Annotated in this window: 50 protein-coding genes, 1 other RNA gene and 1 pseudogene (1 of these 52 cut by a window edge); 24 read left to right on the forward strand and 28 right to left on the reverse strand. The window is 54.9% G+C overall.

The features are described from left to right. Window positions 1–340 carry the 5' portion of a trimeric intracellular cation channel family protein gene (locus ACTG2S_RS09625; protein WP_265775771.1) on the reverse strand. It extends 293 nt beyond the left edge of the window, so the window shows 340 of its 633 coding nt (coding positions 1–340); its start codon is at window positions 338–340; its stop codon lies beyond the left edge, outside the window. A gap of 374 nt (window positions 341–714) precedes the next feature. Here ACTG2S_RS09625 and flaA point away from each other — a divergent pair, with 374 nt between their 5' ends. From flaA to ACTG2S_RS09660, 7 genes are all read left to right on the forward strand, one after another. Then, window positions 715–1,638 (forward strand): flagellin A, encoded by a 924-nt coding sequence (gene flaA / locus ACTG2S_RS09630; RefSeq protein WP_113739238.1) that lies wholly within the window; start codon window positions 715–717, stop codon window positions 1,636–1,638. Window positions 1,639–2,222: 584 nt separating this feature from the next. Then, window positions 2,223–3,143 (forward strand): flagellin B, encoded by a 921-nt coding sequence (flaB, locus tag ACTG2S_RS09635; RefSeq protein WP_113739239.1) that lies wholly within the window; start codon window positions 2,223–2,225, stop codon window positions 3,141–3,143. Window positions 3,144–3,180: 37 nt separating this feature from the next. After that, window positions 3,181–3,618, forward strand: coding sequence for a flagellar protein FlaG (locus ACTG2S_RS09640; protein ID WP_265775770.1), 438 nt, complete (start codon window positions 3,181–3,183; stop codon window positions 3,616–3,618). A gap of 32 nt (window positions 3,619–3,650) precedes the next feature. Continuing rightward, complete coding sequence (gene fliD / locus ACTG2S_RS09645) at window positions 3,651–5,039, forward strand: flagellar filament capping protein FliD (RefSeq protein ID WP_335837817.1); 1,389 nt, start codon at window positions 3,651–3,653, stop codon at window positions 5,037–5,039. A 44-nt stretch (window positions 5,040–5,083) separates the two neighbouring features. Next, entirely contained in the window at window positions 5,084–5,497 is a 414-nt protein-coding gene (fliS, locus tag ACTG2S_RS09650) for a flagellar export chaperone FliS (RefSeq protein ID WP_265775768.1), read from the forward strand. Beyond that, window positions 5,494–5,790: a hypothetical protein gene (locus tag ACTG2S_RS09655; protein ID WP_265775767.1), complete on the forward strand. Its 297-nt coding sequence runs from the start codon at window positions 5,494–5,496 to the stop codon at window positions 5,788–5,790. Before fliS ends, ACTG2S_RS09655 begins: the two co-directional genes overlap by 4 nt. Before the next feature lie 7 nt (window positions 5,791–5,797). Further along, window positions 5,798–7,879: a motility associated factor glycosyltransferase family protein gene (locus ACTG2S_RS09660; RefSeq protein WP_265775766.1), complete on the forward strand. Its 2,082-nt coding sequence runs from the start codon at window positions 5,798–5,800 to the stop codon at window positions 7,877–7,879. Between the two features lie 33 nt (window positions 7,880–7,912). Here ACTG2S_RS09660 and ACTG2S_RS09665 read toward each other — a convergent pair whose 3' ends face one another. From ACTG2S_RS09665 to ACTG2S_RS09730, 14 genes are all read right to left on the reverse strand, one after another. Then, window positions 7,913–8,479: a GNAT family N-acetyltransferase gene (locus ACTG2S_RS09665; RefSeq protein ID WP_265775765.1), complete on the reverse strand. Its 567-nt coding sequence runs from the start codon at window positions 8,477–8,479 to the stop codon at window positions 7,913–7,915. 9 nt (window positions 8,480–8,488) lie between these two features. Further along, on the reverse strand, window positions 8,489–9,544 hold the full coding sequence (gene pseI / locus ACTG2S_RS09670) for a pseudaminic acid synthase (protein ID WP_265775764.1): 1,056 nt from the start codon (window positions 9,542–9,544) through the stop codon (window positions 8,489–8,491). A 23-nt stretch (window positions 9,545–9,567) separates the two neighbouring features. Continuing rightward, complete coding sequence (locus ACTG2S_RS09675) at window positions 9,568–10,248, reverse strand: methionyl-tRNA formyltransferase (protein WP_265775763.1); 681 nt, start codon at window positions 10,246–10,248, stop codon at window positions 9,568–9,570. Then, window positions 10,249–10,929: a PIG-L deacetylase family protein gene (locus ACTG2S_RS09680; protein ID WP_265775762.1), complete on the reverse strand. Its 681-nt coding sequence runs from the start codon at window positions 10,927–10,929 to the stop codon at window positions 10,249–10,251. Further along, complete coding sequence (locus ACTG2S_RS09685; protein ID WP_265775761.1) at window positions 10,919–12,379, reverse strand: GNAT family N-acetyltransferase; 1,461 nt, start codon at window positions 12,377–12,379, stop codon at window positions 10,919–10,921. The genes ACTG2S_RS09680 and ACTG2S_RS09685 overlap by 11 nt, the downstream gene beginning before the upstream one ends. Then, the gene (locus ACTG2S_RS09690; protein ID WP_439982399.1) at window positions 12,380–13,669 is read right to left on the reverse strand and encodes an aminotransferase class III-fold pyridoxal phosphate-dependent enzyme; all 1,290 of its coding nucleotides are present in this window, start codon (window positions 13,667–13,669) and stop codon (window positions 12,380–12,382) included. Then, window positions 13,666–14,421, reverse strand: coding sequence for a glycosyltransferase family protein (locus tag ACTG2S_RS09695; protein ID WP_265775759.1), 756 nt, complete (start codon window positions 14,419–14,421; stop codon window positions 13,666–13,668). Before ACTG2S_RS09695 ends, ACTG2S_RS09690 begins: the two co-directional genes overlap by 4 nt. Further along, a complete protein-coding gene (locus tag ACTG2S_RS09700) occupies window positions 14,418–15,263 on the reverse strand; it encodes an aldo/keto reductase (RefSeq protein WP_265775758.1) in 846 nt (281 codons plus the stop codon). Before ACTG2S_RS09700 ends, ACTG2S_RS09695 begins: the two co-directional genes overlap by 4 nt. Further along, entirely contained in the window at window positions 15,254–16,396 is a 1,143-nt protein-coding gene (pseC, locus tag ACTG2S_RS09705) for a UDP-4-amino-4,6-dideoxy-N-acetyl-beta-L-altrosamine transaminase (protein ID WP_265775757.1), read from the reverse strand. Before pseC ends, ACTG2S_RS09700 begins: the two co-directional genes overlap by 10 nt. Then, window positions 16,393–17,397: a UDP-N-acetylglucosamine 4,6-dehydratase (inverting) gene (gene pseB / locus ACTG2S_RS09710; protein WP_265775756.1), complete on the reverse strand. Its 1,005-nt coding sequence runs from the start codon at window positions 17,395–17,397 to the stop codon at window positions 16,393–16,395. The genes pseC and pseB overlap by 4 nt, the downstream gene beginning before the upstream one ends. A 105-nt stretch (window positions 17,398–17,502) precedes the next feature. After that, window positions 17,503–18,336, reverse strand: coding sequence for a cobalamin-binding protein (locus ACTG2S_RS09715; protein WP_265775755.1), 834 nt, complete (start codon window positions 18,334–18,336; stop codon window positions 17,503–17,505). Next, a complete protein-coding gene (locus tag ACTG2S_RS09720) occupies window positions 18,329–19,291 on the reverse strand; it encodes a cobalamin biosynthesis protein CobD/CbiB (protein ID WP_265775754.1) in 963 nt (320 codons plus the stop codon). The genes ACTG2S_RS09715 and ACTG2S_RS09720 overlap by 8 nt, the downstream gene beginning before the upstream one ends. Beyond that, window positions 19,288–19,980 carry a 5'-methylthioadenosine/S-adenosylhomocysteine nucleosidase gene (mtnN, locus tag ACTG2S_RS09725; protein WP_265775753.1) on the reverse strand — a complete coding sequence of 231 codons (693 nt, stop codon included), beginning with the start codon at window positions 19,978–19,980 and terminating at the stop codon, window positions 19,288–19,290. Before mtnN ends, ACTG2S_RS09720 begins: the two co-directional genes overlap by 4 nt. 168 nt (window positions 19,981–20,148) lie before the next feature. Further along, window positions 20,149–21,081 (reverse strand): ZIP family metal transporter, encoded by a 933-nt coding sequence (locus ACTG2S_RS09730; protein WP_265775752.1) that lies wholly within the window; start codon window positions 21,079–21,081, stop codon window positions 20,149–20,151. Window positions 21,082–21,468: 387 nt separating this feature from the next. Between ACTG2S_RS09730 and ACTG2S_RS09735 the strand changes: the two genes are divergently transcribed. Continuing rightward, entirely contained in the window at window positions 21,469–23,100 is a 1,632-nt protein-coding gene (locus ACTG2S_RS09735; RefSeq protein ID WP_265775751.1) for a methyl-accepting chemotaxis protein, read from the forward strand. 406 nt (window positions 23,101–23,506) lie between these two features. Here ACTG2S_RS09735 and suhB read toward each other — a convergent pair whose 3' ends face one another. After that, entirely contained in the window at window positions 23,507–24,310 is an 804-nt protein-coding gene (gene suhB, locus ACTG2S_RS09740) for an inositol-1-monophosphatase (RefSeq protein ID WP_005352992.1), read from the reverse strand. A 199-nt stretch (window positions 24,311–24,509) separates the two neighbouring features. Here suhB and ACTG2S_RS09745 point away from each other — a divergent pair, with 199 nt between their 5' ends. The 3 genes from ACTG2S_RS09745 to emrD all read left to right on the forward strand — a co-directional run bounded on the left by ACTG2S_RS09745 (window position 24,510) and on the right by emrD (window position 27,255). Continuing rightward, complete coding sequence (locus tag ACTG2S_RS09745; RefSeq protein WP_265775750.1) at window positions 24,510–24,965, forward strand: hypothetical protein; 456 nt, start codon at window positions 24,510–24,512, stop codon at window positions 24,963–24,965. Between the two features lie 168 nt (window positions 24,966–25,133). Then, window positions 25,134–25,796, forward strand: coding sequence for a glutathione S-transferase family protein (locus tag ACTG2S_RS09750; protein WP_265775749.1), 663 nt, complete (start codon window positions 25,134–25,136; stop codon window positions 25,794–25,796). Between the two features lie 262 nt (window positions 25,797–26,058). Further along, a complete protein-coding gene (gene emrD / locus ACTG2S_RS09755; protein ID WP_265775748.1) occupies window positions 26,059–27,255 on the forward strand; it encodes a multidrug efflux MFS transporter EmrD in 1,197 nt (398 codons plus the stop codon). An 84-nt stretch (window positions 27,256–27,339) separates the two neighbouring features. Here emrD and ACTG2S_RS09760 read toward each other — a convergent pair whose 3' ends face one another. Continuing rightward, window positions 27,340–28,248 (reverse strand): LysR family transcriptional regulator, encoded by a 909-nt coding sequence (locus tag ACTG2S_RS09760; protein WP_265775747.1) that lies wholly within the window; start codon window positions 28,246–28,248, stop codon window positions 27,340–27,342. A gap of 161 nt (window positions 28,249–28,409) precedes the next feature. Between ACTG2S_RS09760 and fdhD the strand changes: the two genes are divergently transcribed. Next, on the forward strand, window positions 28,410–29,216 hold the full coding sequence (gene fdhD / locus ACTG2S_RS09765) for a formate dehydrogenase accessory sulfurtransferase FdhD (protein ID WP_164979941.1): 807 nt from the start codon (window positions 28,410–28,412) through the stop codon (window positions 29,214–29,216). Next, window positions 29,203–31,494 carry an FdhF/YdeP family oxidoreductase gene (locus ACTG2S_RS09770; RefSeq protein ID WP_265775746.1) on the forward strand — a complete coding sequence of 764 codons (2,292 nt, stop codon included), beginning with the start codon at window positions 29,203–29,205 and terminating at the stop codon, window positions 31,492–31,494. Before fdhD ends, ACTG2S_RS09770 begins: the two co-directional genes overlap by 14 nt. A gap of 166 nt (window positions 31,495–31,660) precedes the next feature. Here the strand turns inward: ACTG2S_RS09770 and ssrS are convergent. Beyond that, window positions 31,661–31,842, reverse strand: a non-coding RNA gene (gene ssrS, locus ACTG2S_RS09775) — 6S RNA. A gap of 16 nt (window positions 31,843–31,858) precedes the next feature. Next, window positions 31,859–32,191, reverse strand: a complete 333-nt coding sequence (zapA, locus tag ACTG2S_RS09780; protein WP_005333910.1) for a cell division protein ZapA — start codon at window positions 32,189–32,191, stop codon at window positions 31,859–31,861. Window positions 32,192–32,364: 173 nt separating this feature from the next. Here zapA and ACTG2S_RS09785 point away from each other — a divergent pair, with 173 nt between their 5' ends. From ACTG2S_RS09785 to ACTG2S_RS09795, 3 genes are all read left to right on the forward strand, one after another. Beyond that, window positions 32,365–32,934 carry a UPF0149 family protein gene (locus ACTG2S_RS09785; RefSeq protein ID WP_005346580.1) on the forward strand — a complete coding sequence of 190 codons (570 nt, stop codon included), beginning with the start codon at window positions 32,365–32,367 and terminating at the stop codon, window positions 32,932–32,934. 192 nt (window positions 32,935–33,126) lie between these two features. Further along, window positions 33,127–34,350, forward strand: coding sequence for a 2-octaprenyl-6-methoxyphenyl hydroxylase (ubiH, locus tag ACTG2S_RS09790; RefSeq protein ID WP_439982404.1), 1,224 nt, complete (start codon window positions 33,127–33,129; stop codon window positions 34,348–34,350). A gap of 136 nt (window positions 34,351–34,486) precedes the next feature. After that, window positions 34,487–35,755, forward strand: coding sequence for an FAD-dependent 2-octaprenylphenol hydroxylase (locus ACTG2S_RS09795; protein WP_439983246.1), 1,269 nt, complete (start codon window positions 34,487–34,489; stop codon window positions 35,753–35,755). 212 nt (window positions 35,756–35,967) lie between these two features. Here ACTG2S_RS09795 and ACTG2S_RS09800 read toward each other — a convergent pair whose 3' ends face one another. After that, a complete protein-coding gene (locus ACTG2S_RS09800; RefSeq protein ID WP_439982406.1) occupies window positions 35,968–36,195 on the reverse strand; it encodes a hypothetical protein in 228 nt (75 codons plus the stop codon). Between ACTG2S_RS09800 and gcvT the strand changes: the two genes are divergently transcribed. The 3 genes from gcvT to gcvP all read left to right on the forward strand — a co-directional run bounded on the left by gcvT (window position 36,172) and on the right by gcvP (window position 40,920). Continuing rightward, window positions 36,172–37,269 (forward strand): glycine cleavage system aminomethyltransferase GcvT, encoded by a 1,098-nt coding sequence (gene gcvT, locus ACTG2S_RS09805; protein WP_005346577.1) that lies wholly within the window; start codon window positions 36,172–36,174, stop codon window positions 37,267–37,269. The genes ACTG2S_RS09800 and gcvT overlap by 24 nt on opposite strands. A gap of 84 nt (window positions 37,270–37,353) precedes the next feature. Next, entirely contained in the window at window positions 37,354–37,743 is a 390-nt protein-coding gene (gcvH, locus tag ACTG2S_RS09810) for a glycine cleavage system protein GcvH (RefSeq protein ID WP_005333898.1), read from the forward strand. Window positions 37,744–38,043: 300 nt separating this feature from the next. Then, window positions 38,044–40,920: an aminomethyl-transferring glycine dehydrogenase gene (gcvP, locus tag ACTG2S_RS09815; RefSeq protein ID WP_265775743.1), complete on the forward strand. Its 2,877-nt coding sequence runs from the start codon at window positions 38,044–38,046 to the stop codon at window positions 40,918–40,920. 91 nt (window positions 40,921–41,011) lie between these two features. On the opposite strand, the gene ACTG2S_RS09820 is transcribed toward gcvP, so the two are convergent. Further along, a complete protein-coding gene (locus ACTG2S_RS09820; RefSeq protein WP_005361477.1) occupies window positions 41,012–42,565 on the reverse strand; it encodes a methyl-accepting chemotaxis protein in 1,554 nt (517 codons plus the stop codon). A gap of 326 nt (window positions 42,566–42,891) precedes the next feature. Further along, the gene (locus tag ACTG2S_RS09825; RefSeq protein WP_265776362.1) at window positions 42,892–43,962 is read right to left on the reverse strand and encodes a permease; all 1,071 of its coding nucleotides are present in this window, start codon (window positions 43,960–43,962) and stop codon (window positions 42,892–42,894) included. A gap of 106 nt (window positions 43,963–44,068) precedes the next feature. Here ACTG2S_RS09825 and ACTG2S_RS09830 point away from each other — a divergent pair, with 106 nt between their 5' ends. After that, complete coding sequence (locus ACTG2S_RS09830; protein ID WP_108614172.1) at window positions 44,069–44,395, forward strand: ArsR/SmtB family transcription factor; 327 nt, start codon at window positions 44,069–44,071, stop codon at window positions 44,393–44,395. A gap of 87 nt (window positions 44,396–44,482) precedes the next feature. On the opposite strand, the gene ACTG2S_RS09835 is transcribed toward ACTG2S_RS09830, so the two are convergent. Then, on the reverse strand, window positions 44,483–45,865 hold the full coding sequence (locus tag ACTG2S_RS09835) for an amino acid permease (RefSeq protein ID WP_404974335.1): 1,383 nt from the start codon (window positions 45,863–45,865) through the stop codon (window positions 44,483–44,485). Between the two features lie 386 nt (window positions 45,866–46,251). On the opposite strand from ACTG2S_RS09835, the gene ACTG2S_RS09840 reads away from it, so the two are divergent. Beyond that, window positions 46,252–46,548: a hypothetical protein gene (locus ACTG2S_RS09840; RefSeq protein WP_235664760.1), complete on the forward strand. Its 297-nt coding sequence runs from the start codon at window positions 46,252–46,254 to the stop codon at window positions 46,546–46,548. Between the two features lie 239 nt (window positions 46,549–46,787). Here ACTG2S_RS09840 and ppsR read toward each other — a convergent pair whose 3' ends face one another. After that, window positions 46,788–47,600, reverse strand: coding sequence for a posphoenolpyruvate synthetase regulatory kinase/phosphorylase PpsR (gene ppsR, locus ACTG2S_RS09845; protein WP_005344832.1), 813 nt, complete (start codon window positions 47,598–47,600; stop codon window positions 46,788–46,790). A gap of 347 nt (window positions 47,601–47,947) precedes the next feature. Here ppsR and ppsA point away from each other — a divergent pair, with 347 nt between their 5' ends. Beyond that, complete coding sequence (ppsA, locus tag ACTG2S_RS09850) at window positions 47,948–50,320, forward strand: phosphoenolpyruvate synthase (RefSeq protein WP_265776363.1); 2,373 nt, start codon at window positions 47,948–47,950, stop codon at window positions 50,318–50,320. 69 nt (window positions 50,321–50,389) lie between these two features. Here ppsA and ACTG2S_RS09855 read toward each other — a convergent pair whose 3' ends face one another. Together ACTG2S_RS09855 and asp are read right to left on the reverse strand one after the other, a co-directional pair. Next, the gene (locus tag ACTG2S_RS09855; RefSeq protein ID WP_058056145.1) at window positions 50,390–50,848 is read right to left on the reverse strand and encodes a serine protease chaperone; all 459 of its coding nucleotides are present in this window, start codon (window positions 50,846–50,848) and stop codon (window positions 50,390–50,392) included. Between the two features lie 18 nt (window positions 50,849–50,866). Then, window positions 50,867–52,748: pseudogene (gene asp, locus ACTG2S_RS09860) on the reverse strand (serine protease Asp). A 522-nt stretch (window positions 52,749–53,270) separates the two neighbouring features. Here asp and ACTG2S_RS09865 point away from each other — a divergent pair. Continuing rightward, the gene (locus ACTG2S_RS09865) at window positions 53,271–54,137 is read left to right on the forward strand and encodes a MetQ/NlpA family ABC transporter substrate-binding protein (RefSeq protein WP_265776365.1); all 867 of its coding nucleotides are present in this window, start codon (window positions 53,271–53,273) and stop codon (window positions 54,135–54,137) included. A gap of 85 nt (window positions 54,138–54,222) precedes the next feature. On the opposite strand, the gene ACTG2S_RS09870 is transcribed toward ACTG2S_RS09865, so the two are convergent. After that, window positions 54,223–56,073 carry a DUF3413 domain-containing protein gene (locus tag ACTG2S_RS09870; protein ID WP_157160541.1) on the reverse strand — a complete coding sequence of 617 codons (1,851 nt, stop codon included), beginning with the start codon at window positions 56,071–56,073 and terminating at the stop codon, window positions 54,223–54,225. Window positions 56,074–56,120: 47 nt separating this feature from the next. Beyond that, on the reverse strand, window positions 56,121–56,348 hold the full coding sequence (locus tag ACTG2S_RS09875) for a YejL family protein (RefSeq protein WP_005333874.1): 228 nt from the start codon (window positions 56,346–56,348) through the stop codon (window positions 56,121–56,123). Between the two features lie 73 nt (window positions 56,349–56,421). Between ACTG2S_RS09875 and yejK the strand changes: the two genes are divergently transcribed. Continuing rightward, window positions 56,422–57,471: a nucleoid-associated protein YejK gene (yejK, locus tag ACTG2S_RS09880; protein ID WP_265776366.1), complete on the forward strand. Its 1,050-nt coding sequence runs from the start codon at window positions 56,422–56,424 to the stop codon at window positions 57,469–57,471. Window positions 57,472–57,494 lie beyond the last annotated feature (23 nt).

Consider the following 57,494-nt stretch of genomic DNA (forward strand, 5'->3'; position numbering starts at 1 on the left):
TCTGGGCGCCGATCACCGTAAAGAGGGCGAGCCCAAAGGCATCGGCTACCGGCAAGACATACCAGGGCATGCGGCGCGGTAGTTTGACCATCCACATACCGATGAGTGCCGTTGCAATGACCACCCAGATGTAGAGAGGGTCACGAACCCAAAACACAGGGGTAGCCCCCAGGATCATATCGCGAATGGTACCGCCACCGATGGCAGTGACCGCCGCCAAAACCATGACGCCAAACCCGTCCATTCTGAGTCGGCCAGCCACCAATACCCCTGAAAACGCGAATACCGCAGTACCAAACATGTCGCTGATGTAAACAATCTGCTCAACCAGTGTCTGCATGGAGAACAACTCACGCCAAATTGTTGATGGGGCCGCGATTTTAGGGGCTGGTGAGCCTAATCGCCAACAGTGCTCGACAAAATTGAGAGTCGGGACGGATTTTTTCTCGCAGCACGAACCGTTAGTGTCTCGTTTGCCCCCTGCCGTTGGCGAGCTTCAGAAGGTTGAGTCTGTCACTGGTTTTGGCCCGATTTTTTCCTTAAGTATCCCCCCGACCCGCCGATATATAAGGTAAGCGGCGTTAATGCGATGAAGCGTTGAAAAAAATGCTAAAGACATCCAAAAACGAGCCGTTAAATAAGACGCATCGGGCACGGAAAATAATAAAGCCAGAGCAAATAGAAGAGTAAATTTAATAGCTTAGGAGAATAGTCATGGGCCTTTATATCAACACTAACGTTTCATCGCTCAACGCTCAGCGTAACCTGATGAATACGACCAAATCACTGGATACTTCCTACACTCGACTGGCATCAGGTTTGCGCATCAACAGCGCAAAAGACGATGCCGCGGGTCTGCAAATCGCCAACCGTTTGACCTCTCAAATAAACGGGTTGGATCAGGGTAACCGCAACGCCAACGACGGTATCTCTGTAGCTCAGACTGCTGAAGGTGCGATGGATGAGATTACCGCAATGCTACAGCGGATGCGCACCTTGGCCCAGCAATCAGCCAATGATTCAAACAGTAAGGATGATAGAACTGCCTTGCAACAAGAATATAAACAGCTCTCTACAGAAATTAATCGCATTGCCGGTGATACCACTTTTGGTGGTCAAAAAATATTAGCAGGTGGTTATAAAGGAACTTTCCAAGTCGGAGCTGAGGCTGGGCAGACCATTTCATTCAAAATGACCAATTCGTTCAAGCTGACAGGGATTGCAGAGATGACCAAGGGGAAAGCCGTAATTAAAGCAGCCTCTACAGCTACTGTGGCTGATGCTTGGGCTGTAACTGCTTCTACCGGTAAGGTCACGTGGGGTGATATTGACGATATATCGGGGTCGACAGGATCTAGCGCCCAGTTGGCGTTAGCAAACTTGGATTTTATGATTGGGGCGGTAGATAGCAAACGAGCTGAGTTGGGTGCGGTACAGAACCGCTTCGATTCAACCATTCGCAACCAGGCGAATATCTCTGAAAATGTCAGTGCAGCCCGTTCACGTATTCGTGATGCTGATTTTGCGACTGAAACCGCCAACCTGACCAAGCAAAATATTCTGCAGCAAGCTGCCTCGACCATTCTGTCGCAGGCAAACCAGCGCCCACAGTCTGCTCTGTCTCTGCTGCAAGGCTAACAAAAGAAAACAGGGCGGTTGTTCAGGCCGCCCTGGTCAAGAGATGGAACAAAGGGGTGTTCGGGTCGCACTCTGTTCTATCGGGAGAGATATAATTCTCTACTAGTAATGCCAAGTGTTGTCCAGCTGTGTAGTTCTGTCACGCTTGGTCATATTCTCCTGAGCATATGCTCATCTTTAGGCCGGTTTACCGGCCTCTTTTTATTGTGTCGCCAAGTTGACGTCACTCTATTAGTTCTTAGCATTAACCGTGCCAACACATCTTATCTCTTAACGCGGGCCCTCATCCGCTGCGAGCTGCATGGTGATGTTGCTCAATTCATGAACTTTTGCCGCCTGCCGGAGAAAATTTGCCGCTTTAGGCAACAATTTTCCTAAAGCTTGTATCTGCGCTGCCGTTAACCAAAGTGAAGCAATCGAGGGGTGTTCGGAATCCAACGTTTGCACTACTGCGGGTGCCCTGTTCGTTCAAACAGACACCCGCCTGAAGAGCCAGGACTGTTCAACCTGCTCTTCAAACGGTGGGACGTCGTGTTGTTTAGACGACGCAACCCGCAGTCGCATGTTCTTCGGGAGAATTTATTATGGCCATGTACATCAACACCAATACGTCATCACTGAACGCTCAGCGTAACCTGATGAATACCAACAAATCGTTGGATACTTCCTATACCCGTTTGGCATCTGGTTTGCGCATCAATAGCGCCAAAGATGATGCTGCCGGTCTTCAGATCTCAAACCGTTTGACCTCACAGGTCAATGGCTTGGATCAAGGGAATCGAAATGCAAACGATGGTATCTCTGTAGCTCAGACTGCTGAGGGCGCGATGGATGAGGTGACCAGTATGCTGCAGCGGATGCGCACGCTGGCTCAACAATCAGCAAACAGCTCCAACAACAAAGATGACCGTACTGCCTTGCAGCAGGAGTATAAGCAACTGACAACCGAGATTAACCGTATCGCCGGGGATACAACCTTTGGTGGTCAAAAAATACTCAATGGTAGCTATAAAGGAAGTTTCCAAGTCGGTGCTGATGCGGGTCAAACCATTTCATTCAAGATGACCAACTCCTTCAAATTGACCGGGATCGCAGAGATGACCAAGGGGAAAGCCGTAATTAAAGCGGCTTCTACTGCAACTGTCGCTGATGCTTGGACTGTAACTAATTCTACTGGCAAGGTTACTTGGGGTGATATTGACGATATCTCGGGTTCTACGGGCTCTAACGCGCAGATTGCGTTGGCGAATTTGGACTTTATGATTCAGGCCGTCGATAGCAAACGCGCCGAGTTGGGGGCGGTGCAGAACCGCTTCGATTCTACCATCCGTAACCAGGCTAACGTATCTGAAAATGTCAGCGCTGCTCGTTCTCGCATCCGTGATGCTGATTTTGCAACAGAAACTGCCAACTTGACCAAGCAGAATATTTTGCAGCAAGCAGCATCCAGTATTTTGGCGCAAGCCAATCAGCGTCCACAGTCTGCACTCTCTTTACTGGGTTAAGAGTCGGCACTGGAGTGATAGATAGAGGAGAGATAAGATGACGAATGAACTTGGAAGCCTGTCATCTGCTAGTGGCTCTTCTGTACTGTCGAAAGATAAGAGCGGCCATTCGGCCGCTCTACCACTTTCTGGCAGGCCGGCAGAATCGTTTAAAGGGCACTCAGAAGAGCAGCTTGATGTTCAGAAAGGGATCAAACCGACTTCTCAATCTATGACATTGAGTGATGAAGAAGCTGAAGTTCAGGTACAAAAATTGCAGGAGTTTGGGCGATCACAAGGATGGACTGTGAATTTTAGTTTGGAGCGAGAGTTGAACGAAGTGGTCATCAAGGTAGTTGACTCTGACTCCAAGTCAGTCATACGCCAGATACCGAGTGAGGAACTGATCGCGCTAAGCAAGCGAATTAGAGAGTTGAGTGAGGAACACTCTAGCTCATCCCCCAGGGTTGGACTGTTGCTTGATCGTGAAGTCTAAAACCATAAGTACAGTGGCTAGGAGAGGACAAAATGGCAACAATCACATCTGCAGGTGCCGGATCAAATCTTGATCTGGAGAGTGTTATCGCTGCTAGCCTCAATGCACGTAAGGCTCAGATTCAGCAACCCATCATTACCAAAAGAACCAATGCACAGGTTGAATTGTCAGGTCTTGGTCAATTCAAGTCTGCAATTAGCTCTTATGTTACTAGCCTCAAAGAGATGTCAAAATCGGATGCTTTTAACAAAAGAGCTATCAATATAACTCAGGATAAAGATAACCCAGTCCTAAAAGTAGAGAGTAAAACCGGTGCAGCTAATGGGCAGTACAATGTAACCGTCAATAAATTGGCTACAACGAGCAAATTTGAAGGGACATTCAATAACTCTACAGATCCATTGGTGACTCAAGATGGCACGCTTACATTCACCGCCGGTGCAAAAACGTTTAATGTAGATGTGAAGGCTGGCGATTCTCTTCAAGCGATCCGTAAACGGGTCAATGAAAATGGCAATAACTTTGGTCTGAATGCCAATATTATTAACACCTCTGATGGTAAAGCAAAGCTGGTTATTGACTCTGGTATTAGTGGTGCCGGTAAAGATTTGCAAATTACGGGTAGTACCGCAGGGTTGACAACCTTTGCCTCATCTTTAACCAAAACGCAGTCCGCAGAAAGTGCCGAAATTTCTGTTGATGGTAATACGTTAACGAGTGATAGTAACACGTTTGATGGCACTATCATGGGATTAAAAATGACAGTTCTGAGGGTGTCTGATAAAGACACTTCGGGTGTAGCAAAGTCTAATAAAGTTGATGTCACAACGGATAAAGATGGCATCAAGGAGATGGTAAAAAATTTCATTAAAGGCTATAACGAACTGGTTGTTAAAGCAGACTCGCTAGGTAAACGTAATTCTGTCGTCGCAGGTGTAACACAGAATGATGGCGGTGCATTAGCAGGGGACTCAATGACCCGTAGTGTCGTCAACCTTATGAGTAATACGCTTATCACTCCATCAGAGTCATCCAAAGAGTTTTCAACAATATTCCAACTTGGCATCAAGATGGATAATAAAGGGGTTCTTTCTCTTGATGATAAAAAATTTGGTGAGGCATTAGATAAAAATTTTGAACAAGTAGTAGCAGTATTTGGCGGCGAGAAGGGCGTTGCTGGTAAGTTGGCTACATCTCTGGAAAGTTATTCCAAAAGCGGCGGTTTGGTTGCACAACGAGAAGACTCACTAAATATAGAACTACGTTCTCTGGCAAAAAAAGAGAGTGACGCTGCTGCTGAACTTGTAAAATATGAGACCAGCTTACGCGCAAGATATGGTGGGTTGGATAGCTTGCTAGCAAAAATGAATCAATCCGCAAGTTACCTTAAAAATATTCAGACATCTAACAAAACTAGCTAATACGTGATTTTATCTGTGACTCTTGTAATATAAATGAGGTTGTTATGTATCATAAGAGCATAAAAGCATACACCAGTCAAAATCTGCAGGCAGAGATGGCTGTTGCCGACCCTTATCGAGTTATCCAGCTGATGTTGCAAGGTGGTATAGAGCGGTTATCACAGGCCAAAGGTGCGATAGAACGCAAGGACTATGAGGGAAAATCCATCGCTATTTCCAAGAGCTTAGCAATTATCAATGGATTACAAGATGCCTTGGACCTTTCATATGGAGATATACCAGAAAATCTTTTTGCTTTATATGAATATATGAAATCTAGATTATTTGATGCTAGCCGAGATATGGATTCAGCACCTGTTGATGAAGTTGCTATTTTGCTTGGGACCATAAAAAGTGCATGGGATATAATACCTGTGGATGAGCGAGCTAAAGCATTAGCTCAGCAGGCATCATTATGAGTGATGTGCAACATCTCCTTAATCTAAGCAAGCTGTTAGAATCAGCAATAAAATCCAGAGATTTACAATCTGCGCATGAGTTAGTGGAGCAACGTCTTTTATTATTGGATGATATATATCATGCTAAAAAATACTCACAGGAGCTGGTTAATACAGTAAGTATTATTTTGAAGAATGAGCAAATCCTCATGGAAATGATTTTAGATGAAAAAGATGAGATAAAGAAAAAACTACTATCAGTTATTGCTTCAGATAAAGCGAGTCAGTTATACAAGTCTCATTCTAAAAAGTAGGGTGAAAATGGATTTCCAAAAAAGCATTAGTGAAGTTGAAAAAGAAGTTGCGCGTCTAAAAATTCAGAGTGAGCAAGAAAAGGCAATGATTGATGTGCTACCTATTCGTTTTGATAAAAACATGGAAGCATTTAAAAGATATATGCCAAGGATATATGAGCAGTTTAAAAATTACAAGTCGGATAGAGCATTTAGATTTTATTGCAATGAGAATGGGGTGCCAAACTTATTGTGGCTGGATGATAATATATCGTTGTATGGGCATGATCCGTTTTTGGAATGTAAAGCGCAGGTAGATAGTGTTTTACATTCCAATGATGCAATTCAGACAATAGAATTTTCTAGTGAAGATAATCCACTTGATTTTATTCATGTTAATTATATGAATGAAATGCTGGAGCAGCAATATTTGTTGGCAGATAGACTTATTCCTATCTCAAAGGCTGGTGATGTCATCCCGCTCGTTATTATGTTTGGTGTCGGGTTGGGATATCAGATTTCATATCTATTTGAACAGTGCCAGCCAAAGGTTTTCTTTATCGTTGAGCCAGATCTAGATTTGTTCTATGCTTCAATTTTTACTTTTGATTGGTTTTCTTTATTTGAATATATTGACAATGCAAATCTTAATATCCACATCTTTCTTGGTCAGACAAATGACGAAATAATAAACGATATAGCACCTGCTATGGCGAAATTTGGTTCATATTTGGCGGCAGCTAGTATCGGATTTTGGCATTATAGAAGTGAAAAAATAATTGATTTAATAAAGAGAGTAAAGCAAGAGTTTTTTATATTAGCTAGCGGTTGGGGTTTTTTTGATGACAATATAATCGCAATGTCACATTGCATCGAGAACGTTAAAAATAATATCCCGTTTTTGGTGAAAGATAAGTATGTTGATGAAAAATGGAAAAATATACCAGTTTTTATTGTTGGTAATGGCCCATCTCTCGATAATTCAATTGATACTCTAAAATATCTACATAATAATGTAATTATTATCAGTTGTGGCAGTGCACTTTCAGCATTGCATAGAGCTGGAATAAAACCAGATATTCATGTTCAGGTTGAGCGAACCAAACTTGTCCCCGACACACACGCTTTATTAAATGATGATAATTATTTACGAGATATATTATTTCTTAGTTTGGATGTTATTCACCCTGATTGCATGATGCAGTTTGATAAGGTTGGATTAGCATTTAAGTTATTTGAGCCAGGTTCATTTATATTAAAACGTGATTTTGAGATTGCCAGATTGCGCGACACGCTCAGAGCTGCGAACCCTCTTGTTGGAAATACGGGGTTAGCAACAGCATGTCGACTCGGATTTGAAAACATTTATCTTTTTGGTATAGATAATGGTTATATCAGTGATCAGCACCATCACTCCAAACTAAGCTTTTATTTTGATGATGATGGAAAGTCAAAAGAGAAGCTCTCTCTATTGATTACGCAAAAAAGCAAGCATCTTGTACCTGGTAATTTTGGTGGAGATGTTGAAACAACGAACATGATGATTAACTCTAAGCTGGTAATGGAAAATTTGATAAAGGTATATAAGCAGGTTGATATATTCAATTGTTCAAATGGTGCAGAAATTAAAGGGACAAAACCGACAAGAATCAGTGATATCATTATAGATAGGCTTATTATTGATAAAGATGAATTAAAATCACATATCATAAATGATATCTATCAGCCAATGAATATTTCAACAGAGGATTTTGTTGGTAGGATAAATAGTGAATTTTTCGATGAGTTGATCGATAAAATGGTGTCAGAATGGGAAAGCGACTTTTCCTCTCGAGAGAGCATATTGCAGTGTATGATGAGACAGTATGAGTATATGTCGGCTATTCGAAATAGTGAATATAACCATATATATCGGTGTGTTATTGGTTCGTTATATTATTCATATAGCGTTATTTTGTCTACTTTGTACCGGTATGAAGAGTCTGCAGATCTATATAAGACAATCAATCTTATGATTTTTATTATGAGACAGTACTTTATTACCATGAAAGAAAAATATAAGAATGCAGTAACAAGCATAGATAATAAACAGCACGGATTACTAGATTGAGAATGAGGTGCAGCCCTATCTTGGGCTGCATTTTTATTCTTTGATATGGGTATTGAACTTGCTAAGCAAGACAGCTGATGTCCAACCGGTCGATGTTTTAAAATGACCTAGTGTTTCGCTTTCAATAGTGAATCCATTTTTAATAAAGGCATTGATGGATGCATGATTGTCGCCATATGCACCCGCTGTAATTTTGTGTATATTAAGCTGCGAAAAACAATAATCGGTTGCTATCTTGATGACCTCTGTTGCAATACCTCTTCCCCAATAATTTTTATCTCCTATCATTATTCCTAGCACGATGCTGCTATTTTTTTTGTCAATGATTGATAATTTCACATTTCCAATGTGTTTATTTTCTGTAAGGTCAATAATAGCCCAAAAAAGACCTTCTCTATGGTTTTCCATATAATAGTTGGTTAGTTTTTCGATATCCCACTTAATAAATCTAGACTCAAGATAACGATTTACTTCTGGATCATTCAGCCATGAGCAGTAAGTGTTATTAATATCTGATAGTTCAAGTCTTCTAATGCCAATTACAATTTTTTTTTGATGTGAACTAATTTCACTTGAAAGTATGATATTAGAATTCATCATATCAACCCTCTATTTTGAAATTTTCAAGTCAGAAAAACAGACTGCTTTACCTCGATGAATATCATGGAGAGTTGTTTTTCCCAATACTTGTGGCAATGATTCAGGTGGCAACCCATAACCTGGCCGGATCCGTCGAATGTGTTCTGGCTTTATGGTGGTGCCCGCAGGAATGTCGGTAACAAAATACAAAGAACGACGAAATCTCAGGTTTGCCTGTTCAGCCTGGTTGCCACCACTTTCTCCTGACCCCAACGCTTGCCAGCAGAGTTTTGCCTGGCTGCAGAGCTCTTTAAGTTCACGTGGTTCAAGTGAGAACTCGGCATCCGGGCCGCCATCAGCGCGAGCCAAGGTCAGGTGTTTCTCGATGGCCACAGCGCCCAATGCTATTGCCAGCTGAGCGGCGGTATTTCCCAGCGTGTGATCAGAGAGACCAACGGGTACTGAAAATGTCTCTGCCAAGCGGGTAATCCGCTTGAGATTGATATCAGCAAGAGGGGTTGGGTAGCCACTGACACAATGAAGCAGCAGGATCTGTGAGCAACCATTTTCACGTAAAACGGCTAGGGCTTGGGCAATCTCATCTTGAGTAGACATACCAGAAGAGATAATGACCGGCTTTCCTTTTTGAGCTATGTAGCGGATCAGGGGAAGGTCAGTGATCTCGAATGAGGCAATTTTGTACGCAGGAGTACCTAACTCTTCAAGAAAATCGACAGCACTCTCGTCAAACGGGGTGGAAAAGATAGTCAATCCGCGTGACTTTGCCCGCTCAAAGATAGGTTGGTGCCATTCCCAGGGGGTATGGGCCAAGTTATAGAGATCGTAAAGGGTATGGCCATCCCACAAACCGCCCTGAATATGAAAATCTGGCAGATCACAGTCGATTGTCATGGTGTCGGCGGTATAGGTTTGCAGCTTGATAGCATCAGCACCCGCATTGGCTGCTGCATCTACGAGTGCTAAGGCTCTTGCCAGTTGACCATTATGGTTTCCTGAGAGTTCTGCGATGATATATGGAGGCATATTTAAGCCAATCACACGGTCATTGATAGTAAAATTATTCATAATGGATACCTCTAAAAACACCATTAAGTGGATGTTTTTCTTTGTATGCGTACATGTGCATCTATATATCCAGATAATCTCATCGATGGGTGCGAGAAAGTCAACCTATAATCACCAATGTCAATATATGCTGGAGGATAGCCATCAACATCTAAGATCCTGATCTGGTCAAAAATATACTCAATATTATAATTCATATCTAGTCTACTTTGCTCCTTGCTCCTTCTTTTAAATATTACAACATCCCCATCTTGTGGTTGTGGAATGGGTAGTTCAACCAGTAAGCTATTCATCATAGAGATTATAGTTTTATATATTCTGCGGAAAACCTCTTCACCTCCACCGAGAAGAGATACTTCTTTTCGCAGATATACCGGGCCAGCATCTAACTGTTTGGTCATTTTAAGAGCCACAACTTGAGTAGATTTATGCTGATTCAATACCATATTCTGTATGGGACTGCCGCCTCTGCCATAGGGTAAAGGGGTGCTATGAAAACATATACATATGAATTCATCTATGTACTCATCAGGAACAACCCAAGACCAATGTGGAAAGAAAATTAAATCGATATCTTTTTTCGATAGCAAAAATAAATCATCTGGAGATTTTAAAATATAACTTGCATTATTAATCAGTTCAGGTGATATCTCATTGAGTTGATGCCAAAAATGGACACTTTTACAAGCAATTGCATACTTCATTTAAAATGCCCTCGATTTAATTATTTCAAAAGCTTCTGAATAATTAAACCCAGCTTGAGAACCTCTGGTTTTATTAAGGTTTTTGATGGAGGAAATAGACCTTGGATGTGGTGTGTCTCTCATTTCCATTAAATAGCATTCTAATGCTTTAACCTTTTTAGAAATAAAGTCGTTAATATTCACATATAAGTTTGGACTAAATGGTTTAATTCCCCACTCTGTTGAGGATGCAACCTCATAAGCCCTAATCTCTTGCCATATTTCATTAGGTTGAGGCCGAAAAGCAATTAGTGTTGCCTCATGGACTCGCCTATGATCTATATTAAGGTCAGCAGATGAATGAGTATATATAACATCTGGTGAAATAGTTATTTTGGTTTCTTCTATATATTTTGCTAAATCTAACAGTGGTATGGTATCAAGCATATTATCTGGATATTGTCCCTTTCGCACCCATGTAAAACCAAGGATGTTAGCTGCCATGTCAGATGCTATTTCTCTATCACGAGATAAAATGTCATGGTCTTGAATGTTATCTCTTGAACTAATACCATTGGTAAATGATAATCCGTAAACTTTATCACCTTGGCTAATATGCTTTGCAATGGTTCCACCACACCCAATGGTTTCATCATCTGGGTGTGCGGATATCACCAAAATAGTTTTTTTATTATGTATCATTCTCTATTTCCTTCCTTAGGATTGACATTTCAATAATGCCATCCTTTATGCTATCTTCAGTAAAATTATTTTTATAATATAAGCTTAAAGCCCTGTGGTTTGTAATTTTAACGTTTAATTTTAGTTTTTCAAACTTAGCAATATTAAACGCTATATGTTTTGCTGCAGATAAAATATGTTGACCAAATCCAGACCATTTATCACTTGGATGTCTATAAATATCTAACCAAGCTTCTTTTTTTATCCAATTTATTTCACGTAAAGCAGTAGAACCGAAAATTATGCCTTCATAAAATATTGCATAGTTAATGTCAAATGGTTTGTTTATTTGTGATTTGATGAATTTAAAATGGGATGACTTTGATATTCTCTTTGCATTAATCATCTCCTTACGTACGCTAATCTTATTCCTAATAGATAACACTTTAATTTTGTCGGCTGTTGATAGTTGAGTAAATGGTACTAGTGTGAGCTCATTATAAGTTAAAATAGTTGACATTCTATAATAATCAAAAATAAGCTTAGAGAGTTGAGTTGCACCATCACAAAGATTGTATTTCTTCATTCTTTCAATGTAACCGCATCTTACATCATGATCATTTATATTTGACAGTCTTGAGTATATTTTATTGGTTATATTTTTATGATTCCAGTCATCCACCACTTCAAATAAGTTATAATGAGATATGTTATCCAATTGTAAGGATTGATTGTTGGCGGTTTTTATAATGATGGATGGTAGTAAGCATGCAATAAGCTCAAAAATAGTTTGTCCTGCTGCGCAAATAGATATATCGCATTGACGCATCAATTCGGCCATTTTATTGGCGCTAATGTGTGAGTAGTAGGTACAGTTATAGTAATGTTCACTGTGTGAATTTGCTATGATATGTAATTGTGCGCTAGGGTATGCTTCTCTAAGTATATCTACTATACGGGGGGTGATATTTATAATATCTGTTCCACCGATCATAATTAGAATGTTGTTGATAATAGAGTTTGATATTTTATTTTTAGTAGTAAGAAACTCTGGTCGAATTGGTTGCCAATATGAACCCATTAGCCAATAGGATGAACTTTTAATAAAAGGAGTTGAGTTTGATTGTGGATGTATTACAACCCCATTTGGATACGGTAGACGAAAAGTGTCATCGAGATATATTGTTATTCTGAATGATGACGATATTTTTCTTAGCTGTGGTAATGATGTGCAGTAACTATCTATCAGCGCAATATCTAGACTAAATGACTCTGTAGTATTTTCGTATTGCCATCGTTTCCATATGACAGGTTTATTATCGATAAACTGCCTTGCAATTGAATCTCCATCAATCACCCACTGAACCTTGCCACCTAGTTTTTCCCATGCAGTAGCATATGAAGAACATCTACTTAGGTGTCCTAAGCCTCTCTGCTGATCACCTTCTGTAAAAATCCACATCGTAATCATTCAGCGCACCTTGAATACAGGCTGGATCTGTTTGCCATCAAGTTCTGCGGTAAGGGTTTTGTCGTGATCGTAAGCAATGAGTTTTGGCAGTATGTCGCGATAGGCTGCCAGCAGAACGGCCACATCCTGTTCGCTATGGGCCAGATTCATATTGTGACTGCCAAGGGTGAGGATCCCCCGCTTGCACAACTCCTGGATCAGATAGCTCTTGAGCAGCCAGGTAGAGTGGTTTACTGAATCCGCAACCAGCAGAAAGCTCCAGCTCGGGTGTCCGGCGGTGTGAAGCCAGTCCGGGGAATCGATCTCTTTTAGCAAGCTATCGAGCCCATCCAGTACCTGTTGTCCCCGCTCTGCGAGCCTCTTTGGTACATCCAGTCGCCGCATCTTTTTGATGACGGCGTTGGCCGCAGCGAGGGCAATTACATCCCCGCCGAAGGTGCCGGAGAAGAAGATATCTTCCATCCGTTTCATATATTGGCGGCGGCCAACAACGGCGGAAATCGGGAAACCATTGGCCATGCCTTTGCCGAACGCAGCAAGATCCGGCGTCACACCAAAGAGGCTCTGTGCCCCGCCCAAGTGGTAGCGAAAACCGGTAATGGTCTCATCAAAGATGAGTAGTGCGCCATGGGCATCGCAGAGTTGGCGCAGACTAGGCAAAAAATCTGGGGTTGGCCAGGTTACATTCATCGGTTCCAGAATGACGGCTGCAAACTCGCCCGGGTGAGCTTCCAGCAGGCACTGCAGCGAGGCAAGATCGTTGTAGTCAAATCTGTGGGTCAGCTCTCTCACGCACTCGGGGACCCCCAAATGGCGGGTGGTTGAGCCGATGTACCAGTCTTGCCAGCCATGATAGCCACAGACGGCTACCCGCTCGCGGCCTGTGACTGCTCTGGAGAGCCTGATACAGGCTGAGGTAGCATCAGTCCCATTTTTGCCAAAGCGAACCATTTCGGCGCAGGGGATGAGCTCAATGAGCTGTTCAGCGACTTCAGTCTCCAGCCGGTGGGGAAGGGAGAAGATCGAGCCAAGACTGAGTTGCTCCATTACCGCTTCATTCACATCCGGATCGCAATATCCAAGACTGATGGCCAGTAGGCCGCTGGCAAAATCAAGATACTCGTTGCCATCTACATCCCAAACATGCGCCCCATTGCCGCGCTCGATAAAGAGTGGGGCGGCGCCATAGGGGAAACAGAGGCGACTTTTGGAGAAGGTTTGGGAGCCGAGTGGAATGCTCTGTTCCGCACGTGCCGAGAGAGCAAGTGAATGTTGATAACGTGAGGTCATATATGATTCTCCTTGGCCAGCGAATTAGCCAATCCTTCGTTGCGCTTGTGCTGGGTATTAAGTGTTGTCAGCTCCGGCTGCTGCGATAGCAGGGCGAGGATATCGTCGGTCGTAAAGGTTGGGTTGGCAGGGTAGAGAGCCTGATAAATTCGCTCTACCAGTTCAAAGTCGGCAGGCTCATCGACAGTCCAGCGCAGGTGGGCCAGCGAAGGCGAGCGCTGCAGTTCGCCGATAGAAAACTGTTCGGAATGACAGCGAACGTAATAGGTGACATGTTCCCGTTCGGTCTGCGTGGCGGCCTTTTCCTGCAGGGTTGCCAGAGTCGCTCCACTCATGATCTCGGCATCTAGCCCATCCGGATAACTGGGATTACCGCAGTTGCTGCTGTAGTCGAATTTGCCCGAGAGATGGAGGGCTATCAGCTCGTCTATTACCATAGGGTCTGCCAGTGGGCAGTCACCGGTGAGACGCACAACATGGGTCGGACTGTAGGGTTGGGCCGCCAGATAGAAACGCAGCAACACATCGTCAAGAGGACCGCAAAAACAGGGGATATTCAACCTCTCGCACAGCTCGGCAATGGCGCGATCTTCCGACTGATCGCTGGTGGCAACCAGCAGCTTGTCCAGTAGCTTGCTCTGTTGCAACCGTTCAATCTGCCTTGCCAGCATGGGTTTGCCCAGCAGTTCCTTTAGTACCTTGTTGGGCAGGCGGGAAGAACTGGTTCTGGCCTGCAGAATACCCAAGATCATCGTGTTCTCCAGAGTCCGGGGTTGATAAGTTCCTGTTCCATAGACGCCAGGTGTGCGATATCGGCCTCGTAGCACTCGTGCTGTACTTGACTGGCCGCAACGATGGCGGCCAGCTCTTGGGCACGACAAACACCGACAACAAAGCGGCTTACCTGTGGTAGGGCTGTCATGATGGAGAGGGCTTTGCCAAGCGGGGCCACCGAGGGATGCCAGTGGTCAAACCGTTCAAGTGCGGTAGCGAAACGCTGAAAATAGTCAGGTCGCTGCGCTGGTTGCATCAATAACAGGCCCTGTAAAAAGAGCGAACGAACATGGATTTCACACCCCATATCTACCAGTTTGTCGAGCCATCCAGTGCGTAAAAAGCGTTGATCGAGCAAATTGGCAGGTAATTGCACCAGTTCCAGAGGATAGCCAGCTGTGCTCCAGGTATCGAGCTCCTCCGGGGAGTAGACGGAGATCCCGAGTTTTCCGATCGCGCCCTGTTGCTGCAAATCGGTGAGTAACTCGAACAAGGCAGGTGAGGCATCTTGGCTACGGTGCAGCAGCAAACCATCGAGCCGTTTTCGCCCCAGCCAATGCAAGCTGTTGTTGAGCGCTGCCTTAACATCGGACTGCGGTAGCCCTGGTGCCAGCTTGTCGATGAGAGTGAAGCCGGTGATATCTCTTTGCCCCAGCCTCTGCTCGGCATTGCCATAGGCTTGCGCCGTATCCAGGGTATCGATACCTGCTTGACGAGCTAACGCAATGATCGCGTCGAGTTCCTCATCGCTGACTTGTCCGTCGTGATTGCTGATCCCGTAATCCAGACCGAATTGCACTGTGCCCAGAGCTAGCCGCATAGTGCCTGCTCCAGCGCATCTACGATCTGTTGCTGCTCTGAGAGAGTCAGAGCCGGGAACAGTGGAAGAGAGATTGCTCCCTGATAGTAGGCTTGTGCGCCCGGATAGGCTGCTGGGTCATGTCCCAGCCCACGGTAGTAGGGCTGGGCTGGGATAGGAATATAGTGAACGTTGACGCCAATGCCGGCAGCACGCATGCGGGCAAACACCTGATCGCGTTCAGCCACCTGAATGACATAGAGGTGATAACCGCTCTGGCGATTATTACTCTGCTGCAACGGCTGGACTGGCAAGAGGGATAACAGCGCGTCATATCGCCTGGCAAGTTCACGACGCTGGGTAATGAACTGATCAAGACGGCTCAACTGACTCAGCCCTAGTGCCGCCTGAATGTCGGTCAAGCGATAGTTGAAGCCCAGAAGTTGTTGCTCGTAATACCATTCTCCGGGAGAGGGCATGAACAGCGCTTGCGGATCGCGAGTGATTCCATGGCTGCGATAGAGTCGCAATTTGTCGGCCAGCACCTGATCCCGGGTGGTGACAGCGCCTCCTTCTGCGGTTGTAATCGGTTTGACCGGATGAAAGCTGAAGACCGTCATATCGCTGTGACGGCAACTACCGATAGGTGACCCCTGATAGTGTGCACCCAGTGCATGGCAGGCATCCTCTATCAGAAAGATTCCGTATTGGCTACAGAGCGCACCGATCTCTTCGAGATCGCAGGGCTGTCCGGCCAGATGTACAGCAATCAGCGCTTTCGGAAGGGCGTGGGTGCGCATAGCTTGCTGCAGTTTCTTATCCAGTGTCAATACATCGAGGTTACCGGTAGCAGGGTCAACGTCGACAAAATCAACGTTGGCATTGCAGTAGCGAACGCAGTTCGCCGAGGCAACAAAACTGACCGCAGAAACCCAAACTGTATCTTTGGCGCCAATATCCAGTACTGCGCAGGCCAGATGAAGCGCAGTGGTGCCGTTACTGCAAGCAACCACATGTGGCACTTGGCAGTAATCGGCCAGTCCTTGTTCAAAAGCGGGAACGGCTTGGCCTTGGGTCAGATAATCAGATTTCAGTACGGCAACGACGGCTTCTATATCGGCATCGCTGATCGATTGGCGGCCATAAGGGATCATTCGGACAATACCTGCTGGTTCATGCTCTGTAGTTCGGCTATCGACAGAAAGTGCTGATTATTTAGGGAATTGTATTCAAAGCCCGGTGCAACCAGTGTGGCTGTTTCACCCAGAGAATTAACGCTGAAATCATTGTTGCGGCTGGTGAAACTGATGCTGGGTGCAATCACGTAGTAATCGTTGAACTCATAAGTGTGGAAAGAGTCGTCAGCCGGACACATCACCTCGTGCAGCTTCTCCCCCGCACGGATGCCGATGATCTCCTGCTTAAGGGTCGGAGCCATGGCTGCCGCCAGATCGGTGATCTTGACCGACGGGATTTTCGGCACGAACAGTTCGCCACCGCGCATACGCTGGAAGTTGCTAAGAACAAAATCTACGCCTTGCTGCAAGGTCAGCCAGAAGCGGGTCATCTCGGGGTGGGTGATAGGCAGCGTACTGGCGCCGCTCTTGATCAGATTGTCGAAGAAGGGAACTACTGAGCCCCTTGAGCCGACCACGTTGCCATAACGTACCACCGAGAAGATGGTCGGGTTCTTGCCCGCCATATTGTTGGCGGCGACAAAGAGCTTGTCAGAACAGAGCTTGGTTGCCCCGTAAAGGTTGATCGGGTTGGCAGCCTTGTCGGTTGAGAGTGCAATGACCTTCTGCACGCCATTGTTGAGAGCGGCCTTGATGACGTTTTCGGCTCCTCCAACGTTGGTCTTGATGCATTCCATCGGGTTGTATTCGGCAGCTGGCACTTGCTTGAGCGCAGCGGCATGCACCACAAAGTCGACGTCGCGCATCGCCATGTCGAGGCGCTCGGCATCGCGAACATCGCCGATAAAATAGCGCATGCAGGTATGGTTGAAACGCTGCTGCATTTCAAACTGCTTGAGCTCATCACGAGAGTAGACGATCAGTCGTGCCGGTTGGTAGCGGGATAGCACGGTTGCGATGAATTTTTTGCCAAATGACCCTGTGCCACCGGTAACCAGGATTGTTTTTCCATTAAACATGACGGTGTCCCATGATGAAGATTGGTATCTATGGAATTCTAAAGCACTTTTTATGCCATTTGCAGACGTAAATTGGAAGGCGTAATCTGAATGGCTGTTTTTTGGCTATTTGTTGCTGCGTTGGGCAATGGCTCGGCAAGCCTGCTCCACTGCATTGAGGGCTCTTGGCGTGAAACGGTGCAGCTCATCCGAGTTGATCAAATCGAGTCGCTGATGCTGCACCGCGTCGAGATTAGGCCACTTCAGCCAGTGACGCAGAGCGTCAGGATCTTGACTCCCTGCCAGGATCAGCGATGGGTTGGCTCTGATCACCTGTTCCATGTCCACTTGAGGGTAAGGGGTCTTGGCATTCGCCATGATGTTGATCCCGCCGCAGAGTTCGATGGCCTGAGCGGGCCAGGCATTGCCACTGACGCTGGTGAGCGGTGGGTACCAGAGCTGGTAGAACACCTTGACACCGGTTGGTTGGCCATAGCGCTGTTGCAGGGAATGCAGGCGCGCCAGATAGCGATCGGCGGCTTCGTTGGCGCTCTTTTCCACCCCCAGTAATTTGCCCAGCGCCCGCATCTCGGTCGCCAGCGAGGCAAAATCGGTAGGCTCAGAGTAGAAAACCGGGATACCCAGCTGCTCCAGCGGGGTCAGCATGCGAGACTGGGCCGAGCGCCAGCCGAGGATCAAGTCCGGCTTTTGCGCCAGCAGGGCCTCCACATTGATGCTGCGATAATTGGCCACCTTGGGCTTGTTTTTCACTTCTGCGGGATAGTCGGAGGCATCGTCGATGGCGACCAGCTTGTCACCGGCACCGATGTCATAAAGCAGCTCGGTAAGATGGGGCACCACGCTCACCACCCGGCTCGGAGTGGCTGCCTGCAGCGCAGCGGGCAACCAGGCAAGCAACACGCAGGGCAGCCAGACAGGCAATCGCAACCATCTAAGCATGAAATAACCCCGCCACAGTGACAAGCAGCGCCAGTATCAACCAGCCCCAGCCGCACCCTTGCAGAATGTTGAGCACCTTGCGCGGTGTCTCGCTATCTGGCTCAGCACCAGTGCCGATGACGGGCCAGCGCTGGAGAGTCCCCTGATAGTAGCGAGGGCCACCAAGGCGGATCCGGCACTTATCTACCAGCAGAGTGAGCAGCATCCCCATGACGGGATAGGGCCAGAGCGCACCATTGCGCAGCAGCTGTGCGGCCTGTTTGAGACGGCTTGCCAGCAGTGGCAGCCCCAGCAGCAAAATGACGGAGGCATTGAGCCCCTGATAGAGGGCGCTGGCGGCGCGACCAAAGTGGTCGAAGGCGGGATCTTTGCGACTCCAGCTCTGATTCATCAGCTGCACCAGCCGCCAGAGCAGGGCGCCCTGTACGCCAGCCAGGGCAAATCCCAGCAGCGGGCCAGCCCATTGGCCGACCAGACGCAGAGCGCAGCTCTCCGTCACTGCTTTGGCGAGCCCCATGGTCGAGAGTTTACCGGTCTCCCGCTTAAGCCAGGGCGCCGCCTGCAATCTCGCCAGCGGCAGGGTCTCCTGCGTGGCGAGCGAGTGAGTGGCATGGGCGAGTTCGCGCAGTGGGCGGAATTCGAGCATCAGCAGCAGGAACAGCAGGTCGAAGATCGGCTCGCTCAGGGCTAGATTGCGCAGCGACCAGAGCCCGGCAGCGCAGGGGAGCCAGACTACCAGCATTGCCAGCAGTCCGGCCTGCATTTGTTGGCCGGGTGAACCATCAGGTCTGTGTACCTTGTGCCCAAGCCGGGTCAGCAGGGGCGTGACGGCCGAAAGACGCAGATGGGAAGGCCACGGGATCACCGCCTCCAGCAGGGCAGCACCTACCAGAATGGCCGCCGTCGTCGAGAGGAGGGCGTCGGCCATCAAATCAAGCGAGCCGGTTTCGATCACAGTTTGCCGAGCATCTTGATAATCACTTCGGCGGAGTGCTTGCCGGCCACTTCGATGAAGGCATCGAAGGATTCAACCTGTTCCTTGCCGGCGATATCGGACATGGCGCGTACCACCAGATAGGGCACTTTGAACATGTGGCACACCTGACCGATGGCGGCACCTTCCATCTCGACCGCCAGCATCTGCGGGAAGTCGTCGCGAGCCTTGGCGATGGCGTCCGGTTTGCACATGAACTGATCGCCGGTGCAGATAAGGCCAACCTTGGTCTGGTGCTTGCCCTGCTCGGTGATGCAATCCTGAGCGACCGCGATGAGCTTCTCGTCGCAGGGGAAGGCGGCGGGTTGCTGCGCCATCTGGCCCATCTCGTAACCAAAAGCGGTCACGTCGACATCGTGGAAACGCATCTCGCTGGCGATCACCACATCACCGATATGCAGATCCTGGGCAAAGCCGCCCGCAGAGCCGGTATTGATGACGCAGTCGGGGGCAAATTTTTCCAGCAGCAGGCTGGTGGCCACGCTGGCGGCGACCTTACCGATACCGGAGCGGGTCAGGATCACCTCTTTGCCTGCCAGCTCCCCTTGATAGAACTCGCAGCCGCCCAGTTGCAGGGTGGTGGGGTTGCTCATCTGGCTGCGCAGCAGGGCTACTTCTTTCTCCATGGCGCCGATAATACCTACTTTCATTGCTGACCTCGTCTTGATAGCCGTGTGGCTGAATTTAAGTTGCTGTAGATCATAACAAAAGATGGCGTCGGCGCCGAGAGGCACAAGCGAAAGGAGAGATGAAACGCGGCGATCCATATGGAAGCGCCGCAGGTGACAAAAAGCATTGATGAGGAGGGGAGAAGGCCTTTAGCCGAGCGCGGTATCGAGGGTCATCATCAGGGCAAAGCCTGCCATCAGGCCAAGGGTGGCATAGGTCTGGTGACCGTTGCGGTGGGTCTCCGGGATCACCTCGTGCGAGACCACAAACAGCATGGCGCCGGCGGCGAGTCCTAGTCCGATAGGGTAGGCGATGGCAAGGCCGCTGGAGAGCCCCACTCCGAGCAGGGCGCCAACCGGTTCGAGCAGGCCGCTGGCGATGGCAACCAGCACGGCGACAGAGGGGCGAAAACCGGCGGCGCACATGGCCAGCGCCACCGCCAGCCCTTCGGGAATATCCTGCAGTGCGATGGCGGTGGTGAGCGGCAGCCCCACCGACATATCCCCCTGCGAGAAGCTCACCCCGATGGCCATCCCCTCCGGCAGATTGTGCAGGGCGATGGCAAAGACGAACAGCCAGACCCGGGAGCAGCTCTCGTGGCCGGGACCGCAGGGGCCGGTCTTGTCATGCTCGTGGGGGGTGAACTGATCCAGTCCCAGCATCAACAGCACCCCGAGAGTCATGCCGACCACCACCACGGCAGCGGCGCTAAAGCCGTTGCCGGTGATCCCCTCGGCGGCCTCCAGCCCCGGCAACAGCAGGGAGAAGGCACTGGCCGCCAGCATCATGCCGGCGGCAAAGCCCAGCATGGTGTCCTCTACCTTTTGCGGTACCGAGCGCAGAAACAGAGCGGGCAGGGCGCCGAGGGCGGTGGCGGCAAACCCGGCGGCACCACCGATCAGGCCGTAGCGCACGCCGCTGGTCACCTCGCCGGTAGCGAGCATGATGAGACTCTGCAACAGCAGCAACAAGACGGCAGCCAGCGCGATAAAGAGACCGAGGGCGGTAAGTGGCCGCGCCTGCAGTTGTTCACGCAGCTGGGCAGACCAGGTTGAAGCGGGCAGATACGAGCTGTTATCCATAAACAGGGCCTCTTGTTACAGCAAATGGTTACAACGAAGGGGGATGGGGCTCCGCCATCGGATTATGTTGGTCATTACAACGAGTTGATGGCTCCTTGTCCATGCCACTGCCTCGATTGCATTTATCGGTTAACTATTTGAAATGATTTGGTCGCTATAAATATTTTGTGATGAATGTCGGGTTGTGAAGGAAATCAGCTTGCATTCATTTGGTGAAATCTGGTGAAAGATTAGGCGATATTGTGATAGAGTTCGCGCCTCGCGAAATCGTCCTTCCCCCGCTTTCGCAACCTTCCATCTCCCGTCAGGAATGGCCGGGATCAGCTCATACGGATGTGATCGCTACTGTTTACCTGCTTGTCAGCAGTTGAGGATCAACAGCCAATCATGTTTTACAAGAATCTCTCCATCGGCAAAAAGATTGCTGTGGTTTTTGCGGTTATTGCCGCAGTCAACGTCGTCTTCGGTGTTTTTCTCTCCAGTGAATTGCGCGGCGTGCGCGATCGGGTGCTGAATTTTACCGACTCCACTTTGCCGAGCGTGCTCTCGGTCGAAACCCTGCTCTACGACGTCTCTTATGTACGTCGGGCCCAGTTTGCCCTGCTGATGGTGGATGATGCCGCCGACTTGCAGGCCCGTCGTGGCCGCATTCAGGAGAATATTCGCAAGGTTGACGAGGCATTTCGTGCCTACGAGGCGACTGTGGGTGCCGACAACGAGCGACAGGTGTTTAACCAAGCCAAACAACAGTGGCTCACTTATCAACGTTCGGTAAACGAGTTTGATATGCTGCTGGTGCAGGGCCAGCACGAGCAGGCCAAAACCCAGCTGTTTGCTTCCAACCCGCTTTTCGGGGCACTGGAGCAGGCGGTCAACTCGCTGATCCAGGTGAACCTCGGTTTCGTCAAAGAGAACCGTGGCAGCCTGCTTGGCAGCGTCAGCATGGTAACCACCTTCGCCATGGTGAGCATCGGTGCCCTGCTGGTGTTCATGGTGGTGATGACCTGGTTCCTGACTCGCCAGATCTGCCTGCCGCTGCAAGCCGTAGTGGCTCAGGCCAACGCCATTGCCGCCGGCGATCTGACCCATCAGCTGGAGCGTCAACATATCGGCCGCGACGAGCTGGGCATGCTGGCCAAAGCTTCTCTCAAGATGCAGGACAACCTGCGCGGTCTGATTGAAGAGGTAGTGGCTGCTGTCACCCAGCTTGGCACTGCCATCGAGGAGGTGAGCGCCGTCTCCGAGCAGTCCGCCAAGGGCATTCAGAGCCAGCAGCAGGAGATCTCGCTGGTGGCGACCGCCATGACCCAGATGAAAGCGACCGTTGCTGATGTGGCGAGCAATACAGAGCACACTTCTGAGTCTGCCAGTGCGGCTAATACCTTAACCCGCAAAGGTAATCAGGATGTGCAGCGTTCGCTGGTGGCGATCACCCGTGTGGCGGAAGAGATTGAGCAGGCTGGCACGCTGGTGGCCGAACTGGAGCGTGAATCCGCCCAGATCAACGTAGTGGTCGATGTCATTCGCAGCATTGCCGATCAGACCAATCTGCTGGCTCTCAATGCCGCCATTGAGGCAGCCCGTGCCGGTGAACAGGGCCGTGGCTTTGCGGTGGTTGCCGATGAGGTGCGCACCCTGGCGGGCCGCACCCAGGCCTCTACCGGCGAGATCGTCGCCATCATCGAAACCCTGCAGTCTCGCGCCAATCAGGCCAAAGAGGTGACCGGGCTGAGCTGTGACATGATCCGCCAGTGCGTAACCCAAAGCGAGCAGACCGGTACCGGTATCCAGCAGATTGAAGAAGCGGTGGCGCAGATCGCCGATATGGCGATCCAGATTGCCAGCGCCTGTGGTGAGCAGGATGCGGTGTCTGATGAGCTGAGTCGCAATGTTGAGCGGATCAACGAGTCCGCCAATGAGGTTGCTCTGGGCGCCGATCATACTGCCCGCGCGTGTTTGGAGCTGAGCCAGCTGGCGGTGGGTCTGAAACAGACCATCGGGCGCTTCCGTCTCGCCTGATAAGGGGGCTGGTGGCGTACACCGGCCTCTTCATTCAGAAAACTCGGGGGCTTTGCCTGCCCCCACGACACCCGGCCATGTGCCGGGTGTTTTTTTATCTGGCGATGGGTTCGGGCCTGATGGTTGGGGCTCTTCATAACAGGATGAAGGTCAGGGCGAACAGGGCGGTCAGATGATTATCCCGGCCTGTGCGCGGTGATATTCAAGAAGGTTGGTTAAAGCGTATTTGCTAACGAGAGAAGGGCGACGAACGGTTTTGGGGATGGGGAACGGGGCGAGCGGTTGGGGTGTGCGCTACGGGGAAGAAGAGCATAAGCAGTTGGTTGGAATGCCCGAACAGGGCATATCGCAGCAATAAAAAAACCGGCTTGCGCCGGTTTTTTTATCTGTCTGCTCGAAGGCTGGCTTATTTAGCTAGAGACTCCGGCAGCTCTTCGCGGATCTTGCCCAGCATCTCTTTCAGGACACGCGGGTTGGCAACCACGATGTTGCCGGAGTTTTCGTAGTTGTGACCACCTACGAAGTCGGTGACGATGGCGCCAGCTTCTTTGGCCAGCAGTTCACCGGCAGCGGTGTCCCAGGGCTTGAGGCCGATTTCCCAGAAACCATCGACGCGACCGGCAGCCACGTAGGCCAGATCCAGTGCGGCAGAGCCGGAGCGACGGATGTCGGCACATTCGATGAACATGCTCTGGAACATTTTCAGGTAGGACTCGATGTGGTGCTTTTGTTTGTAGGGGAAACCGGTAGCCAGTACGGTGCCAGCCAGCTCTTTGGCTTTGCCGACACGGATACGGTAGCCGTTCAGCTGGGCGCCGCTACCACGGGTAGCAGTAAACAGCTCGTCACGGATGGGATCGTAAACAACGGCTTGTTCAGTCTTGCCCTTGACGCGTAGGGCGATGGAGACCGCAAAGTGCGGAATGCCTTTGACAAGGTTGGTCGTGCCATCCAGTGGGTCAATGATCCATTGGTAGTCCGGATTGGTACCGGCAATCTCACCAGACTCTTCAGCAACAATGCTGTGCTCCGGGTAAGATTTTTTGATGGTGTGAATGATGGCCGCTTCGGCTTCACGGTCAACGTTGGTCACGAAGTCATTGCTGCCTTTTTGGATAGCCTCAATGTTCTCGGGCTGGGAGAAGGCTTTTACTACAACTTGACCGGCGTTGCGCGCAGCGCGCACGGCGATATTCAGCATCGGATGCATAGGTTCACCACTGGATGTTAAAGAACGGGGGATAAAAGGACGCGGTATGATACCAGTATTTTGTGCGATGGCAACTGTTATCACCCTACGACCAATTGATTACCACTGCCAGATTTGACGGCTCCAATATAGACCAGATCTGCGCTAGTCTTATCCCAGCAGCCGGATACAGGCTGTCATGAGCATAGGGATGTGAACCATGAATTTGTCATTAGTGAGTCAGAACGTGTCAGCGGCCAGCGAGGGACTGCTGGCCATCTTGCGGTCATCACCCGAGTATGGTGATCACTTTGCCCACATCACCGTGCCCCCCCTGGCCCAGTGGCAACCGGCCAAGACGGAGGCGGCGATCCTGCTGATCGACGGCGATGCGCCCTGGCAGGATGCCGGATTTGCCCGGGGAGAGGATGAGACGATCGGTTTGCCGGTCTTGCCGCTGTTGATCCGCAAGGGAGACAAGGCGCTGACGGTCTGCGGGCCGGATGTGCGTGACCCCCGTTTCTATTTTGTCTCAAACGGCATCGTGCTGGATGAGTCGGAGCTGGTCGAGCCTGCCTGCAGCCGGGTGCTGTTGCGCAAGCTGGAGTCCTACTTCCCGCTGCTTTCCCGCCTGATCATGCTGCGCCAGCGCAAGCCGGTCGCCGTGATCAACTAATATCAACCATTGCCAGAGCGCACCAGCGGCGCACCGTGGCCTTGTTTGGCCTACGGTGCGCCGCTTTTTAATGGTCTGGAGCCGGTCACTTGTTGCAAGATGAGGCGGCTATGGTGTTGCACCCTGTTCCAACCGTGCAATCTGGCTATGACCAACAAGGAGTGAATCATGATCGACTTTTACACCGCCGCGACCCCCAATGGTTTCAAAGTGGCGATCGCCCTCGAAGAGCTGGGTTTGCCCTATCGGGTCATTCCTCTCGATCTTTCGGCGCTGGATCAGAAGAAGCCCGAGTTTCTCGCCATCAACCCAAATGGCCGTATTCCGGCTATCGTCGATCGGGATAACGACGATTTCGCCGTATTCGAATCGGGGGCCATCCTCATCTATCTGGCGGAGAAAGCAGGCAAGTTGCTGCCCGCTGATCCCAAACGCTGCTCTCAGGCCATCCAGTGGCTGATGTTCCAGATGGGCGGGGTAGGACCCATGATGGGGCAGGCCAACGTCTTCTACCGCTATTTCCCCGAAAAGATCCCCGCCGCCATCGAACGTTACCAGAAGGAGGGACGCCGTCTGTTCGAGGTGCTCGATAGCCATCTGGCCCACCACGAATATCTGGCGGACGAGTACAGCATCGCCGACATTGCCACCTGGCCCTGGGTGCGTATTTATGACTGGAGCGGCATCTCCATCGAGGGGTTACCCCATCTACAAGCCTGGATGGATCGCATGGCAGAGAAACCTGCCTGCCAGAAGGGGATCACCATACCGCCACGCAAGGAGCAGCCCGATGAGCTGATCAAGCAGGCGCAGCAGATGGTAACACGTTGATTTTTAACTGCTGACGGGGCGTGCTGCCCCGTAATATTAGAAAAACTAAGGCAAGCCGATTATAAAGATTCGTTCGTTTTTTGTGAGCTGAATCACTATGATGCCCCCATACCACCAAGCGTCCTGTGCGGTGGTTTGGCGGGCTCCCCGCCTACTGTTTCCAACACTGTTTTTGATTGCATCACAGCCTCTGTGATCAGATTCCTCTGGGCCATTTTGTGCCAGAGGGGCGGCAGCATTTTTTCGATTTTTTGGGACTGATATGGATCGGCACAGTTTTTATCCGTTGTTTTTACTGACCATTCTGATGGTCGCTGTGGGCCAGATGACCCAGACCCTTTATGTTCCCTCCATTCCCATGATGGCGGGGGACTTCAATGTGGCCTCGGGCCAGTTGCAGGCGGTGATGGCCTGTTACCTGATCCCCTATGGCCTCTCCCAGTTTGTCTATGGGCCGTTGTCGGATCGTATCGGTCGTCGCCCGGTGCTGATCGTCGGCATGATGGTGTTTCTGGTGGGCACCCTGATCATTCAGGTCATCCCCCATTTTGCCGCCCTGCTGGTGGGTAGCTTTATTCAGGGGCTGGGTACCGGTGCCGGTGGCGCCATGAGCCGTACCGTGATGCGCGATCGTTACAACGGCGCCGAGCTCAACCGCGCTAACAGTCTGGTGAGCATGGGGGTGATCTTCTCCCCGCTGCTGGCGCCGGTGCTGGGGGGATGGCTGACCGAGCTGTTCAACTGGCGCGCCGGGTACTGGTTCCTGTTCGGTTTTGGTGCCGTAGCAACCCTGGCTATCATGGCCTGGTTTGGCGAGACTCTGCCTGCTGCTGCCCGTCAGCCACTGCGCGTCGGTGCTGCCTATCGTCATGTGCTGGGCAACCCCAAGTTTCAGGGCAACCTGCTTTGCCTGATGGCGACCTTTGCCGGTTTGGCAGTGTTCGAGGCTGCGGCCGGTGTGCTGCTCGGCGATGTGCTGAAACTGAGCGCCCATACCGTGAGCGTGCTGTTCGTGCTGCCGCTGCCCGGCTATTTGTTCGGGGCCTGGCTCTCTGCCAAGCTGAGCTTCCGTTTGACTCAGGGCAAGCTGATGCGTCTGGGCATCGCCTTTCTGGCTCTGGGGTCGCTTATCATTCTGGTGCCGGGGCTATTCGGGGTGGTGAGTGCCGCCTCGCTGGTTGGTGGTGCGGCTGTCTACTTCATCGGTAGCGGTATTCTCTACCCGACCGCCACCTCCTGCGCCATCGAGCCTTTCCCGGGTCAAGCCGGCACCGCGGGTGCCATTCTCGGCGGGATGCAGAATCTGGGGGCGGGTGTGGTGACCCTGCTGGCCGCCGGTTTCCCGATGACTGGACAGGTGACCCTGGGGGCCATCATGACCCTGATGGTGCTGATCGTGGCGCTGAGTTTTGTCTGGCTGCGCCACCACGGCTCGCCTCACGAGCAGATGGCGATTTGATGCCTGCGCTTGCTCTCTGAAAGCCCGCCTTCTGGCGGGCTTTTTCTTTGCCAGAACCGGATGAGGTTTACCGCTCGGCCTGCGTCAAGGCGCGTTTGCCGGTTCACCTTCTGCCACCAGTTCAAGAAAGGCACGCATGGCGGGGGTGATGCTCTGCTGGCGGGTCAGAAAGGCGGTATGGCCGATATTCTCCAGCGGAGCGAGTGGCAGGCAAACGAGGTCCGAGAGTTTGCTGGCAGAGCGGGCGAGGCCGGCGCTGACGATGGCCCAGCCCAGCCGGTGGCGTACGGCGCTGACCAGATGGAACAGCGAGTCGGTCTCCAGTACCACGTTAAGCGAGGTCCCCGCCAGCTCGGCGGCGCGATCCAGATACTGACGAAATTGCATGGTGCGGCTGGGCAGCACCAACGGTTGTTGCTGCAGTTCAGCAAGCGCAATATCGCCGCTGTGCGGGTATTGATCCGCTTCGTCACGGTTCATCAGCACCGCCATCTGGTTGGCGCCTTGCGGGTAGACATGAAAGGCGCGCCGGCCAGATCCGCCAACCGGTTCATCAAATCCCAGTCCGATATCGCACTGATGCAGCTCCAGCTGTGATAGCAGGGCTTCGTTGCTGAGCACCGACAGGCGAATGACGATGTCGGGATAGCGCTGCTTGCAGCGGGCGATAAACGGCATGATGTCGAGATTGGACTGGGGCACGATGCCGATACGCAGGGTGCCGGAGAGTTCGCCCTGGAACAGCGCCAGCTCTTGCTTGAGTGCCTCCTGTTCCAGCAACATCCGTTCGGCATACTGGCGCACCAGCTCGCCTGCCTCGGTCAGGGCGACAAACTGGCTGGTGCGTACCACCAGATCGGTGCCGACACTCTTTTCCAGCGCAGTAATGCTGGCCGAGAGGGTGGGCTGGGTGATGTGGCAGGCTTTGGCCGCTTTGGCAAAATGCCGGTGTTTGGCCAGCTCGTGAAAGTAGTGAAGTTGCTTGATGTTCATCTGGTTGTAGTGGAGGCAGTGGAACCGGCTATTGAAGAATTAATCAATTGAAAAAACATCTTCGATAGAGCAACTCTATCAGGATATAGATTTATTTCATTGGTTTTGCGTCAGTCGCCTCTCTAAACTTGAATGAAGTTTGCATTTTTAGGCCAACCTGCATGCCTGCCTACACGCCTGTCGACATCCCCGTCAATTTGCCTGCTTCGCCTTCACTGGATCATCTGGTGGAGGAGGTGGCCGTCGCCATCAACATCAATGGCATCAACCATGCGGTGATGATGGCGACCCCGGACGATCTCGACGACTTTGCTGTCGGCTTTCTGTTTGGCGAGGGGATCATCCGGCATAACCACGAAGTCCACGACATCCAGGTCGCGCCAGCCGAACAGGGTATTGTGCTGGATGTGACCATTGCCAACCGCTCCCTGGCTGCTTTGGCTGAGAACAAGCGTCGGCTGACCGGGGCAACTGGCTGCGGCATCTGCGGCGTAGCGGCGGTGGAGCAGGCGCTGCCCGCATTGCCGGTGTTGCCGCTGACACCGCCGCTGAATGGGGCCTTGCTGGCGGGGCTGCGTGCTCAGATCGCCCAGTGGCAGCTCAAGGGACAGCAACACGGTGCCCTGCATGCGGCGCTGGCGCTGGATGCCGAGGGCCGGATCCTCCACTGCCGGGAAGATATCGGGCGCCACAATGCCCTCGACAAGCTGATCGGCCTGCTGCTGCGTCAGCAAAGTGCGTGCGACACCCTGGTGGTGACCAGCCGCTGTGGCAGTGAGCTGGTGCAAAAAGCCGCCCGCTTCGGTGCCCGTCATCTCATCTGTCTGGCATCGCCCAGCCAGTTGGCAATCAGGCTGGCCCTCAAATACAACCTCAACGTCGTTCATATTCCCAAGTTTGATGCCCCGGTCAGCTATTCGAGCCATCGCCCGGCGGATCCCATCGGAGAGTGCCATGAGTCATATTGAAAAGCCCGCCAAAGCCGGCGGTTTTTCGTCCCTGCAATCCACCATGAAACAGGTGCTGCGCAGCCAGAAGACCCGTCAGAACATCAAGAACCTGCTGCGGGTCAACCAGACCGACGGCTTCGACTGCCCGGGGTGTGCCTGGGGCGACAACGACCACGGCACCTTCCAGTTCTGTGAGAACGGCGCCAAGGCGGTGGCATGGGAGTCTACCGGCAAGACGGTGGGGGCCGAGTTTTTCGCCGCTCACTCGGTGCGCCAGCTGGCCACCCAGAGCGACTACTGGCTCGAGTATCAGGGGCGGCTGACCGAGCCGATGCGCTACAACCCGGCGACCGATCACTACGAGCCGGTAAGCTGGGACGACGCCTTTGCCCTGATTGCCGACACCCTCAAGGGGCTGAATAGCCCGGACGAGGTGGAGTTTTACACCTCGGGGCGTGCCAGCAACGAAGCTTCCTACCTCTATCAGCTGTTTGGTCGCCTGTTTGGCACCAACAACTTCCCCGACTGCTCCAACATGTGCCACGAGGCGAGCGGGGTGGCGCTGATCCAGTCGGTCGGCATCGGCAAGGGCACTGTGGTGCTGGATGACTTCGACCAGGCCGATGCGGTGTTCGTCTATGGCCAGAATCCGGGTACCAACCACCCGCGCATGATGAATGCCCTGCGCCAGGCAGCGCGCGGCGGCTGCAAGATCGTCAGCTTCAACAACTTGAAAGAGGTGGCGCTGGAGCGCTTCGCCAGCCCGCAGAGCCCGCTTGAGCTGCTGACCCCGGCGGCCACCACCATCAGCCACCAATACCTGACGCCGAAACTGGGTGGCGACATGGCCGCCATGCGTGGCATGGCCAAGTACATCCTGGAAGAGGTGCCGGAGGCGGTGGATCGCGATTTCATCGCCCGCCACACCCGCCATTTTGCCGAGTACGAGGCGCAGGTGCGTGCCACCGATTGGGCGGCGATCGAGCAGCAATCCGGCCTGACTCGCGCCGACATCGTGCAGGCCGCCAGGGTCTTTGCCGCCAGCCAGCGCATCATCAGCTGCTGGGCCATGGGGGTGACCCAGCATCTGCACTCGGTCGATACCATTCGCGAAATCGTCAACCTGCACCTGATGCGCGGCCAGATTGGCAAGTCGGGGGCGGGGCTCTGCCCGGTACGGGGCCACAGCAACGTGCAGGGCAACCGCACCATGGGTATCAACGAAAAGCCGACCGCCGCCTTTATCGACCGGCTCGAGCGTCATCTGCAGGTGAGCCTGCCGCGGGCACGCGGTCACAACGTGTACGAAGCGCTCAAGGCGCTGGACGAGGGCAGGAGCAAGGTGCTCATCTGTTTGGGTGGCAACCTGGCTGCAGCGGCGCCCGACACCTACTTCACCTACGGGGCGATGAAAAAGGCCGAGCTCAACGTGCAGATCAGTACCAAGCTCAACCGCAGCCACTTGCAGGTGAGCAAGGCGGCACTGATCCTGCCCTGCCTTGGCCGCACCGAGCTCGATATCCAGCGCAGCGGCAACCAGAAGATCACGGTGGAGGACACCTTCAGCATGGTGCACGCCTCGACCGGCGCAGCCGAGCCGGTATCGCCCCTCTGCCTCTCCGAGACCGACATAGTCGCGCGGATGGCTCATGCCACTGTGGGCAGCGAGCGGGTCGACTGGCTGGCTTTGCGCGATGACTATGCTCGTATTCGCGATCTTATCGAGCAGACCATCGCCGGCTTTGCCGATTTCAATGCCCGCATCCAGCAGCCGTGCGGTTTTCATCTCGATAACTCCGCGGCGCTGCTGACCTGGAATACCGCCAGTGGCTGCGCTGAGTTTCGTGCCAGCACCCTACCGCAATCAGTGCTGCCGGAGTGTACCCGCCATGCCGAACAGATGAACGACCAGCCGGTGTTGCTGCTGCAGAGCTTGCGCTCCCACGATCAGTACAACACCACCATCTACGGCATGGATGACCGCTATCGCGGCATCAAGGGCCAGCGCAACGTGGTGTTCATGAACGAGGCGGATGCTCGCCAGCTTGGCTTTGCCGAAGGGGATCGGGTCGACATGGCGGCCATCTGCAACGATGGGCGCGAGCGAAGCGTGACGGGTTTTGTGGTGGTGATCTACGAGATCCCGCGTGGCAATATCGCGGCTTATTACCCAGAGACCAATCCGCTGGTGCCCATCGACAGTATCGGCGCCGGCTCGTTTACGCCGACCTCCAAGTCCATTCCGGTGCTGGTGACTGCCTCCCGCCAGCCGGAGAACCTGTTGCTGGTCAAATAAACGGACTAACGCGGCTGGCTGCACTAATACCCGCCTGCACAGTGAATGCGGAGATGCCCCGGGTGAGCTTTTCATCCGGGGCATTTTTTCAGCTCTGAAAGGGGTAGGGTTCGTTGATCATCAGGCAAAGAAAAAGCCCGTCATGCTGGTGACGGGCTTTTGCTGTTGGTACCCCGAGATGCCGTTGCCGGTTTGGGCCCTTGAACCGTCGGTTCAAGGCGGGGATCGGATCTGACCGCAGGCTTCTCGGTCGTGCCGAGCATGCGCAATAGCCAGAAGGCAGATCCCCTGTTTGGTATGAATATCGGCTCGGGGACTTGAACCGGCTGACAAACATCCCAGGGAATTTTAAAACGGTTTGCGATTAGGGCTGCTGCCCCTCTTCGCTGGAATCACCATATTGTCCGTGCTCGATCAGGGCCGCTTCGATGGTGCGCTGCAGCATCTTGATCCGCTTGTCCATGGTCTCAGAGTATTGGTGGTTCTTCTCTTTTTCAAGGCAGAGCTCATGACAGAAATTGAGCGCCGCCATGATAGCCAATTGCTCGTTGCTGGAGACTTTGGAGCGTTGACGCAGGTCGATCAACTTGTCGGTCAGCTGCTCGGCGGCCTGGCGCAGGGCATCCTGCTGTCCCAAGGGGCAGGATACCTTGTAGGGACGTCCCAAAATGACGATTTCTACGGCCTCTGTGCTCATGCCTTCCTCAATACGGCGGAGCTGAGTTCCGCCTTTATCCACGTGGACAACTGGGCGGGACTATATAGCGCAGATGCATAAGTTTCAAGGCCTTGCTGGCTCTGCAAGAGGGAGAATGCTAGGATCCTGACCATTAATTCTGCAAATTTGACTGAACTTTGAGCGGATCCTCGATGAGCAAAACGAACCCCCTTAAATATGCGGCAGTGGCCGACATCATGGAACAACATGAGCTGATGGCCAGCGCAGTAGAGGCCCATGGTGTGATCTGCGGTCTGGTGTGCGGCGGTGTTGCACTGGACGACAAGAGTTGGGTGCCCCATTTCAACGATCTGGTGAACGACGGTTTTGGCCTGCCGGCCCCGGTGCGCCAGGTGATGACCGATCTTTATCACAATGTGGTCGAGAGCTTGATGGCCCAGAAAGGCGTCGAGCTGCTGCTGCCAAGTGATGATGCCCCCCTTGATGAGCGCATCGATTCGCTGGTGGACTGGTCACAGGCGTTTCTGGCCGGTTTCGGCGTGGTGCAGCAGGAGCTCTCCCGCGCGTCGGAAGAGCTGCAGGAGATGATCCAGGATATCGCCAGCATCACTCAGGTCTCTGCCGAGTTCGATCAGGAAGATGACGAGAACGAAGCCTCCTTCCTGGTGCTCTACGAACACGTCAAACTGGGGGTCATGATGGCCTTCGAAGAGTTTGGCAAGCGCCCCGATACCCCGAGCGCGCCGCCGACCCTTCATTGAGGTGCGGGTCAACGCGACCCTTACTGAATCTGCAAGAGCGCCTGATGGCGCTCTTTTTTATGGCGCTCTTTTTTATGGCGCTGTTGTGGCTAACCCTGTGAGGCACAACCGGTTTTTTGCCGGTGACCTCGCATTCGGCCTGCGGCTTTGTGATAGCATGAGGCCACCTTTTTCACTTCTTCCTCTCTGCTTATGTCTCAATCTGATGTGCGACAGGTCGATGTCACCCTGGTCGGCGGTGGAATGAGCGGCGCCGTGCTGGCCCTCTCGCTGGCAGCCCTGCTTCGATCCGATGGCTCCCCCCTCGAGATCCTTCTGCTGGAGGCAAGCGTCCCCGAACAGCACACCCATTCAGGGTTCGACGCCCGCGCCATTGCGCTCTCGGCCGGTACCTGCGATGCGCTGTTGCGACGCGGACTCTGGCCGCTGTTTGCCCCCCATTGCGCCCCCATTACCCAGATTCATGTCTCGGATCGGGGCCACTTCGGTCAGGCTCGCCTGTCGGCTGCCGAATACGGCCTGCCCGCGCTGGGCCAGGTGATCGAGCTGGCATCCGCCGGCAAGGAGCTGCAACGGGCGATGGCGGCCTCTCCCAATATCCGGGTCTGTTGTCCGGCCCGGGTGAGCGAGATTGCGCCCGATGAGGAGAAGGTGACCCTCACCCTCGAGAGCGGTGAACAGATTGAGACCCGCCTGCTGGTGGCGGCAGACGGCGGCAACTCCTTTGTGCGTCAGCACTTCAAGTTGCCGGTGACCCGCCACGACTTTGAGCAGCACGCCATCATCGCCACGGTCAAAACGGCGCAAGACCCTGAGGGACGCGCCTTCGAGCGTTTTACCGAAGGGGGGCCGCTGGCCCTGCTGCCGATGCAGGAGGGGCTCTCCTCGCTGGTGTGGAGCGTCGGGCAGCATGAGGTGGATGAGCTGATGGCCCTCGATGAGGCGGCATTTCTCGCCCGTCTGCAGCAGGCCTTTGGCTGGCGGCTCGGCCGCTTCGAGCGATGCGGCGTGCGTCACGTCTATCCGCTCATTCTGACCGCCTGCGACTACCCGCTGGCCCAGCGCACCGTGCTGGTCGGTAATGCCGCCCACGCCCTGCACCCGATTGCCGGACAGGGCTTCAACCTCGGGATGCGGGATCTCGACCTGCTTACCGGCGCCGTAGCCAAGGCGTTGGCAGAGGGGGAGGATATCGGCAGCTTCAAGGTACTGAGTGGCTACTGGCAGCAGCGTCAGCGCGATCAGGAGCAGACCGTCTGGCTCACCTCTTCGCTGGCCCAGCTCTTCTCCAATGGTCACGATCCGCTGGTGGCGGGGCGTAATCTGGCGCTCACCCTGATGGGGCGATTCCCGTGCCTCAAGGCGCCGCTTGCCTCGCGCACCCTGGGCTTTGTCGCCGATGTGTGCGGCAACTAGCCAGCACTTGTTGAGTGGAACCTGTTGACCGGAAGATGGTGACCGCCATTCGTTGAGCAAAACCTATTGAATAAAGAGGTGATGCCTGCGGGCGTCCCCTCGCTGGCCAGCCGGTCAGCCCTGAAAGGATGAGATGATGCAGATGCAAAATGTGGATGTGGTGATTGTCGGTGGCGGCATGGTGGGGCTGGGGCTCGCTGCGGCCTTGAAACATAGCGCCCTCAAGGTGCTGGTGGTGGAGGGACAACTGCCCGACCCGCAGCTGGGGGAGGTGGCCGATAACCGGGTCAGCGCCCTGAGTCTGGCCAGCCAGCAGATCCTGCGCCATGTTGGCGCCTGGGACGGCATTGAAGCGCGCCGCCTGCAGGCCTATGACAAGATGGCGGTGTGGGAGCAGGACAGTTTCGGCCATATCGACTTCGATGCCGCCAGCCTGCGTCAGGCCAACCTCGGCCATATCGTCGAGAATCGGGTGATCCAGCTGGCGCTGCTTGAGGCGATTGAAGGTGCCAGCAATATCCAGTTGCTGACCCCCGCCAGAGCCAAGAGCCTGCAGAGCGGCCCGGCGGGCGCCTTGTTGCTCCTTGAAGATGGTCAGGCCATCTCGGCCAAACTGGTGGTGGCTGCCGATGGCGCCCACTCCTGGGTGCGCCGTCAGGCCGATATCCCGCTCACCAGCTGGGATTATGGCCACCACGCCCTGGTGGCAACGGTGCGCTGTGCCGAGCCCCACGAGGCGGTGGCACGCCAGATCTTCACCCCGGATGGCCCGCTCGCCTTTTTGCCGCTGTGGCAAGATAACCTCTGCTCCATCGTCTGGTCGCTGCCTGCGGCCCGCGCCGAGGCGCTCTGCGCCTGCGATGACGAGCAGTTCAATCGCCAGCTTACCGCCGCCTTCGATGCCCGGCTCGGTCTGTGCAAGGTGGAGGGGCCGCGCAGCGCCATTCCCCTCACTGCCCGCTATGCCCGCGACTTTGCTCGCGAGCGGTTGGTGCTGGTGGGAGATGCTGCCCACACCATCCACCCCCTGGCGGGGCAGGGGGTCAACCTTGGCCTGCTGGATGCTGCCGCGCTGGCGGAGCAGATCTTGCAAAATCATGCCGCGGGTGAGGATATCGGCCTGCTCGACAACCTGCGCAGCTACGAGCGCTGGCGCAAGAGCGAAGCGGCTCGCATGCTGGCTGCGATGGAGGGGCTCAAGCGGCTGTTCAGCGGGGCCAACCCGCTCAAGAAGCTGGTGCGGGGCGTGGGATTGCGCGCGGCCAATCTGCTGACGCCCTTCAAGGAGGGGGTGATCCGCGCCGCCATGGGGCTGGAGGGCGAGTTGCCCGCATTGGCCCGTCCTGACTGGGCAGTTGCGGCGACCAAGGGCAGTGCCATGCAGGCCAAGGGTGAAAAAAACTAATATTACTCGCGTTTTTTGACAACAAAAGTAATCCGACAAGGCTGATGACCCGTTTTGGGTGTCAGCCTTTAATTTTGCTCTGGAGCGAAACGTTTTTCTGCAAATTGTGACGAAACGGTAAAAATCAAAATTTAATCTCGCCTGAGTCGGCTTATGGCTGTTTTTATCACTGCATTTATCTTAGTGTCTGGAGTCAGTTTTACGGGAGGGGATTAGTTTTTTTTGAGCGGCACGCTCGCCTGCTTGTCATATAATCCGCTCCGTTCAAGGAATCCCTCTTGCCTGGCAAGGGCAGGAGCGAGCACACACTTTTGGATCCGGTCGCTTTTTGCTGCACGCTGTGCAGTCAGAGCGGTGACGCGGGTCGCAAGGGTGGTCGCCAAAGCGAAAAGGCTTTTTGCTAAGGAAAGAATGCGATGATCCAGACTACTGTACTGCATCCCAAACACCTGGAAGCCGGCGCCAAGATGGTGGACTTCCACGGTTGGGAAATGCCCATCAACTACGGCTCCCAGCTGGAAGAGCACCACGCGGTGCGCAGCGATGCCGGTATGTTCGATGTCTCCCACATGACCATCGTCGATTTGACCGGCGAACGGGTTAAAGCCTTTCTGCAACACCTGCTGGCCAACGACGTGGCCAAACTCACTGCCCCCGGCAAGGCCCTTTACAGCGGCATGCTCAATCCGGAAGGCGGCGTCATCGATGACCTCATCACCTATTACCTGACCGATACCTTCTACCGGCTGGTGGTCAACTCCGCTACCCGCGAGAAGGATCTGGCCTGGATCCGCCATCACGCCATCGATTTCGATATCACAGTGACCGAGCGTCCGGAGCTGGCGATGATTGCGGTGCAGGGCCCCAACGCCAAGGTCAAGGCAGCTGCTGTGCTGAGCGCCGCTCAGCGTACCGCCGTAGTGGGGATGAAACCCTTCTTCGGCGTGCAGGCTGGCGATCTCTTTATCGCCACTACCGGCTACACCGGCGAAGATGGTTATGAAATCGTGGTGCCCCAAGAGAAAGCCTGCGAGCTGTGGCAGGCACTGCTGGATAACGGCGTCGCCCCGTGCGGCCTCGGTGCCCGCGATACCCTGCGCCTCGAGGCGGGGATGAACCTCTACGGTCAGGATATGGACGAGTCAGTCTCTCCACTCGCCGCCAACATGGCCTGGACAATCGCCTGGGAGCCGAGCGATCGAAATTTCATCGGCCGTGACGTGCTGGAAGCGCAGAAAGCGGCGGGCAACCAGCCCAAGCTGGTGGGTCTGGTGATGGAAGAGAAAGGGGTGCTGCGTGCCGGTATGCCCGTTACCTTCACCGCGGCAAACGGTGAGAAGCGGGAAGGTGTGATCACCTCCGGCTCTTTCTCCCCCACCCTGGGCTACAGTATTGCCCTGGCGCGGGTGCCCCGCGATATCGGTGAGCTGGCCGAGGTGGAGATCCGCAAAAAGCTGGTCACCGTGAAGGTCACCAAGCCCGCTTTCGTCCGTAACGGCCAGAAGCTGGTTTAACATCGTCTTGGGGGAGGGCAGTGCCTCCCTCATCCCTTTTCATATTCGTTTTTAAACGCGACTCAAAGATCAAAGGAAGCACAAATGAGCCATATCCCGAGCGAACTGAAATATGCCACTTCCCACGAGTGGATCCGTGTTGAAGCCAACGGCGAGGCCGTGGTCGGTATCACCGAACACGCCCAGGAGCTGCTGGGTGACATGGTGTTTGTCGAGCTGCCGGAAGTGGGCAAGCAGGTCAGTGCCGGTGACGACTGCGCCGTGGCCGAGTCGGTCAAGGCGGCCTCCGATATCTACAGCCCGGTGAGTGGCGAGATCATCGCCGTCAACGAAGAGCTGGAAGGGAGCCCCGAGCTGGTCAACTCCGACCCCTACAGCGCTGGCTGGCTGTTCCGCATCAAGCTCGATGACGAGAGCGAGCTGGCCAACCTGCTGGATGCCGAAGGCTACCAGAACGTGGTGGACGAAGAGTAATGCCCCCGGGCCCTGCCAACACAGCAGGGCCCCTTTGTATGACCGCCAGCCGGGCAAGCACCGGCCGGTGGAAGGGTGAAGTCGCCCGCGCTTGCCGTTTGCCAGCCTGGGAGCCTAGGGGGCAAACAGGCCGGTTCGCAACAAGGCGATCCCCTCTTGATGCTGCCGCAGCATCCGGTGCCGCACCCCTGTCTGCGGGACCCAGAACATGAGTGGAGTCGGTATCAACCGACGATCAGGAACATCAGGTCTTGGTTATCAGGATGTCATGCCAGGACTTATTTATCAGGAAATAGGGAAATGACCCAGTCACTGTTTGAACTCGAGCAAAAAACCGATTTTGTCCGCCGCCATATTGGCCCGGGCGAGGAAGAGCTGCGCCAGCTGCTGGCGACCGTCGGGGCCGAAAGCCTGGACGATTTGATTGAACAGACCGTGCCCGCCGCCATTCGCCTGCCGGGCCCGCTGGGGATCGGTGCCGGCATGACCGAAGTGGAGGCGCTGGCCAAGCTCAGGGGCTATGCCGCTCAGAACAAGATTGCCAAGAGCTACATCGGCATGGGTTATCACGATACCCATGTGCCCCACGTCATTTTGCGCAACGTGCTGGAAAACCCGGGCTGGTATACCGCTTACACCCCGTACCAGCCCGAGCTGGCGCAGGGCCGTCTCGAAGCCCTGCTCAACTTCCAGCAGCTGACGCTGGATCTCACAGGCATGGATCTGGCAAGCGCCTCCCTGCTGGATGAAGCGACCGCCGCCGCCGAGGCGATGGCGCTGGCCAAACGGATGGCCAAGTCCAAATCCAACCTCTTCTTTGTGGCCGATGACGTGCACCCGCAGGTGATCGACGTGGTCAAGGAGCGTGCGGTTCACTTCGGTTTCGACGTGGCGGTTGGCGCTGCGAGCGATGCCGTGAGCGAAGAGGTGTTCGGTGCCCTGTTCCAGTACCCCACCACCACAGGTGAGGTGAAAGATCTGCGTGCCCTGATTGCCGCGGTACAGGCCCAGAAAGGGCTGGCCTGCGTCAGCGCCGACTTGCTCTCCCTGCTGCTGCTCAAATCCCCGGGCGAGCTGGGCGCCGATGTGGTGTTGGGCTCCGCCCAGCGCTTTGGTGTGCCCATGGGTTACGGTGGCCCCCACGCCGCCTTCTTCGCTACCCGCGATGCCTACAAGCGATCCATGCCGGGCCGCATCATCGGTGTCTCCAAGGATGCCCGTGGCAAGGCCGCGCTGCGTATGGCGATGCAGACCCGCGAGCAGCACATCCGCCGCGAGAAGGCCAACTCCAACATCTGTACCGCTCAGGTGCTGCTGGCCAACATGGCGAGCTTCTACGCCGTTTACCACGGTCCGGTGGGACTGAAAACCATCGCCTCCCGCGTGCACCGTCTCACTACCATTCTGGCGCTTGGCCTCAAGGCCAAGGGTGTGGCCCTCAAGCATGCCAGCTGGTTCGATACCCTGACCGTGCTGACGGCAGATAAAGTAGCACTTATTGCCAAGGCTGAAGCCAATGGCATCAACCTGCGTGCAGACCTCGACGGTGCGGTAGGGATCTCCCTCTCTGAAACCACCACTCGCGGCGATGTGGCCGAGTTGTTCGAACTGTTCCTAGGGGCAGGCCACGGCTTGGACATCGAGGCCCTCGACAAGGCGGCGCAGGCCCATCACGCCATCCCGCAGGATCTGCTGCGCACCGACGCAGTGCTGACCCACGAGGTGTTCAACAAGTACCACTCCGAAACCGAGATGCTGCGTTATATCCACCGTCTCGAAGCGAAAGATCTGGCGCTCAACTACGCCATGATTTCACTCGGCTCCTGCACCATGAAGCTCAACGCCACCGCCGAGATGATCCCGGTGACCTGGCCCGAGTTTGGCAAGTTGCACCCGTTTGCCCCGCTGGCGCAGGCCAAGGGCTATCAGCTGCTGCTGGCCGACCTCGAAAACTGGCTGGTGAAGGTGACCGGTTACGATGCGGTCTGCATGCAACCGAACTCCGGTGCGCAGGGCGAATACGCAGGTCTCTTGGCCATCAAGAAATATCACGAGTCTCGTGGTGAAGGGCATCGCGACATCTGTCTCATTCCGGCTTCTGCCCACGGGACCAACCCGGCCTCTGCCCAGATGGCGGGGCTCAAGGTGATCGTCACCGCCTGTGACAAATCCGGCAACGTGGATCTCGACGACCTGCGGGCCAAGGCGGCCGAGGCGGGGGATCAACTCTCCTGCCTGATGGTGACCTACCCCTCCACCCACGGGGTGTATGAGGAGACCATCAAGGAGGTGTGCGACATCGTTCACCAGCACGGTGGTCAGGTCTATCTGGACGGCGCCAATATGAACGCGCAAGTAGGATTGACGGCACCGGGCTTTATCGGGGCGGACGTCTCTCACCTCAACCTGCACAAGACCTTCGCCATTCCTCATGGCGGTGGCGGCCCGGGCATGGGGCCTATCGGCGTGAAGAAACATCTGGCACCGTTCGTGGCTGGTCACGCCGTGGTCAAGACCGATAAGGAGAGCCGTGACAACGGTGCCGTGTCGGCGGCACCGTTCGGCTCGGCCAGCATCCTGCCCATCAGCTGGATGTATATCGCCATGCTGGGTGACGAGGGGCTGAAGAAATCCACTCAGGTGGCTATCCTCAACGCCAACTATCTGGCCAAGAAGCTGGGTGAATCCTTCCCGGTGCTCTATTCCGGCCGCAACGGTCGGGTGGCCCACGAGTGCATCCTGGATATCCGTCCGCTTAAAGAAGCCTCAGGCATCAGCGAGATGGACGTGGCCAAGCGGTTGATGGATTACGGCTTCCACGCTCCGACCATGAGCTTCCCGGTGGCGGGCACCCTGATGGTCGAGCCGACCGAGTCGGAATCCAAGCGCGAGCTGGATCGCTTCGTCGAGGCTATGACGTCCATCCGCGCCGAGATTGCCAAGGTGCAGGAGGGGCAGTGGAGCCTGACCGACAACCCGCTGGTCCATGCGCCGCACACGCAGGATGACGTGATGGATGCAGAGTGGTCCCGTGGCTACAGCCGCGCCGAGGCGGTCTTCCCGTCCGACGCCGTGCGTGCCGCCAAACTGTGGCCCTCTGTGAACCGCATCGACGACGTCTACGGCGATCGCAATCTGTTCTGCTCCTGTATTCCGACTGAGGATTACGCCAAGTAAGTGGCGTTTAGGAGCTACAGTTAAGCCTTATAAACAACAGGGCCACCCAGACGGGTGGCCCTTCGTTTACATGAACTTTATCTGCATGCTGCTATCCGAATGTCCGGCTTAAGTCCTTGAGCTGGCTCGCTTTGCTCTGCAAGTTGGCACTGGTTTCACTCACCTGATCGATTTTGAGGCTGTTATCGTGAGAGAGCGAGGATATCTGGTTGATATTGCGACTGATCTCCTCGATGACCGCTTGTTGCTCGGTGGCTGCGGCGGTGATCTGGTTGGAAAAATCAGAGACCTTGTCTATCTCGACCACAACCTGATTCAGGTTGCCGGTGCTTGCCCGGGTGGTGGCGAGGCAGGCGTTGGTTCTGGTCACATTGAGATGCATCATCTCTTTCCATCCCCCCAGGGTTTGCTGGATATGGCCAATGCTGTTCTGGATCTGCTCTGTTGCCTTGTGGGTTCTGGTCGACAGGCTGCGAACCTCGTCCGCCACCACTGCAAAGCCACGCCCCTGATCGCCTGCCCGTGCGGCTTCGATGGAGGCATTGAGCGCCAGCAGGTTGGTTTGATCTGCAATGCCGCGAATTTCGCTCATGATGGTGCCGATCCGCTCGGATTCGCTCGCCAGTTCGACAGCAGACTGGAAGGCTTGCTCCGCCTGGGTGGCCAGCGCAGACATCTCTTCTCCCGCTTCCGAAAGCTGGGTGCTGGTGGTGATGCAGTGGCTACGGGCCTCTTCAATCTGGCTGTTGCTGTCTTGAATATTGCGGTTGATCTCCTCGGCGGCCGAAGCCATCTGGGTGACGGCGGTGGCAATCTGCTGGATCTGCGTGTCTTGCGAAGAGATATCCTGGCTGGCCAGCGAGGCGGAGCCGCGCAGGTCATTGGCCATGGCATTGAGCGAAGCTGTGGTGTCATCCACCCGACCGAGTACGGTACGGATCTTCGCTTGCCCGAGCTTGATATGGAAATCGGCAATGCTGTGGGGGGCATCCCCCGAGAAGATAAGGCGGCTGATGCTGTCGTAATCCTGTTCGAGCTGCTGCAAGAATCGCGGTGTGAGGAAGAGAGGGTGTCGATTGAACCAGATGGCTGCCAAGAGAGGAATAATGACCCAGAGCGCCTGCAGCGGTGAGAGCAGCCAGAGCGCGCTGATCACGCTGACGAGCAGCAGAGGGATGGTCATCATGGCCGGTGTGAGTTGACGCAGGCCCATGTGAATGGCAGAGCCGGTTTCACGGGCTTTAAGGGTTTTGTACATCTTGCTGGCACGCGCTTTGTGCTCTGCGGCGGGACGGCAGCGGACGGATTGGTAACCCACCATCTTGCCATCTTCATAAATCGGGGTGACATAGGCATCAACCCAATAATAGCGACCATCTTTGCAGCGGTTTTTTACCATGCCTCGCCATGGTTTGCCTGCCTGCAGGTGGGCCCAGAGATCGGCAAACGCTGCCTTGGGCATGTCGGGGTGGCGCACCAGATTGTGATGCTGCCCCAACATCTCTTCCAGGCGATAGCCTGCCACCTGACAAAACGCCGGATTGGCGTAGGTGATGTCCCCTTTGAGGTCGGTCGTCGATACCAACTGGATATCGTCGGCAAATTCAACCTCGGTATCTGTGGTGTGAAGCGAGCTGGTTACCATGATCAGGCTCCGGTTTCGGCGTAACGGAATACTTCGTTTGAGTATGGCAGAGGATGTTCATTTATTGTGTTGTTGCATATTAACTCTTGTGCTACTGCGTGGGGACGGGATGGGTCTCACATTTTTACACCATGGTTTGGCGAGGGGAGGCTGGCCACGTCACATGGCCCGGAGAGCAGCAAACCCCTCATCCTTTGGCTGTCTCAAACTGATTGCCGTACGGAATAGACAAAACGCCGATCAGTTGATCGGCGTTTTGTCTATGAGGTGCCGGATGGTTTCACACTCGGCTGCTTTGGCATTTTGCCTGTTTAAAGATGGGCGACTTAAAACAGCAGTTGCGTCAGGTAGCCCATCAGGATCGCCATGCCGAGGATCACGGTAAGGAAGGCCGCAATCATCGGGGTTCTGAACATGGATTTGAGCAGGATCACCTCGGTCAGGCTGGCACCGGCACTGCCGATGATCAGCGCCATGACGGCGCCCATTCCCATCCCTTTACCCAGTAGTACCGACGCCAGCGGGATCACGGCTTCGGCGCGGATGTAGAGCGGGATCCCGACGATGGCGCTGAAGGGGATGGCCAGCGGGTTGTCGGCGCCAGCATGGGCGGCGATCCACTCGGCCGGAATAAAACCGTAAATAAACGAGCCGATGAGCACCCCCAGCAGCAGGAAGGGCAATAGCGCTTTGAACTGCTGCCAGGCATCGATGCGAGCTTTGACCCAGGCGGTGGGGAGCTGTGGCGCACTGGCTAGGGTTGCAGTGCCATCGCTGCAGCAGGAGAGGGCGGCCTGCTCTGCCATCTCTGGTTGCGGAGCCGGGCAGCACGCTGCCCCGTTGAGGGGTTTGATTGCGCGAATGGCACTGCGTTGGTTGTCACTGCAATGTGCTTGAGTGGTGGCGCGGGTTGCCGGGCCACAGCCGCTACCGCAAGAGGGGGTGGCCTCTTTGGGGTCGATGACATGGCGCTCGAACCCCAATCTGTCGAGCAGCATGCTCGCCATGACGGAGACGCTGGCGGCGATCACGGCGTAGAGCAGGGTCACTTTCCAGCCAAAGGTGGCCCACATCAAGCCGACGATGATGGGGTTCAGCAGTGGCGAAATAAACAGGAAGGTGAGGGTGGGGCCAAAGCCAGCCTTGGCCGAGAGCAGCCCTCTCAGCATGGGGATGGTGGAGCAGCTGCAAAAGGGGGTGACGGCACCGAGCAGGGCCGAGAGCAGATAGCCTCTGCCATGGCGGGCCCCCAGCATCCGCTGGATCTTCTCGTCGGGGATCTTCTGACGGATCAGGCTGACCCCGGCGCTAATGACCAGAAACAGAACCGACAGCTCGACAGCCAGAAACAGGAACATCTGGGCTGCATCGGTCAGCATGGTTAACCACTCATTCATTGTCGTACCCTCACTTGGCTTCTATATTTCCAGAATAATCGAAATAAATGGCCGGTCAAGATATTTCTGGTATTATCGAAATATCAAATTTGTGGAGGGCGCAGAGATGCAACTGGAAGAGGTCGCCAAGGCATTGAAAGAGCTGGGTCATCCGACCCGGCTGTTTATCTTCAAGCATCTGGTCAAGGCGGGAGAGCAGGGGTTGCCGGTGGGTGAGCTGCAAAAGCAGCTGGCGATCCCCGCTTCCACCCTCAGCCACCATATTGCGGCGCTGGTCTCGGTGGGGCTGGTGAAGCAAAACCGGGAGAGTCGCACCCTGCTTTGCGTCTCTCAATACGTGGTGTTGGAGGAGATCATCGCCTTTTTCCGCGATGAGTGTTGCGTCAACAGCCCGGAGCATCGGCAAGATCAAAGGCAAGAGCTGCCTTCCTGAGAGCTATGGCTGCTAGTAGTGCGGTCAGTTGCGCTGAGCGCAATAAAAAAACGCCGATCATGTGATCGGCGTTTTGCATTGATGTCGCTAGATTCGGGCATTAACCCAGATTGGCTGCGACCTTGCTTTGCGCTTGATGACAAAGCCAATGCCCAACACCACCAGCCAGGCGGGGATCAGTTCGACCGAGATGCGGAAATCGGGGGTCATGTACATGATCACCAGGATGCCAGCCATGAACGCGAGGCAGAGGTAGTTGCCGAAGGGGTACCAGAACGCCTTGAACTTGGGCTGGACACCCTCTGCGACCTTGGCCTTGCGGAACTTGAGGTGCGCGAGGCTGATCATCGCCCAGTTGATCACCAGTGCGGAGACCACCAGCGCCATCAGTAGACCGAAGGCTTTGCCCGGCATCAGGTAGTTGATCAGCACGCAGAGCAGGGTGGCGATGGCCGAGACCGAGAGGGCAACCAGCGGCACGCCGCTCTTGTTGGTCTTGAGCAGGGCTTTCGGGCCGTTGCCCTGTTTGGCCAGACCGAACAGCATCCGGCTGTTGCAGTAGACGCAGCTGTTGTAGACCGACAGTGCCGCCGTCAGTACCACGATGTTGAGTACGGTGGCGACCAAATTGCTGTCCAGAGCGTGGAAAATCATCACGAACGGGCTGCCGCCTTCCACCACTTTACCCCAGGGATAGAGGGACATCAGGATAGCCAGGGCGCCGATGTAGAAGATGAGGATGCGGTAGATCACCTGATTGGTGGCCTTGGGAATGCTCTTCTCGGGGTTGTCCGCTTCGGCGGCGGTAATGCCCACCAGCTCCAGACCGCCGAAGGAGAACATGATCACCGCCATCGCCATCACCAGACCGCTGATGCCGTTGGGGAAGAAGCCCCCTTGTGCCCACAGGTTGGTTACGCTCGCCTCGGGTCCGCCGGCACCGGAGAGGAGCAGATAGCCGCCAAAGCCAATCATGCCGATGATGGCGACCACCTTGATGATGGCGAACCAGAACTCCATTTCGCCAAACGCTTTGACGTTGGAGAGGTTGATGGCGTTGATCAGCACGAAGAAGAAGGCTGCCGACATCCAGGTCGGGATCTCGGGCCACCAGTACTGGACATAGATGCCCACTGCGGTCAGCTCGGCCATGCTCACCAGCACGTAGAGCACCCAGTAGTTCCAGCCGGACGCAAAACCGGCAAACTCGCCCCAGTATTTGTAGGCAAAGTGGCTGAAGGAGCCAGCTACCGGCTCTTCCACCACCATTTCACCGAGCTGGCGCATGATCAGGAAGGCGATAAAGCCGCCGATGGCATAACCCAGCAGGACCGAGGGGCCTGCCATCTTGATGGTTTGGGCAATGCCCAGAAAGAGGCCGGTGCCGATGGCGCCGCCCAAAGCAATCAACTGAATGTGGCGGTTTTTAAGGCCGCGCTTCAGCTCCTCACCGTCTTGTTTCAAATCCATGGGTCTGTCCTTACGTCTCTGTTGTCTCTGGTCGGTGTTGGGCTCATCCTGAGCAGGCCGCAGTGCGTAGCCAAAACCTGACGAAAGCTGTATTTATTTCGTTACGACATGCCATTTTCAATTTTTACTGTTGGCTGGCAACCGAAGCAGAATAGTGATAATCCGCCATGAATGCACCTGTTTTCCATCTCTAATGGCCGTCTTTTGTACCAAAGGCAGCTTTTTCATGATCTGCAGAGGCTTCTTGGTAGTTTTTGGTTGATGTTTGTGCAATCGAATTCTGTTTTATTGACATTTTGTCTTGTTGGTGTGCTTTTGTGGTGCCAAGCCACAAATGGATGCAAATGATGCCAAACAAGCAAGAGTACAGGGAAGAGTGCAGGGAGTTGGAGTACAGAGAGCGCGAAAGCGTGCTGCAACAAGGGGTTGCCCGGGGTGTGCTGGTGGCGCTCTGGTTAGGGATTGCTGCCAGTCCGCTGTTGTTGCTGGTGGCCGCGATTATGTTGCTGGGTTGGCTGTTACTCGGTGACCAGGAGTTGCTGCACTACTGGCAGTCGCTGTTGCTGGTTGGTGGGGTAACAGGGGCGCTCGTTGGCGGCTGGCTGGCGGAGCGGGTTCGCCTGCGCCACGGTTTACTGGCCTTCTATGCCCGGTTGATGAACAACCCTGAGCTCAATCGTTAGTTAACGCTGGCTGTTTGCCGAGCGCAGCAGAACGGAATCGAATAGCGGCTAACTGGCAGCAGGTGACAAGGCACAACGCCAAGGTCGACAAGAAGAGGGATAAGCATTTGTGGTGCTTATCCCTTTTTTATCCACGCTTTTCACTGTCATCTATGTGAATTGCAGTTCGCCACAGCTGACTTTCGCCGCGACACTGTAATTTTTATATTTTTGTTGATGCCGATAGCTGTCAAGCTGGCTTAACAGAGCTGGCGGCGCAGACCGGTCGCCTCGAGGACCTTGGCGCTGATCTCCTCCACCGAGTGGGAGCTGGTATCCAGGAAGCGGATCGCCTCCTGGCGAAACAGTCGTTCCACGCAGGCCAGCTCCTGCTCGCACTGTTCGATGGAGGAGTAGCGGCTGTTGGCACGGCGCTGGTTACGGATCTCGTGCAGCCGCTGCGGCGCTATGGTGAGGCCAAACAGCTTGTGACGGTTGGCCTTGAGGGGGGCGGGCAGCTCCAGCATCCCCATGTCCTGCTCGATAAAGGGGTAGTTGGCGGCGCGAATGCCAAACTGCAGCGCCAGATAGAGGCTGGTGGGGGTCTTGCCGCAGCGGGAGACCCCGATCAGGATGATGTCCGCCTCATCGTACTCTTTGGTGGTGATGCCATCGTCGTTGGCCAGCGCAAAGTTGACCGCCTCGATGCGATCGTCATAGAGCTTGCGGTTCTCCATACCGTGGGTGCGGTGGAGGCGGGGCTCGGCTTTGACCCCCAGCTCCTGCTCCAGCGGGCTGACGAAGGTATTGAGAAAGTCGTGGCCGCACGCCTCCGATTTCAGTACCTCTTCCCGTACCAGCGGGTCGACGATGGTGTGAAACAGAATGGGGCGTACCCCGGTCTGGCGAAACTGCTCGTCGATCCGCATCCGTACCTGACGGGCTTTCTCCAGTGTCTCCACAAAGGGGATAGTGATCTGCTCGAAGGCCAGCGGAAACTGGCTCAGTACCGCGTGGCCGAACACTTCGGCGGTGATGGCGGTGCCGTCTGAAACATAAAATACGGTGTGCACGTAGGGCTCCTGTGATAGCGCGGGTGGGGTAGCATGGGGTAAGGGGTGAGAAGTATCTCCCGAAACCATACCAGTTTTGTCAACCGGTCTGCTGTGCCCAAGTTGTGAAGTGGCTTGCAAACCTGAATCGTTATCTTTTTGTGTCGCCATTGTAGAATGTTCCGGTCATTCGACCATCCCCAACGCTTGCTCGGGGATTTTTTTGAAAACCAGTAGGAAACGTTTTCATGATCGTTGGCAACAAAAGAAACAGACAATAACGCACCTGACTTACCCATAACCTCATCGATTAAATCGGGCGCACGAGGTGCTATGGCATCGGTGCCCACCAACCTGGAGACATCCAAGTGCAACAGTACGTGCTCTGGTACGAACAACTCGGAATGCAGGACGTAGAACGAGTTGGCGGCAAGAACGCATCCCTTGGCGAGATGATCAGCAACCTCTCTGGCGCCGGCGTATCCGTGCCGGGGGGCTTTGCCACCACCGCCTTTGCGTTTAACGAGTTTCTGGAGTCAAGCGGCCTCAACGGCAAGATCCACCATCTGCTCGACAATCTCGACGTGGACGATATCGCCGCCCTCAACCGGGCCGGTCAGCAGATCCGCGACTGGGTGATCGACGCCCCGTTCCAGCCCGAGCTGGAGCAGGCTATCCGGGTTGCCTATGAGAAGTTGAGTGCCGGTGTCGAGGCCTCGTTTGCGGTGCGCTCCTCCGCCACCGCCGAGGATATGCCGGACGCCTCCTTTGCCGGTCAGCAGGAGACCTTTCTCAACGTACGTGGCATCGATGCCGTCATGAAGGCGGTCAAGCATGTGTTTGCCTCCCTGTTCAACGATCGCGCCATCTCCTATCGGGTGCATCAGGGCTACGACCACAAGGGTGTTGCCCTCTCGGCCGGGGTGCAGCGGATGGTGCGCTCGGATCTCGCCGCCTCCGGCGTGATGTTTACTCTGGATACCGAGTCCGGCTTCAACGACGTGGTCTTTATCACCGGCGCCCATGGTCTTGGCGAGATGGTAGTGCAGGGCGCGGTCAACCCGGATGAGTTCTATGTGCACAAGCCGACTCTCAAGGGGGGCCGCCCGGCGGTGGTACGCAAGACCCTCGGCTCCAAGCTTATCAAGATGACCTACTCGGACGATGCCGGTCACGGCCGTCAGGTGAAGATTGTCGACACCAATGAGGCCGAGCGTAGCCGCTTCTGCATCACCGATGAGGAGGTGATGGCGCTGGCGAAACAGGCCCTCATCATTGAGCAGCACTATGGCCGCCCGATGGATATCGAGTGGGCCAAGGATGGTCAGGATGGCCAGCTCTATATCGTGCAGGCCCGCCCGGAAACCGTGCGCAGCCGCCAGGAGGCCAACACCCTCGAACGTTTTGCCCTCAAGCAAGCGGGCAAGGTGCTGATCGAGGGGCGGGCTATCGGTCACAAGATTGGCGCGGGTCCGGCGCGGGTCATCTCTTCCATCAGCCAGATGGACGAAGTGCAGCCCGGCGATGTGCTGGTCACCGACATGACCGACCCGGACTGGGAGCCCATCATGAAGCGGGCCTCCGCCATCGTCACCAACCGGGGGGGGCGCACCTGTCACGCCGCCATTATCGCCCGTGAGCTGGGCATTCCGGCTGTGGTCGGCTGTGGCAACGCTACCGATCATATTCAGCCGGGCCAGCGGATCACCGTCTCCTGCGCGGAAGGGGATACCGGTTTTATCTATGACGGCGAGCTGGACTTCGATGTGGCGGTGACCGAGGTGGGCAATATGCCGCGCCTGCCCATCAAGATCATGATGAACGTCGGCAACCCGGACCGCGCTTTCGACTTTGCCCAGTTGCCCAATGCCGGGGTAGGGCTGGCGCGTCTTGAGTTCATCATCAACCGGATGATCGGCGTGCACCCCAAGGCCTTGCTGGAGTTTGACCAGCAAACGCAAGAGCTCAAGGCCACCATCGGCAAGATGATTGCCGGTTACGACAGCCCGCGGGAGTTCTATGTGGCCAAGCTGACCGAGGGGATCGCCACTCTGGGGGCCGCCTTCTGGCCGGAGCGGGTGATCGTGCGGATGTCGGACTTCAAGTCCAACGAGTACGCCAATCTGGTGGGAGGTCGTGGCTACGAGCCCCACGAGGAGAACCCGATGATCGGTTTTCGTGGTGCGTCCCGCTACATTGCCGACAGCTTCCGCCCCTGTTTTGCCCTCGAGTGCGAGGCGATCAAGCGGGTGCGCGATGTGATGGGGTTGACCAACGTCGAGGTGATGATCCCCTTCGTGCGCACCGTGGGCGAGGCGGAGCAGGTGATCGACATCCTGGCCGAGAACGGTCTGCGCCGCGGCGAGCGTGGGCTCAAGGTGATCATGATGTGCGAGATCCCGAGCAACGCCCTCTTGGCAGACAAGTTCCTCGAGCACGTGGACGGCTTCTCCATCGGCTCCAATGACATGACCCAGCTCACCCTTGGGCTGGATCGGGACTCGGGGCTGATTGCCCACCTGTTCGACGAGCGCAACGAGGCGGTCAAGGCGCTGCTGGCGATGGCGATCCAGGCTGCGCGCAAGGCGGGCAAGTACGTGGGGATCTGCGGTCAGGGGCCATCCGATCATCCGGACTTTGCCGCCTGGCTGGTGGATCAGGGGATCGATTCGGTGTCGCTCAACCCCGATACCGTGGTCGATACCTGGATCTATCTGGCGGAGCAGCATGGTGCCAAGTAAGCCACTATCAAAATGAGCAGTACAGAAAGGGGGCCATAATGGCCCCCTTTGTGATTTGTGTGTCGCGACCTATTTCGGCTGCTGTTCGGCCCCCGACAGCTCGATCTGCACATTCACCCCTTCGCTCTTGAGCTTGGTGGCGATGGCATTGAGATCGGTGCCCGGTTTGGCCTCCAGCAGGGCGATACCACCGCTGCTCTGTTTGAAGTTCAGGCCGTGGCGAGTCGCCAGCGCCTTGGCGCTGGCATCGTCAGCTTCCACCAGCAGGGTGCCGCTTACAGTCAGCTCCGGGCTAGCGGCCCCTTGCATCAACACGTCACCGCGGCGCAGGGTCTGTTGCGGGACCTTGCTGTCAAGGCTGCGGGCGACCCGCTTCTTGCTGCCATTGTCGGGAATGAGGTAGGTCTGGCCGTTCACCTCTATGGTGCTGTACTGCTTGCCATCCATGGTGACGGACTCCTGGGCGCAGAGCTGTCCCGAGAGGGGGGCCAGCAGGGTTGCCAGAAGCAAGGTAACAGGTTTGTTCATGGTAATACTCCTAGCGTGTTAGCTGCGGTTGGCATCGTGACCCAGGACCCGCAGGGACCATGAGATCAGCTTGCCCGGTTGGCGATTGTTGCGCTCGGTCAGGGTGGTACGCTCACGGGTCTCGCGATTGAGCAGAGAGACCTGACGGGTACCGTTGGCAACATCGGTTACTTCCAGTCGCCATGTGCCATGTGCCTTGCGCCGATTCGCCGTAGAACTTGTTGGATAGCATCCGCATGTCACGCAATCCCTTGGTTCGCACAAAGCCCAGTTGCTGCTGGTCGAGAGATTGGCCGACCAGGCTGTTGAAGGGGCTCAGCAGGATGCTGCGGGTGCCGGCGGGGGAGACCAGTTCGATCAGCAGATCGGGCAGGCGCTGATGATCCAGACTCACCATCACCTGAACCGCTTCTACCGTCAACGGTGTGGCAATGCGGGTTGTTGAGCTGGTCGGGCTGTTGCCCACATCCGCAATGGCGGCGGCACTGCCGCTGACATTGATCTTCTGCCACGGCAGTTGCACCAGCGGGGGCAGGGGCTGGTGATTGGCTGCCAGCTCAAGAGCCTTGTTGACGTCGATCAGACCAAAACCGTAAGTCGGGTTGAACCACATGCCGGCGGCATTGCGCTCCCACCCTTCCAGCCCTTTCACATCACGCACCTTGCCGGTGCTGCTGGTGTAGCTGACCATCACAGGTTTCTGTGTGGCATCGACCCGGGTTGCGCTGCGCGCCAGCAGATCCCGCAGGTCCCGCACCGACAGATCCGGGTAGGCGGACATCAGCAGCGCCATGGCGCCGGAGGTGCTGGGGGTGGCGGAGGAGGTGCCGTTCATCACGCCGTTGTAGTCGCAGCTGGCATCCAGTTGCGGGTTGCCGTGCAGCCGGTTGGTGCTGGGATCGTCGGTACGGTTGTAACCCATGTCGCAGCCGGGCAGATCCGTGGTCACCATCGCCGGAGCGTCGGTACCGTACTCGCCGCCGGTCGCGCTCAGGAAGATGTTGCTGCCGACGCTGGAGTAGGAAGATCTGACGCCATCGGCGTTGAGAGCGCTCACCACCAGGTTCCAGAAGTTGCTGTTGGAGGGATCGAGGTTGCTGTTTTCAAACGGCAATTTGGGGCCATTGCCGGTGCGGTTAAGCACATAGCCGCCCGCCGCTATCTTGTTGAAGCCGTTGCCGGCGGCCTTGATATAGGCTGCGCCCTGCGCCTTGAGGGTCTGCTGTTCAAACAGACGATCAAGCTGGGATTGATCCAGAGAGTTGGCAGAGCGGGGATCCACCACACTCATGCCGTAGCTCTGGTTGAACACCCGGTTGTCGCGGCTGGCATCGCTGTCGCCAAGGGCGTAGAGCCAATCCTTCTGCAACTGCTGGCTGTTGTCATCCAGCAGGTTGAAACCCTGCAACTGGGCTCGCGGGGCAATACCCTTGGTACCGATGGCGTTGTCCACCGCCGCAATAATGCCGGAGACCGAAGTGCCGTGGGCCGTATCCGGATCGGTCGGTGTCGGGTCATCGCTGCCGGTTACCACGTTTTTCGACCCCGGACGCACGTTGTCCGCCAGATCCGGGTGGGCGATGGCCAGACCATCATCCACCACGGCCACATTGACTCCCTGGCCCAGCACGCCGGTGCGATGAGCCCACCAGAGGTTGAGATCATTGCCCGCTATGCCGCCACGGGAGCTGAATCCATCCTGGCCGCTGTTGAGCAGATACCACTGCTGCTCCTGCAGGGGATTGGCACCTGGCAGGCAGCGCTCGGTGCTGCTGCGTCCGATATCCATGCCGCTCTCCTTGCCGGTGAGCGGCGCACAACCTTCATTTGCCTGAACGAGCGCACTGGGCAGGGTCGACAGCAGTGCTGTGATCGCCAGTGCTAACGATGTTTGCTTCATTATTTTTTTAACTCCATCTTGGATCGCACCATCCTGAGTGCGACGGAAATCTATACACGGGTGGTAGGGGTTCAAAAAGAGCCATTTTCAAAAAACGCAATGAGGTTCAAAGAAATCCGATCTGGTTTGTGGTAGGTATTCCAATGACGCTGGTTATGTGTTTTATTGAGAATGGTTCTCACCGCTCGCTACTGATCTTTTTATCTGTAATTCACTCCTCTCGCGACTCTCCTTCGCCGTAGCCATCCCGATTCGGGGCAATCCCGAGGGGAGCTCGTGCGCTCTTGAACGTGAGCGGCATGGTTGTGTGTGCCAACGTGAGTACAGCTATGCATTCGGGGGTGACAGCAAGGGTGATGAGGTGGAACCAGCGGTTTATTGCTTGGCGGCAGTGGATGACTCTGTTATGGTAACCAAAATAGCCGTTTGGATGGCTAGATTGCTGCGGTTTGAGGGGCCTAATCTCTGAGAGCCACCCCGCCGCAGTCCCATAGCTTGATGCGTACCTGACAGGGAGTCCCTATGCCGTTTCGTTTCTTCTTATCTTCTCCTTTGACTGCTTCCTTGCGCGCCACTGCTGGCGCCAGCACCTTTATTGCCGCGATAGCGGTCGGGAGCCTCTCTTTTTCCGCGGTTGCCGCCGATGCGTCCTTGCCGACCAAACAGGAGATCGTGATTGGTACCACGGTGGGGGATTTTGCCGACATGGTGACCGACTCCATCAAGCCGCAGCTGGAGGCCAAGGGGTACAAGGTCAAGCTGGTGGAGTTCACCGACTATGTGACCCCCAATATTGCTCTGGCTGACGGATCACTGGATGTGAACTGCTTCCAGCACAAACCTTATCTGGAGAGTTTTGCCAAAGATCGCGGCTTGTCGCTGGCGCCCATTACCCAAGTGCCAACTGGCCCGATGGGACTCTATTCCGGCAAGTTGGCAGCACTCGACAAGGTGAAAGAGGGGAGCACGGTGGCCATCCCCAACGATCCCACCAATCAGGCGCGGGCGTTGTTGATGCTGCAGGATCTTGGTTGGCTGACCCTCAAGGAGGGGATAAACCCGCTCAAGGCGAGCGAGTTTGATGTGGTGAACAATCCGCACAATCTCAAGCTGGTGTTGCTGGAGGCAGCACAACTGCCCCGCTCGCGCGAGGATGTGGACTTCTCGGTGATCAACGGTAATTTTGCTGCCTCCAGCGGTATCCCGTTCAGTGAAGGACTGTTTCTGGAGCGCAGCTACGATTTTATCAACTGGGTGGTGGTGAAAAGCGCAGATGCGGATCAGCCGTTTGCCAAAGATGTGGCGGCGGCCTACAACTCGGCGGCTTTCAAAGCCTATGCAGCCAAGCGTTTCGTCGGCTACAAGTACCCGCAAGGGTGGGGTGGCTAACTGTCGTGAACGTGGCCCGGCTATACAACGAAAAACGCCCCAAATTCGGGGCGTTTTTTATGGTAGCAAGCCATTAAGGGGCGCTTCACTGGTTGCGATAGAAGCGGTTCAGCTCGTTCATCACCTGGATCATGGCGCCCATATCCGGGGTGCCGTGCTTGATCGGGCGATAGCTGTTGCGCTCCAGCAGTTCGAAGTCACCCTGCTTGTTGAAGTGGGTGATGGTGTCCCCTTCATAGATGGCGAAGTCGTTCTGATCCCCGGCCAGCAGCCAGTTGCGCGGGCTGGTATCAAACAGCGAGCGGCCAACGCTGTAATCGCGCGCCGGATTGCGCACGCCCAGCATCCCCTGCATCAGGGTCGGCGCCAGATCGAAATGGCTGCTTGGTTGTTCCCGAACGTCACTGCCGCGCCCCGGCCAGGCCAGTACCAGCGGTACCTGCACCTGATAGAGTGAGTAGTTGCTGCCTGCGCCCCAGCTGTTGCTGCGGGTGTCGTTGAACTCCTGACCGTGGTTGGAGGTGATGACGACGATGGTGTTGCTGTCCATCCCCTGCGACTGCAATTTGGTCAGCATCTGCTCAAGCAACTGGTCGGTATAGAAGACCGAGTTCTTGTAGCGGTTCTCCAGTTTTTGCAGGTTCTCCGCCCGATAGGCGGTCGCCGGATTGAAGTTGGCAAGCTCCGGTTGGAACGGCCCCTTCATGGTGGCGGGCAACTGGTAGTCGCCGGGGCTCGAGAGATAGACCAGCGAGAACCAGGGACGCTCGGGTGAGCGCTTCTCCAGCCACTGTTGCCAGTCGGTCAGCAGCTTGCCATCGTCACTCTGCTCTGAGACAAACACCTGCTTGCGCAGACCGGCGAGGATGCTCTTGCGATACTTCTGGGCATCTTCCATCGCGCCGAACAGCCCGAACTGGTAATCCTGGCGCAGCATCTCGTCGAACAGCACCGGCGGACGCTTGTCGCTGCTGATGTCCTTGTAGTAGTGACCGGGCAACCCGTAGAAGAGGCTGAACATGCCCATCAGGTCGTCGTTGCCGCCACTCAGGTGATTGCGGAACGTCAGATGCTGATCCGCATAGCGCTGCAGATTGGGCATGTTGATGTTGTTGAGCATGTCAAAACGCAATGAGTCGACCACCACAATCAGCAGATTGTTGTGAGTCAGGGGGGCGTTGACGTTGAGCGGGCGCAGTGGGTAATGCATCCGGCTGTCGCTGTTATCACCCTGGGAGGCCGCCTGCTTCTCGTACTGATCCAGATCCAGCCAGCCATGTTTGGCCAGGAAGGAGCGGGCCGTCATGGGGTAGGAGAGGGGGAAGTTGGCTCTCTGCATGGTGATGGGCTGATAGAGGGTCGCATCCGCCCAGCTGTTGACCACGTGGGTCAGAATAAAGCAGATCAGCAGGGCCAGCCCCACCTGATTGCCGTACTGGCGGCGCTTGCGCTTGTTGATCTTGCGCCAGACATAGGCCGACAGCAGCAGTTGCAGCAGGAAGATGGTGGGCACGGCAACGAAGATGATGCTCCAGATTGAGCCCTCTTCGGTTTGCGCCTGATCCAGCAGCAACTGCCATACCTGACTGTTGAGGTGGAACTTGAACAGCCGGAATACCTGGGTGTCGATCAGCAGCAGCACCAGCGCCAGGGTAGCGATGATGGCCGAGATGAACCGCAACGACTTCTCCTTGGGTAGCACGAAGCTGAGCGGGAAGATCGTCAACAGGTAGGTGACAAAACTCAGAAACGAGAAGTGGCCAATCCAGCTTACAACGAGATAGATCACGCCCAGCGTGGTCGATGGCCAGCTGATGGCACCCAGATAACGGGTGGCGATGAGCATGGCCAGAATAATGTTGAAGAAGGAGAACCAATGCCCCCAGGTGATCAGGCGAGAGACATTATCACGATAGGGGTTACCGGTTTCGACCATAGTGATCCATCTGCGTTGAGAAACGTCAAATCAACAGAGTCGGGGACTCAGTGTGCGTCGTGGCGATTATCGACCGATGCGGTCAGGGCCTGGACAAACTTTTCAGTGATGGCCTGGCGCTGGGCCGGTGCCATACCGTTGATGATATTGGTGGTCAGATTGCCAAGCACCATAAGGCTGAGATCTACCGGCGCTTTATGCTTTTCCAGCGCGGTGATCAGGTCGTTCATCAGGGCGTCAAATTGCTCGTTATTGTACTTTGATACGATAGGCATAATCTTCAGTTCATCTCGGTTCAAAGCGCCTTATAATACTTCACCCTTTCGGCTAACACTATGGCTTTGTGACATGAGTCTCGATATCGACAAGATCATTCTTCACTCCTTGCGCCAGGGCGGCGATGGTCAACCCCACGCCGATACCCGCAGCCAGACCCTGCCCCCTGATGAGGCGGTACAGGGACTGATGGCGGAACTGCATCGGATCTACAACGGCAAGGGCGGCAAGGGCTTTGGCTTCTTTGCCGACCCCGAGGCCGCCGTCGCCGAGCTGGCCGACGGTGAAGAGGCTCCCAAGCAGCCTTCACCCGCGTTTCGTATCGCCCTCGAACAACTGCTCGACGAGCAGACCGAATTCGTCCCCTTCTCGGTCACCGTGACCCAGATGCTGCTCAAGCAGCTGGTGGAGCACGCTCTCGATGGGCAAGGGGTGCTGCTGTTTGCCAAATATAACTACGTCGGGGTCGATTATCTGCTGATTGCTCTGCTGGAGGGCAAGGAGAGCGTAACCGTCAGCGAAGCGCTGGAATTACGCCATATCCAGTATCTGGATATCGGCAAACTCAATCTGGTGGCCCGCATTGATTTGACCGAATGGAAAACCCAACCTGATTCGCGCCGCTATATCACCTTCAGCAAGGGGCGCATTGGTCGCAAACTGGGCGACTTCTTTATGGATCTGCTGGGTGCCCGCGAGGGCATGGATGCCAAGGTACAAAATAAAGGCTTGCTGCAGGCGGTCGAAGATTATTGCGACAGTCGTCAGCTCGAGCCGACCGAGCGCAATGACTATAAAAAGCAGGTCTTCAAATATTGCACCGAACAGGCGAGTGCCGGTGAAGAGATCGAAATCAAGGAGCTGTCTGCAGAATTGCCCGGCGACGGTGCTCTCGATTTTTACAGCTTTATCGGTCAGGAGTATGAGCTGGAAGAGCGCTTCCCGGCGGATCGCTCTACCCTGCGTGGTTTGACCAAGTTTGTCGGCTCCGGTGGCGGCCTGACTCTGAGCTTTGAGCAGAAGCTGTTGAACAGCCGGATCTTTTACGATCCCCAGACCGACACCCTGACCATCAAGGGTGTGCCGCCCAATCTCAAGGATCAGCTGCTGCGCCAGTCGTAGTCATGCTCCCGAGTGTGATCAAC

This window comes from Aeromonas sp. 82P, assembly GCF_051919365.1.
GTDB classification, from domain to species: domain Bacteria; phylum Pseudomonadota; class Gammaproteobacteria; order Enterobacterales; family Aeromonadaceae; genus Aeromonas; species Aeromonas veronii.

Excerpts from the sequence above, each read along its gene's own strand:
- ACTG2S_RS09770 (WP_265775746.1), top strand. The coding sequence starts at position 29,203 with ATGAGTCATATTGAAAAGCCCGCCAAAGCCGGCGGTTTTTCGTCCCTG.
- ACTG2S_RS09675 (WP_265775763.1), bottom strand. The coding sequence starts at position 10,248 with ATGAAGTATGCAATTGCTTGTAAAAGTGTCCATTTTTGGCATCAACTC.
- gcvH (WP_005333898.1), top strand. The coding sequence starts at position 37,354 with ATGAGCCATATCCCGAGCGAACTGAAATATGCCACTTCCCACGAGTGG.
- ACTG2S_RS09640 (WP_265775770.1), top strand. The coding sequence starts at position 3,181 with ATGACGAATGAACTTGGAAGCCTGTCATCTGCTAGTGGCTCTTCTGTA.
- fliD (WP_335837817.1), top strand. The coding sequence starts at position 3,651 with ATGGCAACAATCACATCTGCAGGTGCCGGATCAAATCTTGATCTGGAG.
- flaB (WP_113739239.1), top strand. The coding sequence starts at position 2,223 with ATGGCCATGTACATCAACACCAATACGTCATCACTGAACGCTCAGCGT.
- fliS (WP_265775768.1), top strand. The coding sequence starts at position 5,084 with ATGTATCATAAGAGCATAAAAGCATACACCAGTCAAAATCTGCAGGCA.
- suhB (WP_005352992.1), bottom strand. The coding sequence starts at position 24,310 with ATGCATCCGATGCTGAATATCGCCGTGCGCGCTGCGCGCAACGCCGGT.
- ACTG2S_RS09735 (WP_265775751.1), top strand. The coding sequence starts at position 21,469 with ATGTTTTACAAGAATCTCTCCATCGGCAAAAAGATTGCTGTGGTTTTT.
- ACTG2S_RS09760 (WP_265775747.1), bottom strand. The coding sequence starts at position 28,248 with ATGAACATCAAGCAACTTCACTACTTTCACGAGCTGGCCAAACACCGG.
- ACTG2S_RS09795 (WP_439983246.1), top strand. The coding sequence starts at position 34,487 with ATGCAGATGCAAAATGTGGATGTGGTGATTGTCGGTGGCGGCATGGTG.
- ubiH (WP_439982404.1), top strand. The coding sequence starts at position 33,127 with ATGTCTCAATCTGATGTGCGACAGGTCGATGTCACCCTGGTCGGCGGT.
- ACTG2S_RS09715 (WP_265775755.1), bottom strand. The coding sequence starts at position 18,336 with ATGCTTAGATGGTTGCGATTGCCTGTCTGGCTGCCCTGCGTGTTGCTT.
- gcvT (WP_005346577.1), top strand. The coding sequence starts at position 36,172 with ATGATCCAGACTACTGTACTGCATCCCAAACACCTGGAAGCCGGCGCC.
- ACTG2S_RS09680 (WP_265775762.1), bottom strand. The coding sequence starts at position 10,929 with ATGATACATAATAAAAAAACTATTTTGGTGATATCCGCACACCCAGAT.
- ACTG2S_RS09825 (WP_265776362.1), bottom strand. The coding sequence starts at position 43,962 with ATGAATGAGTGGTTAACCATGCTGACCGATGCAGCCCAGATGTTCCTG.
- ACTG2S_RS09695 (WP_265775759.1), bottom strand. The coding sequence starts at position 14,421 with ATGATCTTGGGTATTCTGCAGGCCAGAACCAGTTCTTCCCGCCTGCCC.
- emrD (WP_265775748.1), top strand. The coding sequence starts at position 26,059 with ATGGATCGGCACAGTTTTTATCCGTTGTTTTTACTGACCATTCTGATG.
- ACTG2S_RS09750 (WP_265775749.1), top strand. The coding sequence starts at position 25,134 with ATGATCGACTTTTACACCGCCGCGACCCCCAATGGTTTCAAAGTGGCG.
- ACTG2S_RS09870 (WP_157160541.1), bottom strand. The coding sequence starts at position 56,073 with ATGGTCGAAACCGGTAACCCCTATCGTGATAATGTCTCTCGCCTGATC.
- ACTG2S_RS09700 (WP_265775758.1), bottom strand. The coding sequence starts at position 15,263 with ATGCGGCTAGCTCTGGGCACAGTGCAATTCGGTCTGGATTACGGGATC.
- pseI (WP_265775764.1), bottom strand. The coding sequence starts at position 9,544 with ATGAATAATTTTACTATCAATGACCGTGTGATTGGCTTAAATATGCCT.
- ACTG2S_RS09875 (WP_005333874.1), bottom strand. The coding sequence starts at position 56,348 with ATGCCTATCGTATCAAAGTACAATAACGAGCAATTTGACGCCCTGATG.
- ACTG2S_RS09830 (WP_108614172.1), top strand. The coding sequence starts at position 44,069 with ATGCAACTGGAAGAGGTCGCCAAGGCATTGAAAGAGCTGGGTCATCCG.
- zapA (WP_005333910.1), bottom strand. The coding sequence starts at position 32,191 with ATGAGCACAGAGGCCGTAGAAATCGTCATTTTGGGACGTCCCTACAAG.
- ACTG2S_RS09820 (WP_005361477.1), bottom strand. The coding sequence starts at position 42,565 with ATGGTAACCAGCTCGCTTCACACCACAGATACCGAGGTTGAATTTGCC.
- pseC (WP_265775757.1), bottom strand. The coding sequence starts at position 16,396 with ATGATCCCTTATGGCCGCCAATCGATCAGCGATGCCGATATAGAAGCC.
- pseB (WP_265775756.1), bottom strand. The coding sequence starts at position 17,397 with ATGTTTAATGGAAAAACAATCCTGGTTACCGGTGGCACAGGGTCATTT.
- ACTG2S_RS09690 (WP_439982399.1), bottom strand. The coding sequence starts at position 13,669 with ATGACCTCACGTTATCAACATTCACTTGCTCTCTCGGCACGTGCGGAA.
- ACTG2S_RS09865 (WP_265776365.1), top strand. The coding sequence starts at position 53,271 with ATGCCGTTTCGTTTCTTCTTATCTTCTCCTTTGACTGCTTCCTTGCGC.
- ACTG2S_RS09800 (WP_439982406.1), bottom strand. The coding sequence starts at position 36,195 with ATGCAGTACAGTAGTCTGGATCATCGCATTCTTTCCTTAGCAAAAAGC.
- ACTG2S_RS09730 (WP_265775752.1), bottom strand. The coding sequence starts at position 21,081 with ATGGATAACAGCTCGTATCTGCCCGCTTCAACCTGGTCTGCCCAGCTG.
- ACTG2S_RS09665 (WP_265775765.1), bottom strand. The coding sequence starts at position 8,479 with ATGATGAATTCTAATATCATACTTTCAAGTGAAATTAGTTCACATCAA.
- ACTG2S_RS09855 (WP_058056145.1), bottom strand. The coding sequence starts at position 50,848 with ATGAACAAACCTGTTACCTTGCTTCTGGCAACCCTGCTGGCCCCCCTC.
- fdhD (WP_164979941.1), top strand. The coding sequence starts at position 28,410 with ATGCCTGCCTACACGCCTGTCGACATCCCCGTCAATTTGCCTGCTTCG.
- ACTG2S_RS09745 (WP_265775750.1), top strand. The coding sequence starts at position 24,510 with ATGAATTTGTCATTAGTGAGTCAGAACGTGTCAGCGGCCAGCGAGGGA.
- mtnN (WP_265775753.1), bottom strand. The coding sequence starts at position 19,980 with ATGAAAGTAGGTATTATCGGCGCCATGGAGAAAGAAGTAGCCCTGCTG.
- ACTG2S_RS09655 (WP_265775767.1), top strand. The coding sequence starts at position 5,494 with ATGAGTGATGTGCAACATCTCCTTAATCTAAGCAAGCTGTTAGAATCA.
- ACTG2S_RS09785 (WP_005346580.1), top strand. The coding sequence starts at position 32,365 with ATGAGCAAAACGAACCCCCTTAAATATGCGGCAGTGGCCGACATCATG.
- ACTG2S_RS09660 (WP_265775766.1), top strand. The coding sequence starts at position 5,798 with ATGGATTTCCAAAAAAGCATTAGTGAAGTTGAAAAAGAAGTTGCGCGT.
- gcvP (WP_265775743.1), top strand. The coding sequence starts at position 38,044 with ATGACCCAGTCACTGTTTGAACTCGAGCAAAAAACCGATTTTGTCCGC.
- ACTG2S_RS09685 (WP_265775761.1), bottom strand. The coding sequence starts at position 12,379 with ATGATTACGATGTGGATTTTTACAGAAGGTGATCAGCAGAGAGGCTTA.
- flaA (WP_113739238.1), top strand. The coding sequence starts at position 715 with ATGGGCCTTTATATCAACACTAACGTTTCATCGCTCAACGCTCAGCGT.
- ACTG2S_RS09835 (WP_404974335.1), bottom strand. The coding sequence starts at position 45,865 with ATGGATTTGAAACAAGACGGTGAGGAGCTGAAGCGCGGCCTTAAAAAC.
- yejK (WP_265776366.1), top strand. The coding sequence starts at position 56,422 with ATGAGTCTCGATATCGACAAGATCATTCTTCACTCCTTGCGCCAGGGC.